Source organism: uncultured Salinisphaera sp. (assembly GCF_964012375.1).
Lineage (GTDB): Bacteria > Pseudomonadota > Gammaproteobacteria > Nevskiales > Salinisphaeraceae > Salinisphaera.
Genome location: NZ_CAXGSH010000016.1, coordinates 1 through 45,860, shown reverse-complemented (window position 1 = coordinate 45,860; position 45,860 = coordinate 1). Strand labels below are relative to the sequence as shown.

Genomic DNA, 45,860 nt, shown 5'->3' with positions numbered 1-45,860 from the left:
AGCGATACGGTGAGTGCTGCGCTCAAGGCGATTATTGCCGCGCTCAATCTCTCGCGCGAGGAAGACGAGACGGGCCAGCGCGGCGGGCTGACCGCACTGGCCAGCTAGGGCAGCGTATTACGCCCTCGCGCTAAAAAGCCGCCACGGGCCGATTGCCCGCGGCGGCTTTTTAGCGTCTACAGATAACGCATCCACGGCTGCGGCGAGCGCCGTTTGAGCCGCCCGAACCAGGCACAGGCCAAGCCCAGCGGCGGCGTGAGCAGGATCGCGATCAGCCATACATAGCCCATGGTCGGCACGCTGAACAGGCTGCCCTCATTCGCGCCTGCGTAGTACAGCGCACCGAGGTTGAGCAGGTGCAGTACGTACAGATGCAGCAGATAGAAGAACAGCGGCGCGCCGCCGAATACCGCCAGCATGCGCGCTGCGCCGGCCGGCACGCGTTCGAGCGCGGCCAGTAGCAGCGTACCGATACCCAGCGTGAACAGGACGAAATCGGCCGACGGCGGATACTTGGTCAGATTGAAAAACGACATCGCCGTGCGCAGCCCGCTGTCGCCGGCCTGCCAGGGCACGGGTTCGCCGTAGCCGTTGATCACGCGTAGCACGACGAACGCCGCCAGCAGCGCGAGGCCCGTGCCCCACAGCAGGCCCGCCCGCACGTTCGGGTCGCGATCCTTGGCAAACCATGGCCCCACGCTATAACCGAGCGCGATGACGCCAATCCAGGGCAGCAGCGGATAGGAGGTTTGGGCGGCGATGCCCAGGGGCAGATCGATTACGCCGCGATCGTGCAGGATGGTCCAGAACACATAGCCGAAGTCGCCGGGTGCGAACGCGATCGGGTCGAGCAGGTTATGGCCCAGCACGATGATCGCACCCAGGGCAGCGAGCGCGAGCCGGGGCAGATGCACGAGCGCGGCCAGCGCGATCATGCTCAGGCCGATCACCCAGATCACCTGCAAGTAGAGTTTTTCCGGGGGCAGGGCGAAGGTCCAGGCGAAGCTCACCAGCGTGAGTTCCAGCACCACGAGGAACAGCCCGCGCTTGAACAAGAACGCGCTCACATCGGCGCGGCTGCGCTGGGCGCCATAGAGCCAGGCCGACAGCCCGGTCAGCGCCACGAACACCGGCGCACACAGATGCGCGGCCAGGCGCGAGAAATACAGCGCCGGCGTGACCTCGTTCACGTCCATGGGATCGGACACCTGCGCATGCAGGAAGAAGAACTCGCGGGCGTGGTCGACCAGCATGAGCAGCATCACCAGCCCCCGCAATGCGTCGATGGACTGGATACGCGCCCGGCTGGCGACCCGGGCCGGGGTGTCGAACCCTGTGGCGTCTGCGGCGCCAACCGTCTGATTCATGAGTGCTTCTCGTCGAAAATGCGCGATGTTATATCATCGCGATCCGACATGCCCGGATTGACGCAAGCGACGACGCCTGCTGCGCTCAGCGTTCGAGATTGGTTGCCGTCACCGGGGCGGCATCGTTGCCCCAGCTGCCGCGAATATAGGTCATGACTGCGGCCAGATCCCGGCCGTCCAGATCGTAGAACGGCGGCATGCCGTGCGGGCGCGGATTGCCTTCGGTCGCGGCGGCGAAACCGCCTTGACGGATCATGTTGGCTGCGTTGATCGGGTTGTCCATCGTGACCACACGGTTGCCGGCCAGTGCCGGCGCGCCCTCACGACCCTTGCCGTTGTCGCCGTGACATTCCGCGCAGTTGTCGGCGTAAATCTGTCGGCCTTCGGCCATGGCTTCGCGCCGTCCGTTGTCGCTCATGCGGATCAAGCGCAGCGGCGAATCCACCGACACCGCCGGTATCGATCGCAGATAGGTCGCCATGGCGCGGGCGTCGTCGTCGTGCATGTATTGCAGGCTTTCGAAAACGACGTCGGCCATCGGCCCCATCATCGCGGCATGTTCGCGCTTGCCGCTTTGCAGGAAGGCCGCGGCTTCCGCGAGTTCCATATGCTGGAGCCCGGCCTGCTCCGGATCGGCCAGCGGCGGCGCATACCAGCCGTGAATCATCGCACCCGGCGCGTCGTCGGCATCGTTGGTCGCGCCCAGGCGCGCCCGGGCGCGATGGCAGGCATCGCAATGGCCCAGGCCGGCCACGAGTTCGCGACCCCGGTTCCAGTCATCGCTTTGCTTCGTGTCGGTTTCGATTTCGCCGGCATCGAAATAGAGCATCTGCCAGACATTGAGCAGGCTGCGATAGCGATAGGGAAAGCCCAGCTCGTGGTCGCCATGACGTTGTTCAACCGCGGGCACGCTTTGCAGATAGGCATAGATCGCGTCGATATCATCGCGCGGCACGTGGGTATAGTTCGGGTACGGGCAGGCCGGATACATTGGCGAGCCGTCGGCGCGTTCGCCGTTATGCAGCGCGTTGTAGAAATCGTCTGCGCTCCAGTCGCCGATGCCCGTGCTCGTATCGGGCGTGATATTGGGGGTGACGAACGTGCCGTAGTCGCTGGCCAGTGCCAGCCCGCCGGCATAGTCCGCGCCGCCCGGTGCGGTATGACAGCCCGCACAGTTGCCCAGCCGGGCCAGATATTCGCCGCGTTCGAGCCTCGCCTGATCGGCCGCGCTGGCCGTGCAGGTCAGGAATGCCAGGGCCAGGCTGGCCAGCACGAGAATACGATTGCGAAACACGGTCTAAGACTCCGGCACGGGCACACTGCCGCATTCCAGCGGCGGATCGACCACGGCATTCGCCACCGGGCGCGTATCCTCGGGAATCGGCTGGGACGCCAGCCAGGCCGCCACCGCCTCGACATCGCGCCCGCTCAGGCGCTGGGTGATATCGGCCATGCAATCGGGCGCCGCGGCGTGGCGGGTACCCACCTGCCAGGCACCGAGCTGGGCCATGATGTACTGGCGCGGCAGCCCGATCAGCCCCGGGGTGTTGGGTTCTACGCCGGTCAGACGATCGCCGTGGCAGGCCGCACAGGCCGGTATGCCGGCCTGTTCGTCGCCGCGGTGTACCAGCTGTTCGCCGCGCTCGGCGAGGGCCGCCGTCGGCGCGGCGGCCGGTGGCGGGTAGGGCGCATGCTGGTCCGCGAAGTAATCCGCGATCTCATAGAGATAGTCGTGAGACAGATGCGCCACCATATGATTCATGCTGCGGTTGCGCCGGCGGTAGTCCTGATAATTCACCAGCTGGTTATAGAGATAGCCGGCGGGCTTGCCGTGGATCCGTGGCACGTAGCCGTCTTCGAGTTCGACGCCCTGGGGGCGGTGGCAGGCGGTACAGGCTTCCAGCCGCTCGGCCATGGGGTCGTTGTTCGCTGTGTCGTGAGCCGCGGCGCTCGTGGCCAGGCACGCCAGCCCGCCGAGCAGCGCGCCGATTAGAAGAACTCTTATAGCGGGCACGGTCGCGGCATCCTTGAATCGAGAGGGCGGCATGGCATTGCTCGACTATTATCGGCCGATACGCCGCCGCGACCAAATCGGAGGCCGGTAACGGTCGACGTTCCGGTGGGCCGACGCGTACGTACGCAGCGATACGGATAGCGCGTAATCGGGGTGCCCCTTACGGTTCATCGCCGAGCGTGCTTCAACAACCACGCCGCGTGCCGATAGGAGTATGTATGGCCGATACCCGTGACGATGAACAGCAGCCGCCCCAGCGCGAGGTGATGCGCCTGTTCGAGCGACCGATTCAGATTCGTTCGTTCATCATGACCGCGATTCTCGTCATCCTGACGCTCTACACGCTCTACTTCGCGCGCTTCATCTTCATACCGGTCGCGCTCGCACTGATCTTCAACCTGCTGCTGGGCCCGCTGGTCACGCGTATGCAGCGGCTCTATATCCCGCGTTGGATCAGTGCGCTGTTGCTGATCGGCAGCTTTGCCGCCGTCGTGGTCTACGGCTGCTACATGCTCATGGGGCCCGCGCAGTACTGGATCAAGCACGCGCCGGAAGCGTTTACCTCGTTCGAGGAGAAAACGTCTCAGCTGCAGCAGCAGATCCAGGACATGAACGAAAGCACCGAGGAGATCAAGAAGGCCGCCACCAAGATGATCGGCAAGGCGGCCAACCAGGGCCAGACCATCAGCATCAACGACGAAAGCCTGCGCGATCAGATCGTGACCAATCTGCAATGGTCGGCCGGCATTCTGTTCATGACCCTGATCATGCTCTACTTCATGCTGTGCGGACGCGGTTTCGTGTTTCGAAAGTTGCTCATCATGACGCGAACGGGGCGAAGTCGGCGCAATGCGGTTCGTATCGTGCGCCATCTGCAGAGCGATATCAGCCGCTACCTGCTCACCGTGACCGCGATCAATATCCTGCTCGGTACCAGCGTCGCGCTGGTGTTGTGGCTGATCGGCCTGTCCGACCCGATGCTCTGGGGCGTGCTCGTGGGCGTGCTCAACTTCGCCCCCTATGCCGGTGCGGCGATCTCGCTGGCCGCGATCACGCTGGCGTCGTTTGCCACCTTCGACACCCTCGGGCATGTGCTGGCCGCGCCTGCGGCCGTGTTCGCGCTCAACGTGCTCGAAGGCAATTTCGTTACGCCGGCCATCCACGGCCAGCGTTTCGAGATGAGCCCCTTGATGGTGTTCTTCGCGCTGTTCTTCTGGGGCTGGCTGTGGGGTGTGGCCGGCATGCTCATGGCCGTGCCGCTGCTGGTGGTGTGCAAGGTCACCTGCGATCACATCGAAGAGCTGCGCCCGCTGGGACGCCTGCTGGGGCGTTAGACCGCGTTTTCGACCTGGTCGACCAGCCGCGCGAGGCGGGTACGGCTTTGTTGTAGCGCGTCGAGCTTCTGGTCGAGCGCGTTCAACTCGTGCGCCAGCGTGGCGCGCACGCGATCACAGGGGTCGAAATGCGGCGCGTCGTCCACCAGGCACGGCAACAGTAGCGCCACGCTGTCGAGTTTGAGGCCGGCCTCGTTGAGCTGCCGTACGAGCGTTGCCTGGCGCAGATCGGCCTCGCTGTATTGGCGGTAGCCGGCGGCACTGCGACGGGGCGTAAGCACGCCACGGTTTTCGTAATAACGCAGCATCCGCTCGCTGATACCGCTGTGCTTGGCGAACTCGCCGATATGCATGGCACTCAATAGGTATTGACCTTGACAGTACTGTCAAGGCGCAGGATCGGTTCGTCAATCACACGATGGATCGTCGTCATGTCTTGTTCGTTCAAATGCCTGTGCATGCTGTTATTGGGCGTCTGTGCGCCCGGCTTGCTAGCGGCGCCAGCCGCTAGCGACCGACCGGCACGGCCGCTGGTTATCATCATCCACGGCTATGCGGCCACACCGTCTGATCACTGGTTTGGCTGGCTCGAAAACGCGCTGGCCGATCGCGGGATCGAAGCCCGTCGTATTGCCCTGCCCGACCCCACGGCCCCCGAGCCCGGTGCCTGGGCCGAACGGCTCGATCGGCTGACCTGCAATACGCAACGGCCGGTTTATTTCGTGGCCCATAGCCTGGGTGGTATCGCCCTGCTGGCGTCGTTACAGCGGCGTATCGATGCCGACCCGGCAGGCGCGCACTGGGCCGGTCTGGTGCTGGTATCGGCGTTCGCCGACCCGTTGCCTGCCCTGCCGCAACTCGACGCCTTCGTCGCGGCGCAACTCGATTTCGACGCGATCCACGCGCATGTCGATCGCCAGCTTGTGATAACCGCGCGCGATGACCCGATCGTGCCATTCAATTTGAGTATGGCATTGGCCGAGCGGTTGCACTCGCCGTTGCTGCTCGCGCCCGACGGTGGCCATTTTCTCGGCCGCGACGGCTATACGCGGTTGCCCGCGGTGCTGAGCGCTCTGCGCGATATGATCGGTGCGGGCAACGATCGGTTCTGGTGTAACGCCAGCCTTTAGCCAGGCCCACATCGGCCGGCGGATTGCGTTGCGGCGCAGCGCGGTTTTAGAGAACTTTGCCGGGGTTGAGCAGCCCGGCCGGATCGAGCGCCTGTTTCATCCGTTGCATGAGCGCGATCTCGCCGGGGCTGCGGGAATAATCCAGAAACGGTTTCTTGAGCAGGCCGATGCCGTGCTCGGCAGAAATGGAGCCGCCGTATTCGCGCACCAGCGCATAAATGGTGCGCTCGACGGCTTCCAGTGGTTGTGGCTGCTGGTCGATACTGACCGACAGATGCACGTTGCTGTCGGCGATATGGCCCCAGCCAAGCACGCGCGCGCTGGGCCATTGCGCCATCAGTCCTGCATATGCGCGCTCGATGAACACACCGATATCGCCGATCGGCACGCTGATATCGAAATCGATACGCGGCGAGAACACGCGGCTGAACTCGCCGGCCAGGCCGCGCAGTGTCCACAGCCGCTCGCTGTCTGCCAGCGAGTGGGCCAGCACCGCGTCCACGACCAGACCCTCGGAGAGGGCGCTGGCGATGGTGTCTTCAAAGCGGGCCTGATCGGCCTCGGGATCCGTGCCGAGCGTATCGAGCAGAATATAGGCCGTATGGTGCTCGTCCAGCGGCGGGCGCATATCGTTCGCCTCAAGCGCGAGACGATAGAAGTCCGGCCACATCACTTCAAACGCCGATAGCATGGGCCCGAGGCGCGCTTTCGCAAGGGCCAGAAAAGCGAGTACCGAATCGTAGTCCGAGACTGCACACAACGCGGTGCATTCACTCGTTGTGGCCGGGAACAGGCGGAGTACCACGCGCGTTATGATGCCGAGGGTGCCCTCGCTGCCGATGAACAGATGCTTGATGTCGTAGCCGGCGTTGTTCTTCTGCATCTTGTTGAGCGACGTCACCACGCTGCCGTCGGCCAGCACCACTTCCAGACCCAGCACCAGATCGCGTGCCATGCCGTAGCGCAATACCCGGTTGCCGCCCGCGTTGGTGGCGATATTGCCGCCGATCTGACAGGAGCCGCGTGCGCCCAGATCCAGGGGAAAGAAAAAGCCGGCCTCGGCGGCGGCCTGTTGCACCCGTTCCAGTGGCACGCCGGCCTCGACCGTCATGGTGGCGGCGGCGGAATCGATTTCCTCGATCGCACGCATGCGTTCGAGGCTGACGATCACACAGCCGTCGACCGGTGTCGCCGCACCGGTCAGGCCCGTAAGCCCGCCCTGGGCGACGACCGCGCAGTCGTAGCCAGCGCAGATCTCGAGCGCGCGCGAGACGTCGGCGGCGTCATAGGCATAGACGAGCGCGGCGGGCTGTTCATGGTCTGCGAGGGCCACGCCCCAATCGCTGCGGTGGCGGCTGGGGATGTGCTCGGGCGCAACCACGCGGCCCGGTTCGAAGGCGGCTTGCAGATCGGCGAGTAGGGCCATGGGGCGTTTCCTCTGCTGGCGCTTGTAAGCGGTCGAGCGCCGGGGCTGTGGTCAGCCCGGCGGTGAACAGGTTCTCGTGTGCCGTGTGCCTAGCTCAAAAAGCGCACGTACAGGTAACACAGCGACAACACCGCGAGCGTGATGATCGCAAGCGCACTCCAGGCGTTGAGCCATGCCGAGGGCCGATCCTCCGGCGCGACCGAAGCGCCGTTGATCGTGAAATGATTCAGCGCCGCCAGCAGCGGGCTGATCACCGCCGACGTAATCATGGCGAAGTTGATGAACAGCCAGAAGTTGCTCATCAGAAAATACAGAATGAGTACCGCCAGTAACGAGAGCGCCGCCATGGCCATATAGAGCTCGCCCTGGCGCTGCCCGACCCGAGCCTGCTCGGACTGCTGCTCGGATCGGTCGCGGGCCAGGCTTTCGAACACGGCGACCACCACGCGCGGAAAGCCGTCGAGCACGGTCAGCAGCGTGGTCAGTAGCACCGTGAAGATGGAAATGCCGACCACGAAACCGCTCCACGGCCCCAGCGTGGCGACATAAAGATCCACCACTTGGTTGGCAAACCCGACCGAGCCGGTGGCCAGATTGATGTTCTGGCTGTGCAGTACCCCGGCGCCCATGATCACGAAGCAGGCGGCAATGAGGGCAGAACCGATATAGCCGATATCGAAATCGGTTTTTTCCTGCCGGCTGTCGGCGCGGGCGCCGTTGGTGTCGTTACGCGCAAGCGACCACAGCGAGTTGACGATGGACAGCGACAGACCGGACGGCATGAAACCGAGTACCGCCACGAGCGTTACGAACGTGGTGTGGCTCAACAGCGGCGAAACGGCCGTGCTGGGGTAGAAGCTCCAGTCCACGTTCGGCAGTGCCAGCGCGGTGGCAATGATCGTGGTCACGCTGAGAATGGCGATGAAGAGCTTGTTGACGGCATCGACAATCGCATAGCCGCCGACATAGATGATCACGCAGCAGGCCGCAATGAGCACCGTGGCAAACGTCGGCGCGCTGAGCGGAATACCGAGCAGATTGCCGCCCACGCCGGCCGTGGTGATCGCAATCGCGGCCACGATGATCGCGAACACCGGGATCTGGACGAGGCCGAACAGGGCCACCACGGCTTTGCCGAACGTCTGTCGGTAGCCTTCGACAAGCGAATTGCCGGTCTTGCTCGCATAGAGCGGGCCGAAATAGAAGCAGGGATACTTGATCAGGATGGCGAGCAGGATGAAGGCCAGCAGGCCGGTGCCGTAATCAGCGCCCGCCCGTGTGGCCTGGACGACATGGGAGGTGCCAATCGCCGCGCCTGCGAACAGAAAACCCGGGCCGATGGCGGCCAGATACCGGGATCGCCGGGCAGCCGGCGGCGCCGCGTCCGATGACGTATACGGCTTACTGTGATGGTCACTCACTTCATATCTCCTCGAACGCACCGCTTCGCACCGGCCTCGGCTGGCTTGAGCAGCTGATATTTTATTGTATTTTCGCGATTTTTCGCGATTTTTGGTTATAGCGTGCCCGCTTCAGAACATGGGCGATCCCGGTATGTCAGCGATGCGGCGCCTCCGATACGAGTCGCGCGTGCTTGTACGGTCAGCTAGAAAAGCGAGGGCCGCGCGCACGTACTGCTGTGGCCGCCAGCGCGGCCGCGCACAACCGGCGCCGAGCGGCTTTGGGGCCGGGTTGGCTCATGGATGACATCTCCTGGGCACGCTGAAACGAAAACGAATCCGCCCATCACGCGGTCACGTGTTCTGGCGGGATGTTGTCGAATCGGGCTGTTTTTGTTTTGTCGCCTGCTTCAATACTATGCGTCGATGCGTGCGGGAATGGCGCATAACCAGGGCAAATTCGCGCAATAGCGCGTCGTCAGTGCATAAAAAATAGAATAGGCGCGTCGCTCATGCAGTTGGATAAATTCGACCGAAAGATCCTCGCTCATCTCCAGCGCGACGGCCGCCTGACGAGCAACGAACTGGCCGCGCTCGTCTCGCTGTCGCCGTCGCAGTGTTCGCGGCGCCGGGCACGGCTTGAAAAAGAGAGATTCATCCAGGGTTATCGCGCCGAACTGAGCTTCGACAAGCTCGGCTACGACATGCTGGCGATGATCTGGGTAACGCTGGCGACCCATAACCGCGACAACGCCACGCATTTTGCCGAGTTCCTGGCCGGCCTGCCGGAAGTGCTGGAGGCCCATGCCCTGACGGGCGATATGGACTATTTGCTGAAAGTGGCGACCACCGACCTGCAAGCGCTCTCGCGGCTGGTCAACGACCAGCTACTCGCGCACGAAACGGTAAACCACGTGAAAACGGCGATCGTGCTGCAGACGCTAAAAGACTATCAGGGCCTGCCGCTTACCTAAGGTCGCAGGAATACGAAATAGCCCAGAAAGATTACCGCCAGTGCGAGCATTAGCGGATGAATCTCGCGGTGGCGGCGCGCGGCGGCCATGGTGATCGGGTAGACGATAAAGCCGAGTGCGATGCCGGTGGCGATCGAATAGGTCAACGGCATCAACAGCACGGTGAGAAAGGCCGGCACGGCGGTTTCGAAGCGATCCCAGGCGATATGGCGCAGCGAGGCGGCCATGAGCACGCCCACCACGATCAGCGCCGGCGCGGTCACCGCTTGTGTAACCACCGCCAGCAGGGGCGAGAAGAACAGCGCCAGCAAAAACAGCAGGCCCACCACCACGGCCGTAAAGCCGCTGCGCCCGCCGGCCGCCACGCCCGAGGCGGATTCGATATAGGCGGTGGTCGAGGAGGTACCGATCAGGCCGCTCGCCGTGGTGGCCAGGGCATCGGCAAACAGGGCACGGTCGGCCCGTGGCAGCTTGTTGTCGCGAATCAGCCCGGCCTGGCGGGCCACGCCCATGAGCGTGCCGGCCGAGTCGAAGAAGTCCACGAACAGCATGGTGCCGATGACCACCGCCATCTGCGGGGTGAACAGATCCGGCAGGCGCGCAATGGCCGCCCCGGCGACCGGGCTGATATCCGGCACCGGGCTGACGATATGGGCGGGCAGGTCGATCAGCCCGGTGAGCATGCCCACGACAGCGGTGAGCGCCATGCCCAGAAAAATCGCGCTGGTCAGGCGCAGCGTCATCAACACGACGGTGGCCAGCAGGCCGAAGATCGCCAGCAGCGTCTGTGGGTCGGTCAGCGGGGCCAGGCCCACGAGCAGGGCATCGTCGTTGACGATGATGCCGGCATTGGTCAGGCCGATGAAGGCGATGAACAGGCCGATGCCGGCGGCCACGGCATGCTTGAGCTCGTCGGGAATGGCGTTGATCACCCGTTCGCGCAGGCGCGAGACGGTCAGGGCCATGAAGATCAGGCCGGAGACGAACGTACCGGCGAGGGCGGTCTGCCATTCGATGCCCATGCCGAGCACCACCGAGAAGGCAAAGAAGGCGTTCAGGCCCATGCCCGGCGCCTGGGCGATCGGATAGCGCGCCAGCAAACCCATCACCAGCGAGCCGAACGCCGCCGCCACGGCGGTGGCGGTGAACACCGCATCGCGAGGCATGCCCAGCCCGGCCGCGTCGGGCACCGAGGCCAGCGACAGCACCGCCGGGTTCACGAACAGGATATAGGCCATCGACAGGAACGTCGTCAGCCCGGCGATGCTCTCGGTACGCCAATTCGTGCCGAGGTTATCGAAATCGAAATAGCGGGCAATCGCGTTCACGGCGGATCCTGCGCTGGGGCCTGGGGGCGGTAGACGTTTTGATAGGGCGCGCATGATACAAAAAACATGCCGGCCAGGCCCCGGCTCTATCACCGGGTGGCGCGCAGGATGCGCTTCGCCCGCGATCCCGGTCAGGGCGACCCGGCTTCGGCACGTGGTCGACGGCGCTCCATCTGGCGGGCCAGACGGCTGCTGCGTGCCACGTCCGAGAGTGTGAGCACGCCCTCGACTTCGCGCGGGTGGCTCATCTTTCCGTCCGGCGTGACCAGCGCCACTTCGCACTTCGCCGCGCGCAGCCGGCCGACGATATCGAAGACCATGTCGTCGGCGGCGACGACGATATAGTCGGTTTCCATATGCTCGTCGGCCCAGCTGCGGATCTTCGCGCGTCGGGTGAGCCGATAATGGCGGCGGGTAGAAAAGATCGCCTGAATTTTCTGCTCGGCGTCGAGCACGAGCACGTTCGGGGCCTGGCGCCCGAAGCGCTTGAAGCGACGGCGGATTTCCGCCAGCCCGCGGTTGTTGCCCACCCGGATCACGCGCGGGTCGGCAAACTCCGAGGCCTTCTGCAGCATGAACAGATTGGTTTCCAGCGAGGCCGGCACCGGGTGGTTGCGCCGCGAGAGCTTGAAGGTATAGATCGTGTCCGCCATGAGGAACTGGCGAACGTAGTAGGCAATCGACACCACGATGATCATGGGAATGATCACGTGATAGTCGCGCGTCATTTCGAAGATGATCACGATCGCGGTCAGCGCTGCCCCGGTAGAGCTGGCTACTACCGCGGCCATGCCCAGGACCGCCATGGTGGCCACGTCGAGTTCGAACCAGGGCGCGAAATGCTGCATGGCCACGGCAAACGCGCCGCCGAGCGTCGCGCCCAGATACAGCGCCGGCGAAAACACGCCGCCGGAGGCGCCCGAGCCCAGGGTCAGCGAGGTGGCCAGCAGCTTGCCGACGAACAGCAGCAGCAACAGCCAGGGCGAGGTGAGCGCATTTTCCAGAATATCCTGGATCGTGGCATAGCCCACGCCCTCGACGTAGTACTCGCCGGTGAGCGTCATGAAGGCATACATCATCACGCCCACCAGCCCCATGCCGATCAGGTGGCGCGAATAGTCGTTGCCGGGCATGCGCTCGAACAGCCCCTCGAATACATAGATGCTGCGCGTGAACACCAGCGCCGCCAGGCCCATGAGGATGCCGAAAACCACATACACGCCGAACAGTTCCGGCGAGTTCAGGTCGAGTGCCTGATTGGCCAGCGCCGGAATATCGAAGGACGGGGTATTGCCGAACAGCGCCCGCCCGACGAAGGAGGCCGCGCCCGTGGCCAGGGCCACCGGAATGAGCGTACGCCCCGAGGTTTCCGGCAGGATGATTTCGATCGCGAACAGCAGCCCGCCGAGCGGGGCGTTGAAGGTAGCGGCAATGCCGGCCGCGGCACCGGCGGCGATCAGGGTATTGCGTTGCCATTCGCGTAGCAGCGTGACCTGGCCGATACTCGACCCCAGCGCCGAGCCGATCTGGATGATCGGGCCTTCCCGCCCCACCGCGCCGCCGGTGGCAATGGAAATCGAGGAGGCCAGCGCCTTCACCCCGGCCACGTTCGGGCGAATCACCCCGCCCTTGTAGTAGATGGCGTCGATGACTTCCGGCACGCCGTGGCCCTTGGCCTCCGGGGCGAAGTTCTGCACCAGAAAGGTCACCGCCACCGAGCCGAGCATGGGCACGATGATGATCCAGGCGCCGAACGGGCTCGCCGCGGTATGTTCGTTGGCGTCGTAGATGCGCGACAGCTCGCCGAAGAAGGCAAGGTTGTGGAATACGGCGATCAGGTCGCGGAATATCGATGCGCCGTAGCCGGCCGCCACGCCCACGCACACGGCCAGCAGGCTGAGTACGAGGCTGGAACGTTCGATAGTGCGCGACCGGGCCAATGCAATCCCTGCTTTGCTGGGTGTCGAGTCGGCCGCCGCGGCGACGGGTGTCGCGCGTGAAGCAGGTCTGGGTGGCCCGCTTCGCTGGGCATGCCGTTTGGCGGCCGTCCTGAGGTGTGTGGAGTATACAGCAACCCTGCCTCCAGACGAAGCCTCACGGGGCTGGTGTCGGGCTTGTGCAGGGGCTCGGCGGCGTCCCTGTTGGGCGCCGCCGAGCCTGTTCGAGGCGCGTCTCTACTTGTCGAACATATGCGTGGCATGGGTGATCGCGCCGCCGGCGCGGATGGCCGCTGCCACCACCGCCGTTTCGCTGAGTTCGGCGTCACTGGCGCCGGCGTCGCGTGCTGCCTGGGTATGCAATTCCAGGCAATAAGGGCACTGGGTGGTCATGGCCACGGCAAGCGCAATGAGTTGCTTGGTCTTGGCGTCGATCGCGCCTTCGGCGAACGCGGCCTTGTCGAATGCCCAGAATGCGTCCATGCCCTGGGGCGCGCCGCGGTCGAGCTGGCCGAGGCGTTCCAGATTCTTGCGGTCGTACATCTGCTCCTCCGATAGTGATTATGGGCGGTGCCGATGTTCTGGTTTGGTTCTGGCACCGCTGCAATCGACCCTGCGCGCACCGCGACGAAGCTGTCAACGCAACCAAGGTCGCGTTCGCGGGGAAACCTTGGCGCCGCCGGGGTGTCGGTGATAAAGCATTATTTCGAATGGAAAACGTCGCCATGCGATACCACGGCAAGATCAATCGCCCTGCCATCCGGATCGCCGTGCTCGTGCTGCTGATGCTGGCGTGCACGGCCGGTGTGGTGCTGGCCGCGGCCCAGGGCCAGTCCGGCCCGGCGGCCGGGCGGGCCGCCACACCCGACAACTTTGCCCACTATCGCGATACCGGCGCGGGCTATGCGTTTGATTATCCGCGGGCTCTGCTGCCCGCCGAAGCACAGGGCAACAGCGACACCCGGGTGTTGCAGGGGCAAGGGCTAAGCCTGCGTGTCTCCACCACGGCGCTGGGCGGGCGTTCGCTACGGGCGCTGGCCATGAATGCGCTGGACGATCCAAGCGCGGCCAGCGAAACCCGCAACACCGACGGCAGCGTGGTGCTGGTGCAGGACGAGCCGGGGGCCGAGCGCGCGGTCAAGGCGATCGCTCTGGCTGATGAGCGCGTGGCCGTGATGGTGGTTGACGGCGCCTCCGAGGCGGTCAGCGATACCATTCTGACGAGCTTCGTGCCCGTATCGGCCGCAGCGGCCGACCCCGAAGAAACCGATGCCGAGGCCCGCTATCGCAATCCCGAGCTGGGTTTTTCCATCGAACGGCCCAAGGGGGCGCAGGTATCGCGCGACGGCGACGACAGCGTGTCGTTCAAGGTGCTGGGCCCGGGCAATGCGGCCGCCAGTGAGATCAGTGACGGGTTCGTGCTCACCGTCATGCGCGACCACCGGCCCGGTATCGCGACCCTGGCCGAATACGCCGAAGCGGTGCGTGCCGACGGCGCCCCCAGCGCCGATACGCGCCGGGTGGGTGATTACGAGTCGCTGCACTACAGCACACAGAGCGAAATGGGCGATACGGTTTCGCATTGGCTGTATCGCATCGGCGAACAGCGCCAGTACCAGGTCACCGCAACGGTCAGCGGCGATCCGGACCGTTATCGCCGCCAGATCCAGACGATGCTCGAGAGTCTGCGCTTCGACTAGCCGGCGGGCGGCGCTGCGGCGTGGGGCGCGTGGCCAGGAAGGTGGCCACGCAGGCCAGGCCCAGGGTCACGCCGATCGCAAGCGGCCGATAGTCGATATGCCACCAGACGATAGCCGCGCTGGCGGCGATCATCGCCAGCGCGGTGATCTTGGCACGTAGCGTAAGCGCGCCTTCGCGTTCCCAGTTGACGATGGCCGGGCCGGCATAGCGGTTGGCGCGTATCCAGGCCGCGAAGCGCGGCGAGCCGCGCGAGGCCAGCGCCACGGCCGCGAGCATGAACGGCGTGGTGGGCAGCAGCGGTAGAAACACCCCGAGCACGCCGAGCGCGAACAGCAGCGCGGCCGCGGCGACCAGCAGATACTGCTTGAGCGTCATGCGCTCACGCATCGTGACCACGTCAGCGTTGGGTTAGAGTAGCGGCTGGGGCGAGGCATGGCGCGATGCTACGCCGCGTGTATCGGCGCTGTCATGCCGACGCAGGGCCGGTCCGGGTCGCGTCGTTCGTGTTTGGCAGGTATCGAGGTCAGGGAGAACATGGTGCACCGTCATAATGCCGAGCAGCTTTCGTCGAACGAGCAGCCGCCCGCCGACGGCCGTGGCCGGCGCGCGTCCACGCCCGTGGCTATTCCCTTCAAGGGCTGGCGCGATGTCGCGATGCGCGTCTATCACGCCTTCAACGACAACAACCTGTCGATCATCGCCGCCGGGGTATCGTTTTACGGACTGCTGGCCATCTTTCCGGGCATTGCCGCGTTCGTGGCCATTTACGGGCTGTTTCTGGATCCGGCCGGCGTGGTCGATCAGCTCAACCAGCTCGACGACGTGGTGCCGCCGGACGTGATTTCCACCGTCACCGGCCAGATGACCCAGATCGCCGCCAAGCCGCAGGCCTCGCTCGGGCTGGCGGCGTTCTTCACCCTGGGCCTGGCGCTGTGGAGCGCGCGCAAGGGCACCACCGCGCTGATGATCGCGCTGAACGTGGTCTATGCCGAGCGCGAAACCCGCAATTTCTTCGTCAAGATCGCGGTATCGCTGGCCCTGACCTTTGCCATCGTGCTCGGCCTGAGCGTGGTGGCGGTCATGGCGGCCGGCGTACCGCTGCTGTTCGCGGCCCTGGGCTTTGGCGACTGGATGGTGGCTGTCGGCCGGGGGCTGGGCCTGGGCGGTGCCGCGCTGGTGCTCATGACCGGCATCGCCGGGCTGTATCGCTATGCGCCCAGTCGTCGCCCGCCCAAATGGCGCTGGGTGTTCGTGGGCGCGGCCATCGTGACCGTGTTCTGGATACTCGGTTCGCTCGCGTTTTCGGTGTACGTGGCGTTTTCCAACACCTATTCGGCCACCTATGGCTCGCTCGGGGCCGTGGTGGTGGTGCTCACCTGGATGTATATCACCGTGCTGATCATGCTCATGGGCGGCGAGCTCAACGCCCAGCTGGAGTTCCAGACCGCGCACGACACCACCACCTCCGGCGGCAAACCGATGGGCGAACGCGGCGCCTTCGTGGCCGACAACATCGCCAAGCGCGCCGACGATATCGACTTTGAAGACAAAAAACCGGGGCCGGGCTGATGGCACACTGCGAAGATCTGTTCATTGCCAGTTCCGAAGCGCGGGACGAGCGTATCCACCTGCGCGAAAAGCGTTCGGACGCGCCCGCCGCCGATGCCCCGACCAAGGCCGTGCTGTTCGTACACGGCGCGACCTATCCCGGCGTGATGTTCGACGTGCCCACCAGCAGCTGGCTCGACCATGCGGTGGCCGACGGCTATAGCGCCTATGCGCTGGACGTGCGCGGCTACGGCGCCTCCACGCGCAGCCCGGTGCTCGACCAGCCCGCAAAAGACAACCCGCCCTTTGCCCGTGCGGAAAGCGCGGTGGCCGATATCGCCGACGCCATCGCCACCATTCGCGAACGGACCGGCGTGGACACCGTGGACCTGGTGGGCTGGTCCTGGGGCACGATGACCACCGGCATGTATGCCGCCAGCCGCCCGGGTACGATCAACCGGCTGGTGTTGTTCGCCCCGGTCTACAGCTGTGAGCGGCTCGACCGTATCAACGCCCTGGAAGATCGCGACAACCCCCACCGCCTGCGCCCGCTGGGTGCCTACCGCACGGAAAACGCCGAGCAGGCCCGCGAACGCTGGGATGCAGAAATCATCGCCGACGATCCGGACAGCTGGCGCGACCCGGCGGTCCTCGATCGCTGGTACGAGCAGATGCTGCGCGACGAACCGGCCGATTATGTGCGTGCCCCCAACGGCGTGCTCGTGGACCTATGGGAAGCCTTCAACGGCCGCGCCCGCTACGAAGCCGGCGATATCGACGTGCCGACGCTCGTGATTCGGGCCACTCAGGACGCGACCGCGATCCGCGACGACGCGCTGGGGCTCTTCGATCGGCTGGGCAGCGCCTATAAGCAGTACGACGAAATCGGTCGCGGCACGCACTTTTTGCTGCTCGAACGCCGTGCGCCGCAGCTGTTCGATCGTGTGAGCGCATTTCTGGCCAGTCCGCTGTCCACGGACTGACCCGGGCCGACCGCTAGTGCCCGTTTAGTGCCCGAAGCCGGGTCGGCGTTTTAGCCGAACACGGCACGCAGGATGAAGTAGAACACCGCGGTGAACAGCGCCGCGCCGGGCAGGGTGAGCAGCCAGCCGAGGAAGACGCGGCCGAGCACGCTCAAATCCAGCGCGCGAATGCCGCGGGCCAGGCCCACGCCGAGCACGCCGCCCACCAGCGTCTGGGTGGTGGATACCGGAATACCGAACCAGGTCGCCAGCACCACGGTGGTGGCCGCGGCCAGCTCCGCCGAAAAGCCGCGGGTGGGGGTGAGCGAGGTGATCTTGGCGCCGATGGTGCGAATCACCCGATGGCCGTAGGTGGCCAGCCCGAACACGATACCCACGCCGCCGAGCACCAGAACCCAGGCTGCCAGCTCCGATTCGCCGCCGATCTGGCCCGGGTTGTTCAGCACGTTGATGATGGCCGCGACCGGGCCGACGGCGTTGGCCACGTCGTTGGAGCCGTGCGCGAACGCCATGGTGGCCGCGGTGAATACCTGGGCGAAGCCGAACACGCGCTCCACGTTGCGATAACGATCGGAGCGCTGGTGGGTATCGAGCAGTTGTACCCGGTTGAGCAACAGTCGGCTGATCACCGCCGCGACAATGCCCAGTATGACCGCGCCGAGAATGCTCATCGGCGTCGACAGTTCCAGGCCGACATGGCTCAAGCCCTTCACCAGCGTGACCAGACAGATCACGAACCCGGCCAGAAACACGTACAACGGAATATAGCGGCGGGCGCCCTCGGCCGGATTGTCGTGGTTGAGCACCAGCCGGCGTATCGACTCGAACAGCAGAAAGGCGAGCGTGCCGGCAATGATCGGCGAGGCGATCCAGCTGGCCACGATCTTGCCGATCTCGGCCCAGTTGACCGGCTCCGTGCCCACCGAGACCAGGGCGAAGCCGAGAATACCGCCCACGATCGACTGGCCGGTGGATACCGGCATGCCCAGGGTCGAGGTCAGCAACAGAAAACAGCCGGCGCCGAGCAGCGCTGCGAGCATGCCGTAAACCAGTAGCTGCGGCGTATCGGCAAATACTTCCGGCCGGATCAGCCCGCCGCTGATGGTCTGGGTGACTTCGCCGCCCGCCAGCCAGGCGCCGAGAAACTCGAAAATGCCGGCGATGATCACCGCCTGGGTGATGGTGATCGCCCCCGATCCGACCGATGTGCCCATGGCATTGGCCACATCGTTCGCACCGATGCCCCACGCCATGAAGAAACCGAAAACGCACGCCAGAATGAGGAACAACTCGGCGTGCTGGGCGATGATCGACATCGGGCGATCCTTGTAACGAGGGCGCGGGCCCGAAAGTGTTTAGCGGGTGGCGAGAATCTGCAGGCGCGAGCCGGCGCGCTCGGCGCGATCCGCCACCGAGCCGATCGCATCGATCACACGGTAGATGAACATCATCTCCAGCGGTGGCAGTTCGCTTTCCAGCGGCAGCAGCTGGCGACGTATGGCCACCTGCTGCTGGTCCGAGGTGTTTTCCAGCCGCCCGAGCTCGGCGACCATGTCGGCGATGAGTTCGCCCACGCTGCGCCCGAAGCCGGAGTCCAGCAGCTCGCCGAGCTCCTCGAGCACCTTGCGTGCCTGCGCCACGCTGGCATGCGTGGTTTCCAGATAGGCACGAATCGGCGCCTGCAGAGCGTCCGGGAACTGCATACGCCGGCCCGTCATCAGCCCGGATATGTCTTTGATCTTGTTAACGATCTTGTCTTGAGCCTCGACCAGGACCAGCAGGTCGGCACGCGAGATCGGCAAGAACAGCGTGCTGGGCAGGTTGAGCCGGATACGATCCTTGAGATCGTCGGCCGCATGCTCGCAATCGTTGATCTGCTGATGCAGCGCCTCGGCTGCGTCCCAGTCACCGGCCTGGCTGTGCGCGATGAATTCCAGCAGCAGCGACGCGCCTTGTTCCACCTGGCGCATATGGTCGGTCAGGGCGCCGAAGGGCGACTTGCCGAACAGGCTTGGAAAAGGGCTGTTCTTGGTAGGATCCATGAAGGCTCCGGGTGAGTCGGCGGTTCATGCTCGGCGCACAGTATGTCAGTCGTATGACCGGCGCTGGTGACCTGCCGCATCATAGCGGTGGGTGTCCAGCCCGCGACGAACGGGCCTGGGCACGCGCTTTCGGCCTATGTCGCTGGTTTATAACGTCGTGGCAGGGAACGTTTGCGCTGAAATGTGTCCGATATGCTTCAGCGTACCTATCAGACGAATTTCTAACCCAATGCTCAACCCCGTACCGTCCGGCGTCGGTCGCAGCGCGCTATTGCGCTGGCTCGGCTGGCTTGTGATTGCCTACACCCTCGTGCTGTCGCTGGTGGCCCTGCGCTACCTCGACGTCGGGGATCTGGCCACCGGCGGCGCGGCCCGCAGCTTTGGCGTGGCGATGTTCTTTGCCCATTTTCTGTCGGTGGCACTCATCGGCCTGTTGCCGGTCATGCTGCTCGCCCTGCTGGTGCCGTACCGGCACGTGATCGTGCCGCTGGCCTGGGCAATCGGCGTGGTGCTGACCGGCCTGCTGCTGGTGGATACGCAGGTCTTTCAGCAATACCGGTTTCATCTGAACGGCGCCCTAGTGTCCTTATTCTTCTCGGGCGCCTCGGAAGAGACTTTCGAGTTTTCGCTGGCGATGAAGATTCAGGTGGCCCTCATTTGCCTGGGCGTGGCCGTCGCGCTCTGGGGCGTGGGCTGGGCCGTTTGGCGGCTGGTGGCTGCCACACGCCAGCGCCGCTTCGGCTACGGCATGGCGGCTGCCTGCGTGGCGCTGCTGCTGGGCACCAACCTGTTTCATGCCTATGCCGATGCCATGGGCGACGGCAACGTCACCCGCCAGACCCGTCTGCTGCCCGGCTACGAGCCGCTCACCGCGAAGGATTTCCTCGAAGAGCGCGGCTTCGACGTGGCCGAGGCCAGCTGGGGCGGCGATACCGCTCTGGACGGCTCCATCGACTATCCACGGGTGCCGCTGCAAACCGACGCCCCGGCCGAGCCGAAGAATATCGTGTTCATCGTCATCGACTCCTGGCGGTTCGATGCCATGAATGAACAGGTGTCGCCGCATATGGCGCGTTTCGCGGCCAATAACCAGCGCTTCATGAACCACTACAGCGGCGGCAACGCCACGCGTATCGGCATGTTCACGCTGTTCTACGGCATTCCCGGCACCTACTGGCACAGCATGTTGCAAACCAATACCCGGCCTGTGCTGGTCAGTCGTATGCTGGACCTGGGCTACGACTTCGGCATCTTTCGCAGCGCGCCGCTGTCTTCGCCCGAATTCCATCGCACCATCTTCTCCGGCATGAAAGAGCTGCGCATGGAATCCGAAGGCAACGATTCGCCCACGCGGGATATCGACGCCAACCGCGATTTCATCGACTATCTCGAACAACGCGATCCCGACGCCGAAAAACCCTTCTTCGGCATGGTCTTCTACGACTCGCCGCACGCCTACGACCTGCCGGACGATGCCCCGTGTCCGTTCCAGCCCAGCTGGGACAGCGTCAACTACCTAGCCCTGGACGAAGACACCGACCCCACCGGCCTGCACAACCTCTATCGCAACTCGGTGCATTTCGTGGACGGCCTCGTCGGCAAAACGCTGGACACGCTTGAAGCCAAGGGCCTGATGGACGACACCATCGTCGTCGTCACCGGCGACCACGGCCAGGAGTTCAACGATCTGGGCCTGAACTACTGGGGCCACAACGGCGACTACAGCCGCTACCAGACCCAGGTGCCCATGATCGTGCACTGGCCCGGCCGTACCGAGGCCGGCACCCAGACCGACTACATGACCAGCAGCCTCGACGTCGCGCCCACGCTGCTCGAGCACGCGCTCGGCGTGAACAATGCGTTTGACGCCACCAGCGTCGGCCACAACCTGTTCCAGCCGGCCGACCGTCTGCCGATGATCATGGCCCAGTACCGCGGCCATGCCGCGATGACCGAAAACGGCTTTATCGACTTCCCCGCTATCGGCCGCCCCGAAGCGCTGGACCGCGACTATCGGCCGCGTAAAGACAGTCCTTCACCGGCCGCTATTCAGGCCACGCTGGAACAGATGACGCGCTTTCGGGATACGGACTAGCCGTCGTGCAGGTCGCCGCGCCGTTTCAAACGAACGGCGACCAAACGTGCGGCAGAAAGCGATAGCCCGCGCCATCGGCCACCACATGGCCGATGCCGGGGAAGTCGATATGGTGGCCGGCGATCAGCTCGCCGCTCGCCGCCACCTCGGCGAACAGCGCCTGGCGCGAACGCACCGCCTGTTCGGGGTCGATATCGAACATCACCTGCGCATCCGGGCGCGGAAACTGAATCTGCGGCAGGTGCACGATATCCGCCGCGATCAACAGACTCTCGCCGTTGGATTCGATGCGATAACCGCTGTGGTCCGGCGTATGGCCGGGCAGCGGATAGCGCGTGATGCCGGGCCGGATGGCGTCGCTTTCGATGGCGCGCAGGTTCGCCGCGCAGGCATCAAACACCCGCTGTGCATTGGCGAAATGGCTACGCAGCATCTCGCCGGCATCCTCCGGCACCGCGCCGCGCCAGAAATCCAGCTCGCCGGCCGGCACGAGCACCTCGGCCTGGCCAAAGGCCAGGTTGTCGTCGCTATCGATCAGCCCGCCCAAATGATCGGGATGCGCGTGGGTCAGAATCACGCGGTCGATATCCGCAGACGTCAGCCCCATTTCGCCGAGCCCCGCGCCCAGCCGCGCACCTTCATCGCCCACCAGACCGCCCAGCCCGGTATCGATCAGAATCCGCTCGTCGCCCGTATTCACCAGATAACAGTTCAACGTGATCCTCGGCGGCGTCTGCCGCCGGCTCGCCGTGTGCAAGTCCTGCACCGTCGCCTCGTCCAGATTCGAGATCAGCCCGAACCCGCCCTGCAGATAGGCATCCTGAATCGTGGTGACGACGAAATCGCCCACGCGCAGATGGTGGATATTGGTGGATTGGGTCTGGGGTTGTTCGTGCGGCATGTCGTGTCGCTATGGGCGGGTCAATACGAACAGACTTGGTGATAATAGCGACGCTTTAAATACTGCTCAGGTAAGGAGCCTCGACTCGCGAGAAAACGCGTTTGGTAACGATCATCAATCAAAATCGATGATGCGAGGTCGCTCGAAGCGGTTAGGAAGTTGGAGGTCGGAAGTTTCAGCGCTGTCGAATCGCCCGGTGATTTGCGTGCCCAAGTGATTGGGCGCGATGGCCGACCAGTCCATTTGGTCGCGAAAATCGTGTCGATTGGGCGCTATTAACTCCTTACGGCGAAGACGTCCGGTAACGACGCCCGGCGCTATCTCGACCCGTGCCGCGAACTCAGCGATGGCGCTTGCCGAGAAATCTCTATCGGCGATGAACTCGTCCCAATCGACTGATGGGATCAGCGTTTCTTGAGCGTAAGAGTCAGCCTCGTCTTCCTGTTTGGCAACGTTTGGGTCAGCGATTCCTTCGAAATCCACGAATGTTTGTCGCTTCTGATGCTTGAGGATATGGCAAAGCTCGTGAAAGAGCGTGAACCAAAATATATCTGCCCATTTCCCTCGTAAGCTCATCATGAGCACGGCTTTGTTCTGCGATCGCATCCAGAAGGTTGCGCCCGTTAAATACGTCTTTTTCAAATGCGGCCGCAGTACGAGGGCAACGCCGCACTCCGCGAGGATTGCGCATAGCTCGGCAATTGCTTCTGCCGTATTACGATGGCTTACGAGTGCGCGAATGGCATTGACCCGAGCCTCGAGCTTTTGCCGGTCGAACGACGCTGTGAGGATTCTTTTTGCGTCGTGCTCGCCGCCTTTGATCCAGGCCGCGACGGCCAATTGCGAAGGTGCGCGGTGCTGCGCGTGTCGGAAAGCCGGCGCATAAGTACCCACGTTTTCAACATTAGCCAGGGAGGCAACGCCGAAGAAACGCCGTAGCTCTCTAATGCGTTCGTCTTGTTTGCGCGAGTAACTTACCCAGCCGAGGTCAGCCATTTCCTTGAATGGAAACTCGCGCATTAGCGGGCGCTCTTTTGTAAGCGCACACGCTTCTTCTTGGCGTGCGAGTGCGAGCCGGTACTCGCTCTCGAGTCCGGTCCAGATATGCGCCGGCACGCCTAGCACTGTTTCCAGCTGGATCGCAGTATCCGGCGTGATGGATTTAATTCCCTTGATGATTTCGTTGATTGCCTGCGCGGGGCGTCCGGTGCGTTGCGCAAGATCCTTCTGCGTCAGGCCGGCGTCCTCCAGCACTTCCTGCAGATATTCGCCGGGCGCGATCGCAAGATCGGAGTGAAGAGTCGTTTCAGTCGCCATAGTGCTTACTCACCTCCTCAATGCGAACAATCGTTAGCGAGTCGCCTTCGAGCGTGAAAATCAGTCGATAGAAGCCATTTAGTTTGACCGCATATTGGCCGTCGCGATCACCTTTCAATGGGTGACACCGCAAGACAGGCAGCGCGATCAGCTCGTCAATGTCGCGAGCGCTCTTGATGATATTGATACGAAGGACATAACGGCGGGCCACCTCGTCGCCGAATTTACGAACCGCTGTCTTCTGCCGCTCGTAGCATCTTTGGAGTTGGTTCGTTCTGAACCGTATCTCCATGACTTTCCCTGGTGCGGATGGGAGGGCACCCGTCCGTCACAGGCGCCAAGCGATTATTCACCCCTAGGGTGAAAATATCAACCAGGAGGCGGTAGCGAACTCTGAGAAGCCGGCGCGAACCGTGGTGAAGACAGGCTCGGCCACGGCCGCGCGGGTTACCAAAAAACCATCACGCGGCGGGGCTCTAGCTTATAGAGTGCGATGGGTCGCCTACGAAATGGCCCACACCTGTTTAAGGCGTTTCACGGTGTGATCCCATTTGGGCGTCTTTGGCTTGCAGACCGTGTTCTGGTTGCCGAACAGCCCGACCTCGTTAACCGCATTACGCCGGTCGACTGTGTACTCCCATTCCAAGGGCACAAGATATTCCGCGTTGTCATCCGAGCGCATTGCGTCGGCCTGTGGATAAGGCTCGGGTAGTTCGTCGGATGCGTACGTGCCGGAGCCATCCGGTGCCTTGAAGACGTAACGATCGGCGCGGACCTTGTCCCCCGCCACGCGGCCGACGCCCACGAAGCCGACGCCCGGCATGTTCACCCAGACACGGTCGCCCTCGGAGAGCATGTCCAGCGTACGTGAATACCAGAGCGCGCCGCCGCCGCCGATGAAGCCGAACTGCCGCGCGGCCTCCCACGGCCGATCCTCGCTAAACGAGACATAGTATTCGCCGTTCCATGTCTGTTTCGCGCCCGCTCGGCTGACCGCTCGATCCTGATTCTCCTCCGGGTCGATCATCCATGCCCGGCTCAGGTAATGATTGCCAGCGTCTTCAAAGGCGGAAAAGAACAGCGCATTGATCGCGATGTTGGCGTGGTCGTTCAGGTAGTTGATGATTCGCTCGGTGCTGGCGTCCAGCTTGGTGGCGACCACGACCAGCTGATGGGCGCTGTTGAGCTGAATATCGGTGCTATCGAGTGGCACGCCGAAGCGGTGTTCGAAGGCGGCCTCCAAAGAATCGTGAGTCCGCCCGTAGCGCTCGGCGAACTCGCGATAGATCTCGCCGATCTGAGAGGCGTCCAGATCGACGACCCACGAGGCGTAATCGATCGCCTGGGCCACCACCTCGCGCGGTGTCTTGTTGCGTTTGAGCTCGATGATGATGACGTTGCCATCGCCGTCCAGCGCCAGCAGGTCGATGAACTTGTCGAAGTCGGTCCGTACCTGCCGGCCGATCAGCAGCCAGTCCGCGTCGAGGATGGCAATGTCGTGCATCACTTGCTCTTCGAGCAGCGACTCGTCGGACAGCCCACTCGGCTGGAGCTTCTCCGGCTTGTCGCCGATCTTCCAGATGCCTTGTTCGATGGCCATAGGTAGCGCTAGCGATTCGTGGTTAGTGAATGGCTTGTTCGACGACGGCGTCTGCCGTTCTCCAGCGGGTTTTGCTGACTTGGAGTAGGCGAGCTTTGAGTTGATCGCAAAATGAAAAAAGCTCGTCAATTCTCTTAACGATACGTTTCTGCTCTCGTAACGGCGGTAAGGGGAATGCGTATAACGCTACACTGTTCGCAGAAAGGTTGGGTTGCGCTGAACCGTTGTTAAAGCGAGCGATTTGATCGCGTCCAAAGGGGCTAATTAAATAATAAAAAATGTAGCGTTGCATCGCCGGGATATGGGGGCGCACGATCATCAGCGATGACGCGATTGCTCCAGTAGAGTAAGGGGACACGCTAGCCGTCTTGCCTAGGGTCGCGCCGCGTAAGCAATAAACTAAGTCATTCGTCCGAATTTTACCGCTTTTTAGGTGGTTGAATTTCTCTTCAGTTATGAAATTCATATTCGATTTAGAAAGCGTTCCATCCTTCTGGATGTGCCCGGTATTGATCCAAGGTAAGCCTTCGCGAACATATTCATCGCGGTTTGGATAATTTTTGCTCCTGTCGCCATTTATTAGTGTATTAATGTGACCAAATTTTACCCATAGCCAATTATTAGGGATTTTGAATTGTTTTTCATTTGACGTAATATCTGGCAGGGATTTGTTTTTAATGTTATTAGTATTGATGTTTTTGAACAGTACCGACGCGGGCTCGTCATTTGCTGATTGCTTCGCGATACGACCCATAATGCCAAGTTGAAGAATGGTCTGCTTTAGCCGCTCAATGCTCTGTTCGGTCGTAAACAACATGTCGAAGTGGGCGGCGAGGCGGGCCCAGTTTTCGGACAGTTCGTCGGCGTCGTTGGATTGCGTGAGCGTTTCGAGCAGGGAGTCGACGAGCGTTTCGTGGGCGGCGTGCTGATCGCGGGTCTGCTGCTCCAGCCGGTCGCAGAGCGCCATAAGTTCGTCGACTTTCTGGACGATGCGGTGTTGTTCGTTCTCCGGAGGTAGTGGCAATAGGGCCAATCTAGCTTTGTCAGTGCCAAGCCGCGGAAGGTTCATCCCGTGAGTTGAGCTATTGGCGTAGTTTTTAAAGGCGGGAGATTTAAGAGCGAGCTGTAAGTAGTCCGGCGCCAAGCCGTAAAATCCTCTTAAGGGCACGATTTCAGTTGTGCAAACACCACATTCATCCGCGACGACTACTTTATCTAGATAAGGCCTGAGCTTGCCGTAAAGCACGTCGTTTTTTTGGAAGCGATTCTTCGAGCTCTTGAAAGGGCGCTGATCTTGGCGAATTTTTTTTACAAGTCGAGAACTCTCTTTTTCGATGTCCTCAAGCTCAAGAACCCAGGTCTCACCGCTGACGTCGTTTGGCTCTGCTTTCTCGGTTATGCCGTAGTTCGTGGCCTCGCCTAATCTTATCCACGCCCAATTCGGTGGTAAGCAGTATGGTTGATCCGCTACGTCTATTTGCGGTAGCCGTTTCAGCCGCTTGATCGCGCCCGTCTTTACTAGTTGCTCTCGTTCTGCGGCTATTTTTATAGCGAGGTTTGACGCGGACTCATCTGTTGGTTCCTGCTGTAATAATTTGCCGCGCACTGCTAGATCAGCAATCAGTTCGCGTAGTTTTTTAATTCCTGTTAATTCAATTCCGTTCTGGCTACCGCGCCCGCCGGTCGACTTGGTGGTAACCGCCCCAGTCCACAGATCAAGGTGCTCGGTAATGAACTGCTCTGCACTCATGCCGAACGCCGCTCCTGTTCGGGGTCTTCCTTCCGCGCCAGCGCGTCGCCCAAGATGGTCTTTAGCTCGTCGCGCAGCGCTTGAATTTCGGCCTGCTGCTGTTCGTATCGCGCCAGTAGCTCGTCCGGATCGTGGATTTCTTCCTTGGCCTGGAACGGGTTCTTGATGTCCAGGTTGTAGTTCCGCTCGCGGATGTCGTCGATCGAGACGTTCCAGGCGTGTTCGGTTTCTATGCGGGCGGCGAAGCCATCGGCCTCGGTGCCCCACCAGTCGATCTCGGCCTGGAATTCCTCGAACCGCATGGGCTTGGTCTTGCTGTAGTTCTTGTAGCCCTCGGGATAGGGGTGTTCGTAGTACCAGACGGTTTCGGTCGGCTGGCCCTTGGTGAAGAACAGCAGGTTGGTCTTGATGCCGGTGTAGGGGTTGAACACGCCGTTGGGCAGGCGAACGATGGTGTGCAGGTTGCACTCCTCGAGCAGCTTTTCCTTGAGGCGGGTCTTCATGCCTTCGCCGAACAGAAAGCCGTCCGGCAGCACGATAGCGGCACGGCCGCCTTTCTTGAGTAGTTGCAGGAACAGCGTGAGGAACAGGTCGGCCGTTTCGCGGGTGCGGAACGCCTGCGGAAAGTTGTCCTCGATGCCGTCTTCTTCCATGCCGCCGAAGGGCGGATTGGCGATGATCGTATCCACCCGGTGTTTCGGCCCCCAGCCGATCAGCGGGTAGGACAGGGCGTTGTCATGCTGGATCTGGCTCGGTGTATCGATGCCGTGCAGGATGAGATTCGTGGTCGCGAGCAGATGGGGCAGCGGTTTCTTTTCGATGCCGCGGATGGTGCTTGCGATCGTCTCTTCGTCCTGCGGGGTTTGTACGTAGTGACGGCGTTTATGCTCGATGGCGCCGGTTAAGAAGCCACCGGTGCCGCAGGCCGGGTCCATCACGGTTTCGTCCAGCTTGGGGTCCACTCGGCTGACCATGAATTCGGTCACGGCACGTGGGGTATAGAACTCGCCCGCGTTGCCGGCGCTTTGCAGATCCTTGAGGATCTGTTCGTAGAGGTCGCCCAGATCGTGGCGCTCGCTGGATTTGTTGAAGTCGACGCCTTCCTGGATCTTGTTCACGACCTGCCGCAGAAGCTGGCCGGACTTCATGTAGTTGTAGGCATCTTCGAAGACGTTGCGGATGACCACGCCCCGGTAATCGTCGCCTTGCGCCTGCAGGTTCTGCAGGCCGGGGAAGAGCGTGTTGTCCACAAAGGCCTTGAGCTTGTCGCCGGTATCACCTTCCGGATCGGCCGCCCAGTTGCGCCAGCGCAGGTGCTCGGGCAGCGGCGAGCGGTAGTCGTCGTCGAAGGTTTCCCATTCGGTCTCGCGATCGTCGTAGATCTTGAGAAAGAGCATCCACACGAGCTGACCAATGCGCTGTGCGTCGCCGTCGACGCCGACATCCTTGCGCATGATGTCCTGGATGGATTTTACGGTCGTGCTTATGGACATGTCTTTGATTCGAAAACTCGTTCGCGATGATGTTCTAGGTACCGAGCGTGCGCCGGCTCAAGGCGGCGCAGGCGCATATCGGAGCGGATGCCGAAGGCTGCCGCGTCGGCGAACTGACGGCTGATGCGGATTGCGCCGCTCTCTTCGAAAGTGATCAGTCCGGCATCGAAAGCTGCGTCTAGGTTCGCGGTCAACAGCAGGCCATTGTAAACGTCGAGTCGCTCTTCATTGGTCGAAACCTTCCACGGTTTGGCGTGAGAGGCGCGGAGCATGGCGAGGTTATTGGCACCGGTGACAGCGCAGCTGCTCCAGTAGTCGATAAGCGATTTCCGGAATTTGCCTTGGTCGAGTCGGGCGTCGATGAGTGCTTTGCGGGTGGTGCTGTCTGAGGGTAAATCTTTCAGCTGCTCATCGATTTCGTCGTAGGCGGTTAGACCGCTTTGATAGGCCGCGGGATCAATGACCGCGAGTAGCGCGTGTAATGCTGCTTCCGAGGCGATACTTGTCTCGAAGCCATAGGTGATTTCCTCTTTGCCGGTATGAAGGCGCTTGGCATAACCTGCCATATTCGAGTTGTGGTATGGCTTCAGCCAGTCGACCGAGATGCCCTCAATCTCGTTGATTTGAGTGCTTTTGGCCTTCAGCGCCGGGTTCAGAACAAGCGGTGCGTCACTCATGGCGACGGAACCGTCCTTCCCGGCCGTCTTGAGATAGACGCGTACGCCGTCCGCAGTTTCCAGCCCTTTTATACGAGGCCGATCGCGTTCAACCTGTAGTCCTACGCGCTCTAGCGCGCGCCGGATCTGATGTGAGTCGAGCATTTAGGCATATAACTCCTGTTCGAGATCGCGCACGGCGGCGAAGTATTCGTCTTTGCCGCCGAATGCGTTGATCAATTCGATGGGCGAACCCATCCGGTTGAATGGATCGAGCTTGAGGACCTTCACGTCCTCGATGTGCTCGATTCCGGTATCGGTGTACTTGGTGAGCAGCGCATCGAGCACCGCGCGGCTGGCGCCTTCATAGCGGTTGAAATAGTCGTTCTTGCGAACCTGCGCGGCGCGCTCGCGGCGACTCAAGGGTGGCTGGTCGTAGACGATATGGCAGATCACGTCGAAGGGATCGGGTTCGGCCCCCAGTTTCTTTTGCACGTCCTCGATGAGGTCGTGCCAGAACACGCCGTTCTCGGCCAGTTCGTCGATGATGGCCTGCTTGCGTTCCGCTGCATTCCACTGGCGCAGGAAGTCTTCCAGCGAGGTGAATTGCTCGCGAACCTTCTTGCGGGTGTAGTCCTTGAGGCTTTCTGTTATCAGCTTGCCGTCCGGGCCCAGATACTGAACGCGCTCGGCGACGACATTCACCTCCACGTTATCGACCACGTAACGGGTGCGGCCGGTCTTTTTCTGGTCGTCTGGATGCCAGTCGGTATCGTCGGACGCCCATTGTTCGCCGGGCTCGGCGCCATAGACTGCCGCATCTTCAGCGATGGCAGGCATATCGGGGCTGTCGGTTTCTTCGTCATCCGGAACGACGGATTCGCCACTGGTGGGTTCGTAGACTTTGACCGGGTCGCCGTCGAAGTCCGGGTCCGCGAACAGCTCGGTCGCTTTCTTGAAGTCCAGAATCGTGAACCAGTGCTTGTTGAACTCGTCGTTGATGCGCGTGCCGCGTCCGATGATCTGCTTGAATTCGGTCATGGACTGAATGCGCTGGTCGAGCACGATGAGCTTGCAGGTCTGGGCGTCGACGCCGGTCGTCATCAGCTTGCTGGTGGTTGCGATGACGGGGTATGGCTCTTCAGGATTGATGAAGTTGTCTAGCTCGGCCTTGCCTTCGGCTTCGTCGCCGGTAATGCGCATCACGTATTTGCGATTCTCGCGGACGCGTTCCGGGTTGAGGTTGATCAGAGCCTGTCGCATGCGTTCGGCGTGGTCGATGTCCTCACAGAAGACGATGGTCTTTTGGTACGGGTCTGTCCGGGTGAGGAACTCCGTCACCTTGGATGCGACCGCCAGCGTCCTTTTTTCCAACACCAGGCTGCGGTCGAAGTCTTTCTGGTTGTAGATTCGGTCTTCGATCAGGTGGCCATGCTTGTCGGTCTGACCTTCGCTTGGGCGCCAGCCTTGCAGGTCTTTGTCGAGGTCGATACGGACCACCTTGTATGGTGCGAGAAAGCCGTCTTCGATGCCTTGCCTGAGCGAATAGGTGTAGACCGGCTCGCCGAAATAATCGATGTTGGATACGGCTTTGGTTTCTTTCGGCGTCGCGGTGAGGCCGATATGCGTGGCGTTGGAGAAGTGGTCGAGAATGCGGCGCCACGCGGAGTCCGCGTCCGCGCTGCCTCGATGGCATTCGTCGATCACGATGAGATCGAAGAAATCCTCCGAGAATTGCTTGTAGATGTTCTTGTCTTCTTCGCTGCCCGATACGGCCTGATAGAGGGCGAGATATATCTCGTAGGATTTGTCGACCGTACGGTTCGTGACCTTGGTCATGGCCTGCCCGAACGGCTTGAAATCGTTGTTCTTTGCCTGGTTGACGAGCACGTTGCGATCGGCGAGAAACAGAATGCGTTTCTTTTCGCCCGCTTTCCAAAGACGCCAGATGATCTGGAAGGCCGTGAAGGTCTTGCCGGTACCCGTGGCCATTACCAGCAGGATGCGATCCTGGCCTCTGGCAATGGCTTCGACAGTGCGGTTGATAGCGATCGTCTGGTAGTAGCGCGGCGTTCGGCCGCTTCCGTCGTCGTAGTACGGTTCTTCAATGATCGGCTGCTCGGCTTGCCCGATGCCCTTGTATTGGCAATAGCGTTGCCAGAGCTCGCCAGGCGTTGGGAATTCATCGAGCGAAAGCGACGTTTCGGTCTGGTCGGATAACCCTGTGCGGTCGTGGAAAACAAAGCCGTCGCCGTTGCTTGTGAACACGAACGGTACGTCGAGTGCGTCGCTGTAGGACAGCGCCTGTTGCATGCCGTCGCCTGGCGCGTGCGTGTTGTCCTTGGCTTCGATGACCGCGATGGGCTGATTCTTCTGATAACTCAGCACATAATCGGCGCGGCGGCGTTGCCCTCGTGCATGCAGTCGCCCACGGACGATAATACGGCCCGCTGTGAAGGACTTCTCCTCTCGAATCTGGGTCTGCAGATCCCAGCCAGCGCGTGTGAGCGCTGGCGTGATGAACTTGCTACAGATATCGCGTTCGGTTAAACCGCGCTTGTCCACTTCTCCCCCAAACCAACATGCTTTGCCCGCCCGACTGGCCATTGAATGGCCCTGGGCATATATATATTTTGCTCAAATCTATACAGGTTTAAAGCGTCATGTATAGATTTGTGGCTAATTCTATACACGATGGTTCGGGCAAGCGGCGGAGCTACCGAGGTTTAGTTGGCGGTACCGGCATCAATATACCCAGCGGCGCTACTGGGCAACGTCATCGGTTCAGATTCTCAGTTGCTTGCCGGAATCACCGTCAACGACCGCACCCCCTGCGCGCCACGAACAAGCACGCCTTCGATATCCGCGGTGGCCGAGGGGCCGGTGTGGAAGACGGTGTAGTTCGCGCTCACGAAATCGTCACGCTGGTAGGCGCGGTGCAGGTTGGTGACGATCTCGGCCGGGTCGATCAGTACGACGAGGTGCTGGGCGAGATAGGCGATGGCGTTGACCGTGAGTTCGGCTTCGGTGAAGGCCACGCTGCCGGTTTCGGCTACGCCGAAGCGGGCGCGCAGCACGGCGATATCCACGTCGTGGACGGTAGCCGGGTCGTCGCTGTTGGTGAGCGTCCGGTTGCCGGCGACTTCCGGCACGTTGGAGGCAATCACGGCGTCGGCGAACGGTTTGCCCAGCTTTTCGGCCAGCGCCTGCTCTACGGCATCGACGATGCTCTGGCCGTCGCCCAGCGCATGCCAGCTGCCGCCCATCATGGTCAGGCGTTCGGCGAACAGGTCGACGAGGCCAGCGCGTTCCTGCGGGTAGTTGTCGTCGTAGTTCGGCACCGTGGGTGCGGGCGCGTCGAGGCCGGGTTTGGCGCTGCGAACGGCGCCGAGGATGTCGTCGCGGCTGCTCATGGATTAAAGCTCCGGGTCGTCGTCGGTCGGCTGGCGGATGGCGATGAGTATCAGCGAGGCCGGCAGATAGTGGTTGTCGTCGAGCGGTTCCTCAACCGCGGCCAGACGCCAGTCGCCGCTGTTGACGAGTTCCAGCCAGCGCCCGAGGGTGCGGAAATACCAGGGGGCGTCGTCCTGGAAGCCGCTGCCCAGGCAGGCACCGCTGGCACTGCGCCAGCCGTCTATATAGGGCCGGTCGCCGCAGGCGGTGAGCGGGTGCAGGGTCTGGATGACCAGCAGCCCGCCGGGGACCACCGCGCGGGCCGCGCCGGCCAGGGCATCGTCCACGCTGTCTTCGCCGAGCAGGGAGAAGTTGCACACGGCCATATCGAAGGGTTCGGCGAACTGGGCGTCGGCCAGGTCTTCGTAGGCACAGACCTTGAGGTCGACGTTCGGGTTGACGCACTTCTCGCGCGCGGCGTCGATGAGCTCGGGCACGGCATCGATGCCGGTACAGGCGATGTCTTCGGCGGCCAGTGCGCGCAGCAGCCAGCCTTCGCCGCAGCCGATGTCGAGCACGCGCTCGGGCCCGCAGTCGAGCACGGTATCCACGATGGCGCGGTCGGTGGTGCGGCGGCTGGCGATGCCGTGCTGATGAATGGCGTGCACCCAGGCCGCCGCGTTGTCGTGCCACGCTTCGAGAATGGCGTTCTCAGCAGGCAATCTCTGGGTGTCGTGGGCCATGGCGTTAGTTCTCCGGGGTGTTGCGGCTTGCGCCATCCCGGTTGAGACGATGGCGCTTGTACCAGTCGTGGAAGGTGCCGTTGTCGGGCGGGCTGGGCATTTCGCGCCCTTCGCCCCAGGCGTTCATGCGGTTGTAGATCGCCCAGCGCGGCAAATGCTTTAGGGCAGAGTTGGTGGCCTTGATCGCGGCGCGATAGCCCTTGGGGCTGGCGAGTACCTTGCCGGCCGCGGCGAGTCCGGTTTTCTTGGTCCACGGCAGGTGGCCGTTCTCGGCCAACACCTGACGCCAGCCGAAGATCTGTTCGTGGATATTGATCTTCACTGGGCACACGTTGGTGCAGCTGCCGTTGAGCGTGGAGGCAAACGGCAGATTGGAATAGCGGTGGGCGTCGAAGGTGGGGTTGAGGATCAGCCCCAGCGGGCCGGCATAGGTCGCGCCATAGCTCAGCCCGCCGGAGCGCCGGTACACCGGGCAGGTGTTCATGCAGGCGCCGCAGCGAATGCACTTGAGCGACGACCAGAACTTCTCCATGCCCAGGCGCTTGGAGCGGCCGTTGTCGACCAGCACGACATGCATCTCGCCGCCTTGCTTGGGGCCGCGGAAATGCGATGTGTACTGGGTGATGGGCGAGCCGAGCGCCGAGCGCGACAGCAGGCGGATGAATACGCCCATGTCTTCCACGCGGGGCACGAGTTTTTCGATGCCGATGGAGGCCACGTGCAGGTTGGGCACGTTGGCCGACAGATCGGCGTTGCCTTCGTTGGTACAGACCACGAAGCCGCCGGTTTCGGCCACGGCGAAGTTCGCGCCGGTCATGCCGGCATCGGCGTCCAGAATCAGCGGGCGGGTGGCATCGCGCTGGGCGCCGGCCAGATAGTGGGCATCGTCGTTCTCGGGATCGGAGCCGAGCTTGTCGGCGAACAGGCGCGCCACGTCCGAACGCATCTTGTGAACGGGCGGCACCACGATATGGCTCGGGTCTTCGCCGTCGAGCTGCTGGATACGCTCGCCCAGATCGGTCTCCACGATCTCGATGCCCACGCCGTCCATGTAATGTCGAAAGCCGCACTCTTCCATGAGCATGGACTTCGCCTTGATCACGCTCTTCACGCCGTGATCGTTGAAGATCTCGTGGATGATGCGGTTGTGCTCGGCGCCGTCCTTGGCCCAATGCACGTGGATGCCGTTGGCCTTGGCGTTGGCCTCGAACTGCTCGAGATAGGTGTCGAGGTTGGTGAGCGTGTGCGTCTTGATGTCGCTGGCCAGCTGGCGCAGCTCTTCCCATTCCTCAATAGTATGGGCCTGTTTGTCGCGCTTGCTGCGCATGGCCCAGACGCGGGTGTCGTGCGATTTGGCGTGTTCCGGTGCGTTCAGAAACTGCTTGGCCGAACGCGCATGGTCCACGCGCTTGCCGTCGGCGGCCTTCGCCGGGCGCGGCTGGGGCTCCGGCGTGGCGCGTTTCATGGTGGCCGCGGGATTGGGTTCGTTGCCGTTCATTGGCTTGCCCCGTTGAGGATTTCAGCGATGTGCTTGAAGCGGATCGGCGCGCCGATGCGGGCAGCACAGCCGGACTGGTGCATCAGGCACGACGAATCGGCGGAGACGATATATTCCGCGCCGTTGCGGCCGTGGTCGGCGATCTTGTCTTGGCCCATCTGGGTAGAGACTTCCGGCTCGGTCACCGAGAAGGTGCCGCCAAAGCCGCAGCATTCGTCCGGCCGGTCGATGGAAACCAGCTCGATGCCGGCGACCTTTTCCAGCAGCGCCCGCGGCTTGGAGAAATATTCGCCGTGCAGTTCGCTGGGCTTGCCGTGGCCGAGATTGCGCAGGGTGTTGCAGGAGTCGTGATAGCCCACGCGGTGCTCGAAACGCGCCCAGGGGAATGCATCGACCTTGAGTACGTCGTGCAGGAACTCGACCAGTTCGAGCGTGTTCTCGCGTACGTGTTTGACCTCCGGCGTCTGCTCGACGGCGGTGAGGTTGTCGCGTATCTGGTGCACGCAGGAGCCGGACGGCGCCACGATCAGGTCGTATTTCGCGAAGTTCTTCACGAACAGCGCTTCGGTGGCCCGTGCTTCGTCGTGGCAGCCGGAGTTGACCATGGGCTGGCCACAGCAGGTCTGGTCGAAGGGGTAGTCGACGTTGCAGTCGAAGCGTTCCAGCAACTCGAGCGTGGCGATACCCACGCCGGGGTAGAAAGCATCGATGAAGCAGGGCACGAACAGGCCGATTTGCATGGGCTCTCCGAAAAGTCGCGAGCGGAACGAGGCCGGACGGGCGGCCGCAGACTCAGTCTAACGCGCGTGTTGCCGGATTGTCCGGCCGGGTCGTTGCCTTATACAAAAGTCGAAAGGGCCGATGCCGATGGCCTTTCGAGCTACGGCATGCCGCCGGCCCGTCCGGCGACGCCCGCCCGACTATGGCAACTACGCGACCGACGCCGCGCCGGTTTCTGCGACGGGATAAGGTTGGCTAGGACGCCGGCGCCGGCCCCTGGATGACGTGCACCAGGGCATCGGGGCGTATCCAGCGCTTGAAGGCCGCCTGGATCGCCTCGGCATCCAGCGCCTGGTACGCCCGTGCGGCACGATAGGGCGCGTCCAGCGGCAGGCCGTTCTCCACGCGCGAGAGCAGCCCAATGCCGATGGCGTCAGCACTGGCTTCGCCCAGCGGTACCTGGCGTACGAGCCCGGCCTGGGCACGATGCAGTTCGGCAGCGGATACCGGTGCCTTGGCCATATCGGCGAGCGCGTCGGCAATCAGGCGGTTGGCTTCGGCCACCTTGTCCGGCTGGCTGCCGTATTCGAACGCCAGGCGGGCGCGGGTACGGTCGGCCTGCAGGCCGGAATGAATGTAGTACACCAGCCCGCGCTCGGCGCGCAGCTCGCGATACAGCCGGCTGGCGTAGAAGCCGCCGGTGAGCACCTGGTTGCCGAGTTCGAGGGCGCGGTAATCGTCGTCCGTTGGCTGCAGGCCCAGGGTTTCGGCGACCTGAACCGTGTCCTGTACGCGGGCGCTGTCGGGCACGTGCACGGTGGCGGCTTTATTGGCGGGCACTGCAGGCAGGTCCACGTCGGGCGTGGGCCCTTTGGCTTTCCAGGCGCCAAAGTTCTTTTCTACCGCCTTGCGTACCTGGGCGGTATCAACGTCGCCGACCACCACCAGCGTGGCCAGATCGGGGCGGAACGTCTTGTCGTAGTAGTCGGTGACGTCGGCCAGAGACAGGCCGTTCACCGTCTCCGGCGTGGCATGACGCAGGCTCGGATCGTCGTTCGGCAAGAGCGCGCGCTTGAGCGCCTGGCCGGCATGAAAATCCGGGCTGGTCAGCTGGCCGGCCACCGCGCCGGCCGTCTGGGCCTGCACGATCTTGAAGGCATCTTTGGGCAGCGCAGGCGCCAGCTCGTTTTCGGCGAGTAGCGCCAGGCCGCGGTCGAAGTGTTCGGGCAGCACGGTCAACGAGAAATCGCTGCCGGCGCTGGCCCGGGCACCGATCGCATCGAGTTCGGCCTGATAAGCCACCCGGTCGTGCTTTCGGGTGCCGTAATCGAGCAGGCTCGACAGTACCCCGTCGATGCCTTCCTTGCCCTTGGGCGCCTGCAGATAGGGTTCGTTACGGATATGGCCGTAGACGTGCACGGCATGGGTGGCATCAGTGGGCACCACGATTAGACGCAGGCCGTTGTCCAGCGTGCTTTGTTGCGGAGCAACGCGCGGCGTGGGCGTGTCGATGCTGGCCAGCGGTTTGGCGGCCCAGTCCGGCAGGTCGACATCGGCCGCATGGCTTGGCGCGAAGGATTCGCCGCCGCCGAAGCCGTCGCCGGCGGCGGGCGCGCCCGAGCCTTCGGGCGTGAGCACCGTCAGCACGCTCTGGTCTGGATCGAGCATACGTTGTGCCAAGCGATTGACCGCCTTGGCGTCGACGCGGCGAATGGCGGCCAGTTGGGCATCCGGCGAGGCCAGGCCGTCGATCGCAACCGCCTGCGACCACTGCTCGGCGAGCCCTTCGATGGAATCGCGGGCAGCGGCGTTGCCCGTCGTGAGCTGGCGCTTTGCGGCTTCGACCTGTGCTGCGCTTACGCCCTTGTCCGCGATATCGCCCAGCACGTCGCGCATTTGCGCCACCAGGGCATCGCTGTCGGCGCCCTTGGGAAAGGCCGCGGCTGCATAGGCAATGCCGGCCTCGCGCAGGCCGTCGAGGGCGAACTGGGTGCCCAGGCTCTTGCCGGTGGCCACCAGCCGGCTATAGAGCGCGCTGCGCGGGTTGTTGAGGATGGTGGCGAGTACATTGGCGGCGGCGTACTCGTCGGCGCTGTGCGTGCCGGGGGCACGAAAGGCGAGGTAGGCCAGGCCATAGCCGGCATCGGTGGCCATGCGGATAGGCTCGGCATCCACCGGCGAGAGCGCAACCGGCGCGGTCTTGGGCAGTTCGTGCGGCTCGATATCGCCGAACAGGCGGCCCACGGTGGCCAGGGTCTGCTTGGCGTCGACGTCGCCGCTCACGATCAGGGTAGCGTTATTGGGCGTATACCAGCGCTCGTGAAAGGCCTTGAGCATCTTGCCCGTGGTCTTGTCGAAGGAGGCTTTCGTGCCGAGCGCGTCGTGGGCATAGGGCGTGCCCGCGAACAGCTGCTCGCGCAGGCGGGTATAGGCGACATAGTCCGGGCTGGACAGGTCACGGGCGACTTCCTGCTCGATGGCGCCGCGTTCCTTCTCCCAGGCGCTCTGATCGTTGGCGACCGAGCGCATGCGCTCGGCGTGCAGCCGTAGTGCCACCTCGAGATACTGGGCCGGCACGGTGAAGTAGTAGCGGGTGACTTCGTCCTGGGTATCGGCATTGAAGCGGCCGCCCATGGCCGCGGCAATGGCCGAGATCTGGGCTGCGGACAGGTCGTCGGTGCCGCGAAACATCATGTGTTCCTGCGCATGCGCCATGCCGGGAAAGCCGTCCGGGGCATCGCGCGAACCCACGTCGTAATTCATCATCGTGGTCACCGTGGGCGCAAGCCGGTTCGGCACCACGATGACCTGCAGACCGCTGTCCAGCGTCGTACGGCGTACGGCGTCGTCTTGAGCGGGGGCTGCCAGCACGGGTAGGGCGGCAGCCCATAGGCACAGCAGCAGCAAGGGGCGTAGACGGGTCATGGGGCCTCGCTCATCGTTCGACGCAATATGGTTGCAGGCTACAGACAACCATTTGCCCCTGCGAGTGCCCGGGCGGCTACTTTTTGCCGAAAATTTCCTCGCGCAGCGCGCCCTGGGGCATGCCCTGATGGATATCGATCTTGCCTTCGGCGTTGCGATACACCAGCCCCGGCGTGCCCTGGATGCCCAGCGACGACATCAGCATGTTGTTGGCGGCGACCTTTTCGCGCAGTTCGGCCGGCATGTCCTCGAGCGGCTCGATCCCGCCACGGCTGTAGTTTTCCTCGTGCCGGGCCAGTGCTGCGCTCGGGTCGTCGGCGCCGAGAATGGCGGCCGCCTTGCCGGGGCTGGAGGGCTTGATGATGCCCACCGGAATATGGCGCAGCTGTACCTTGCCGGATTCGACCCAGGGCCGGGCGACCTCGTAGAACTTGTGGCAGTACGGGCAGTTGGGGTCGGTGAACACGTAGATCACGCGTTTGGCGTCGTCGTCGCCGTCGGCCACCCAGTTGGATTTGTCCAGCTTCGGCCAGGCGCTCTGGATATCGGGCTGGGTGATGGTGGCGTCCAGCACCTCCTGGCTCAGGTTCTTGCCGTCGGCGTCGAGCATCGGGCCGATGATCACGTGCTCGCGATCCGGGGTGAGGTAGAGCGTGAGCGGGCGGTTGCCGGCACGCGCGGCATAGCCGGTCATGCCGCCGGGGGCATCGAAGGCCTCGACGATGGTCAGGCCCTTGCCCTCGAGATTGCGAATCGGCGCCGGCCATTGCGGCGCGGCGACAGCCACCGCGAGCGGCAGCGTGGCAAGCAATAGACCGGCAGCGATTAAGGGCCGAGCAAGGCGTGACATGAAGACTCCTGAACAAACGGGTGCGCCTGTGGCGATCGCGCCAGTCTATCTGAATCGACGATCGCGACGGGGCCAACGGCGGCCGATGTTTGCTGCAATGCAACAAAACAGCATAGGATCGGTCTTAGCGCGCACGACGTGCGATACGCGCGTTCAGCGCGAGGGTTTGTAGGTAAATGCGATGAAACGACTTCACGAAATGCGCAACGATGGCGGCAGCCTGCTTTCCGGGCTGTTCGACCGTCGTTTCACCACGGTCATTACCACCCAGATGGTGCCCACCATCTATACGTTGGGCCAGCTGCTGTCGGGCATGGCGACCGTCTACGTCATCTTCTGGGCGTTTCAGCAATGCTGGATGAGCGGCCTGGCCTGGCTGTGTCTGCTCGGGCCGGCCATGTTTCTGGCCCTGGTGGTCACGATTCGAGTTATGCTCGAATTCGTGCTGACCGTGTTCCGGATCGCCTTTTTTCTGGAAGCCCTGGGCGGGCAGATCGAGAGCATCGCCGGCCAGACCGAAGATATCCATCAGGACCTGCCGCGTATCCGCTTCTGGCGCAAATCAGCACGCGGCAAGTAGGCCGACTGTCACCGGCGCCGCGGACAAACTTCTGCCCTCGGCGCCGGTGGCAGGCTTCATGACTGCAGGCGTCGGCTCAGACGCCGCCGTCCACGTCCAGAAACGCGCCGGTGGTGAACTTCGCCTCGGTGAGATACAGAATCGCCTCGGCAATATCCTCCGGCTGACCGATCCGGCCCAGCGGAATGGCCGATTTCGCCTGCTCGGGTTTGTCCGGCAGGCCGCCGCTGGCATGGATTTCGGTATCCACCACGCCCGGCCGTACCGCGTTCACGCGAATCTGGTCGCCCGCGACTTCCTTGGCCAGCCCTTCGGTGAGCGTGTCGATCGCGCCCTTGGAGGCACCGTAGTCGATATACGTACCGGCACCGCCGCCGCCGGCCGCATGGCTGGCCGCCGAGGAGACGTTGACGATCGCCCCGCCCGGGCCGCCGTAGGACGTGCCCATGCGCCGGATCGCCTCGCGCGCGCACAGGAACGGGCCGACCACGTTCACCGACATCATCCGCGCCACGCGTTCGGCGGACATATCCGCCACCTTGGACGGTTGATCGACGATGCCGGCGTTGTTCACCAGCGCGCTGATACGACCCAGTTCGTCGTCCACGGTCGCGAACAGGCGTACCACGTCCTGTTCGTTAGCCACGTCGGCCTGGATGGCCATCGCCTTGCCGCCGTCCTTTTCGATTGCCTTGACGACCGCGTCGGCGGCCTCTTTATTGCTGTGGTAGTTCACCGCCACCGCATAGCCGTATTTCGCGGCCATCAGGCAGGTGGCCGCACCGATGCCCCGGCTGCCGCCGGTGACCAGCATCACTTTATCCATGACTCAACTCTGCAGAGAATGATGGCTACAGGGTAACGCCTGCCCTTTACACACGCATAAACATGAGCACGGTCATGATCGAGCCAATGGCCACGATGCCGATTCGGTGCCAGCGCGGCGCGATGTGATAGCCGAACGCCGCGCCGATCCAGCCGCCGAGCATGGCGCCGCCGGCCATGAGTGCGGCCAGCGGCCAGTCGATGAGCCCGAACGCCGCATACACCGATACCGAGATGGTGGTGAGGGTGGCCGACATCACCGCCTTCATCGCCACCGAGGTCAGCAGCCGGGTCTGGCCGAGCAGCCCGAGCAGGGCGATTACGATGATGCCCACGCCGCCGTTGAAATAACCGCCGTAGGTACAGGCGAGATAGAGCGCGATGGTCGCCACCGGCGTGCTGGCCTCGCGTTCGGCCATGCGCTGCTTGAGCCAGGGGGCGGCCGCGAAGATCAGCGTGGCCACGCCCATCAGCCAGGGTACGATCGCTGCGAAGGCGCGGTCGCCGGTGAGCAGCAGCAGCGAAGCGCCGCTGATACCGCCGGCCGCGGCGATCGCCACCATCGCCGGCAGCGACAGCGCGGCCGGCGGGGCCACATCGCGACGGAACCGGAACAACGTTGTCGCATAGCCGGGCAGCACGGCCGTTGCGCTGGTGGCATTGGCCACGGTCGGCGGCAGGCCGTGAAACAGCAGGGCCGGCAGAGTGATGAAGCTGCCGCCGCCGGCCAGCGCGTTGATCGCGCCGGCCGCCAGGGCCGCGACGAAGAGCAAAGCGATATCCAAGAGCCAGCTCGCGCGATGGAAAGAGCGTGCTCAGTCTAAGCCGTCGGCGGCTGCGGTGCGCGCCGCAGCCGACATGTTGTGCCGCTCAGGTGTAATCAACACCTGTGGCGCGAATGTTCGGCTTACAGGCGTTCGTCGCCTTTGGTCATACGGGCGATCAACGGTTGCTTGAGGCCATGGGTGTGTACGAACGCCATCGCGATATGACCGGCAATCAGGGCGAACAGAATCCAGCCGAGAAAGCCGTGCCATTGGTTACCGAGATTGCTCATCCACTCGATCTTGGTTTCCATGCCGTCGAAGATCTGCACGCCGAGCGCCGAAAAGGGGCGCGTGCCGCCATAGGCGCGGATGACCGCGACCACGGGGACCGCGATGAGCAGCACATACATGGCGACATGGCCAAGTGCGGCTGCGCGCTGCAGGCCGCCCGCATGCGACGGCCGGCGCGAGAGGTTGAGCAGCCCCCAGATACCGCGCAGCACTGCCAGGATGAGAATCAGCACGCCGTTGGAGAAGTGGTAGCCGAAGAAGAAGTCGGTGACCGGCGTATCGTCGAAAAAGTAGTGCAACGCTGCAGATGTCGCCTGCCATACGAGTAGCAGTGCCATCGCCCAGTGAAAAAATCGACTGACCAGACCGTAACCGTATGCGTGGTCCATGACTCGAGTATCCATGCGAACCCCTTTGCGTGCGTGCCGATGGTGTCGGTGAAGCGAGGTGACGGGGCGTTGCGCCTGGCAAACCGTACAAGGCACGACGGCGCCGCCGAGCGCTTCGATCAATTCCCCGTGGAAATCCTAGCGTAATCGGCTTGCCAACGCGTGGGCAGAACGTTGCCGCAACGTTTGCACGAACGCGGCCGGGCCGGATGACGGTGCTCGGCGCCGACGGGGTCTGTCCGGCTTGTTCGGTTTGCTTCGCGGCGGTCAGGCGCGCCGGCGGCGTTCGCTCGGCGCGATGCCGTAGACGCGCCGATAGGCGGTCGCGAAGTTGGCGGCGCTGGTATAGCCGGCAAGTTCGGCGGCGGTCACGACGTTGACGCCGTCTTCGCGCAGGGCACGATCGGCAGCCTGGAGACGGCGTTCGCGCAGAAACTTTTGCACGCTCATGCCATAGCAGACGTTGAAGTGGCGCTGCAGGCTGCTACGGCTCATGCCCGCCTCGCGCGCGAGTGCATCGACGGTCAGTGGCGCCGCCGATGGTTTGTCGACGAGATCGCGCATGCGCCGTAGCCGGCGTGCATCGATCGGCCGCGGCGGCTCGTCGGTGGCGGGCATAGCCAGTAGCGCGGGCAGGGCTTCGGCGACCATCGCCAGGGCCAGGCTTTCGCAGCGCAGCCGTCGCGCCGGGCCGGCGCTGTCGCCGCTGCTGTCTGCGGCGATGAGCAACTGGGCGCTCGCGCACAGCGCGCTGCTGGGCTGCCAGGGTTGCATGCAAAGGTGCGGCGTATCCAGTAGATGCATGCTGCCGCGGCCGTCGCCGAGCGTGACCAGGCGTTGGCGCAGCCAGTCGTGCGGTACGGTCAGGGTGAGGCTTTGTTCCCGGCTGTTGCGTCGCGCACGGCGCTCGAAGATTGTCGGTTCGTGCAGATGCACGGCACAGGCATAGCGCGTGCCGGCCCCGGCCGGTAATGGGCGATCGCCGAATCGCACATCGACTTCCCCGGCGAGCACCAGAATCAGCTTGAGGCCCGGGCACAGCTGCAGTCGGGAGCGCATGTCCTGGCGGTTGCGCACGCTGGCATGTCGCAGTACCAGCCCGCCCGGCAGGGCATCGACACCGAACTGGCCTTCCAGGGGCGGCGAGTCGTCGGCGACGCGCGTCTGGTAGTCGCGGCCCAGATGCGCCGCATGCCGGTTGAGTTCGGCAGCGCCGATGAAGCGTTCGAGACGGGCAGGGTCGGTCGCGGTGTTCGAATGCAAAGACATTTGAGCGTTTCGCAAAGGTTTGGGCGGCAAGCCTCTGAAATAATGCGCGGCACAAAGTGTAAATGCAAAAGATTCGCATTCGCACACGGTTGAACTTGCAAGCGCCCGGCGTTGCCGCGCGTGGTTTCACATTGGGGGGAATATGAACGGCTGCATCAAAACCCGGCAATCGCTTGGTACACCGCTGTTGCTTGGCGTGGTCATACTCGCTTCGGCCATGCCGGCCGCGGCACAGAAAGACGGCGCTGCCGGTGACGAGCCGCTTCAGCTCGAAATGGTCACCGTCGAAGGCAATCAGCTCTACGACATGCTGCCGTCCGAGCAGACCGGCGGCTATGCGGTGGATGCGGCTACGGTGGGCACCAAGACGCCGGCCGCGCTCAAGGATATCCCCCAGTCGATCAGCGTAATCACCCGTGAGTCGATCGAGGATCGCAACGTGGATACGCTCGACGAACTGGCGCGGCGCACGCCGGGCCTGCGCGTGCTCACCAACGATGCCGGGCGTTCGTCGATCTATTCGCGCGGCTACGAATACGACGAGTTCAATATCGACGGCCTGCCGGCGCCCATGGCCAGCATCAACGGCACGCTGCCCAATCTGGCCGCCTTCGATCGCGTCGAGGTAATGCGCGGCCCGTCCGGGTTGTTCAACAGCAGCAGCGAGCTGGGCGGCATCGTCAACCTCGTGCGCAAGCGCCCGACCGAGGACGCCCAGGGCCACGTGATCGGCCGTTACGGCAGCTTCAACCAGTACTATCTTGAAGGCGACGCCTCCGGCCCGCTGACCGAGGACGGCCGCCTGCGCGGGCGCGCGGTGGTCGCACAGAGCGATACCGACGGCTTTGTCGACCACAACGACAACAACTCACAAACCTTCTACGGCACCCTCGAATACGATATCGATCCGGATACGATGGTGTCGGTGGCCTATCTGCGTCAGCAGCGCGATATCACCGTCAACAACGGCCTGGCCACCGATGCCGACGGCAGCCTGCTGGACGTGGACCGCTCGACGTTCTTGGGCGCCGACTGGAACGATTTCACCGCCACCACCGACGACTTCATCTTCGAGCTGACCCATCGCTTCGAGTCGGGCGGCTTCGGCCGGGTGGGCGCGCGTTATTCGAACCGCAACGCCGACTACAACTATGCCTTCGGCGGTGGCCCGGTGGCCGCGGACGGCACCGTGCCGGTATCTGCCACGGCCGGTGATATCGACCAGAACACGCTCGCCGTGGATGCCAGCTACAGCCAGCCGTTCGAAACCTTCGGCAACGTCAGCGAATTCGTGGCCGGCGCCGATTACAAGCATTACGACACCGACTCCATTCGTGGACGGGCACGCCTGGGCCGTACCGACGCCGATGATTTCGAAGACCTGGCCTATGTCGACGTGCTCGCCAGCGGCTCGCTCACCGACAACACGACCAAGCTCGAAGAAATCGGCCTCTACACCAAGCTGACCTTCCGTCCGGTCGAGCCGCTGGCCCTGATCGGCGGCGTACGGGTGAGCGACTACAAGGTCGAGCTCACCGACAACACGGCAGGCACCACCGGCTCGCGCGACGACAATGGCAAGCTCACTCCCTATGCCGGGCTGGTGCTGGACGTGGATCGCCACCACGCGCTGTATGCCAGCTACTCCAAGGTGTTCAATCCGCAGACCGCCTACGACATTAACGGCGATCTCATCGAGCCGCGTGAAGGCACCCAGTACGAAACCGGCGTGAAGGGCAGCTATTTCAACGGCGACCTCAATGCCCGTGCCAGCCTGTTCCGGATGTACGACCGCAACTATGCAGCGGGCGTGCCCGGCGAGAACTACAACGAAGCCATGGGCCAGCGCCGTATTCAGGGCGTGGAGTTCGAGCTTGACGGCTCGCCGATCGAACAGCTGGATATCATCGCCGGCTATACCTATCTGGATACGGAAGTCGAACGCGGCGCCGACGAGGCCACCTTCGTGCTCATGCCCGATCACATGTTCAACCTGTGGACCAAGTACGCTTTCGATTCCGGCCTGCTCGATCGGGTTAGCATCGGCGCCGGCGTGACCGCCTTCAGCGACTTCAGCTCCCTGCAGGGCGTGGAAGCGCCGGGCTATGCGGTGGTCGATGCCATGGTGGGCTACCAGTTCACCGACAAGCTTTCGGGGGCAGTCAACGTGAATAACCTGCTCGACAAGAAGTACTACAACCGCGTCGGCAGCACCGGCACGTTCAACTTCTATGGCGAACCCACGAGCGTGGTCGGCTCCCTGCGCTACGACTTCTAGTGCGCCGGGGCCAGATCGCGAAATCCGGGGCGGGGCGCGTTGCGCGCCTCGCTCTGTGTTGTGTGCTGGTGATGGGCGGGTTTGCGCCGGCCCTGGCCCAGCCCGATCTGGAGACCGTGGCCCACCCCGAGGCCGCGGCCGCGCTGCGCCACGAGTCGATCGTCGATCCGGCGACCGGGCAGGTCTATGAACTGTTGATTTCGCAGCCGCAAGCGCCGGCGCCGGATGCCGGTTATCCGGTTGTGTTCCTGTTCGACGGCAACCGCACCGCGCCGGCCGCGCTGGCATGGCTGCAGTCACATGAGCTGGCCGATCGCGTGCTCGTGGTCGGCCTGG

39 protein-coding genes and 1 pseudogene are annotated in these 45,860 nt (G+C 63.1%); 10 read left to right on the top strand and 30 right to left on the bottom strand.

Going from position 1 to position 45,860, the window contains the following annotated elements:
• Nucleotides 1-176: 176 nt before the first annotated feature.
• The 3 genes from ABNU97_RS04750 to ABNU97_RS04740 form a co-directional block, all read right to left on the bottom strand.
• Nucleotides 177-1,367 carry a heparan-alpha-glucosaminide N-acetyltransferase domain-containing protein gene (locus tag ABNU97_RS04750; protein ID WP_348765603.1) on the bottom strand — a complete coding sequence of 397 codons (1,191 nt, stop codon included), beginning with the start codon at nucleotides 1,365-1,367 and terminating at the stop codon, nucleotides 177-179.
• 85 nt (nucleotides 1,368-1,452) lie between these two features.
• Nucleotides 1,453-2,661: a cytochrome c gene (locus tag ABNU97_RS04745; protein WP_348765602.1), complete on the bottom strand. Its 1,209-nt coding sequence runs from the start codon at nucleotides 2,659-2,661 to the stop codon at nucleotides 1,453-1,455.
• A gap of 3 nt (nucleotides 2,662-2,664) precedes the next feature.
• On the bottom strand, nucleotides 2,665-3,414 hold the full coding sequence (locus tag ABNU97_RS04740; protein ID WP_348765601.1) for a cytochrome C: 750 nt from the start codon (nucleotides 3,412-3,414) through the stop codon (nucleotides 2,665-2,667).
• Nucleotides 3,415-3,599: 185 nt separating this feature from the next.
• Here ABNU97_RS04740 and ABNU97_RS04735 point away from each other — a divergent pair, with 185 nt between their 5' ends.
• Nucleotides 3,600-4,715, top strand: a complete 1,116-nt coding sequence (locus ABNU97_RS04735; RefSeq protein ID WP_348765600.1) for an AI-2E family transporter — start codon at nucleotides 3,600-3,602, stop codon at nucleotides 4,713-4,715.
• Here ABNU97_RS04735 and ABNU97_RS04730 read toward each other — a convergent pair.
• Nucleotides 4,712-5,068 (bottom strand): MerR family transcriptional regulator, encoded by a 357-nt coding sequence (locus ABNU97_RS04730; protein ID WP_348765599.1) that lies wholly within the window; start codon nucleotides 5,066-5,068, stop codon nucleotides 4,712-4,714. The two genes, ABNU97_RS04735 and ABNU97_RS04730, sit on opposite strands and share 4 nt — an antisense overlap.
• Nucleotides 5,069-5,146: 78 nt before the next feature.
• On the opposite strand from ABNU97_RS04730, the gene ABNU97_RS04725 reads away from it, so the two are divergent.
• Nucleotides 5,147-5,845: an alpha/beta hydrolase gene (locus ABNU97_RS04725; RefSeq protein WP_348765598.1), complete on the top strand. Its 699-nt coding sequence runs from the start codon at nucleotides 5,147-5,149 to the stop codon at nucleotides 5,843-5,845.
• A 46-nt stretch (nucleotides 5,846-5,891) separates the two neighbouring features.
• Here the strand turns inward: ABNU97_RS04725 and ABNU97_RS04720 are convergent, their stop codons facing one another.
• Nucleotides 5,892-7,271, bottom strand: a complete 1,380-nt coding sequence (locus ABNU97_RS04720; RefSeq protein WP_348765597.1) for an FAD-binding oxidoreductase — start codon at nucleotides 7,269-7,271, stop codon at nucleotides 5,892-5,894.
• Nucleotides 7,272-7,360: 89 nt separating this feature from the next.
• The gene (locus ABNU97_RS04715; protein WP_348765596.1) at nucleotides 7,361-8,692 is read right to left on the bottom strand and encodes a divalent metal cation transporter; all 1,332 of its coding nucleotides are present in this window, start codon (nucleotides 8,690-8,692) and stop codon (nucleotides 7,361-7,363) included.
• Nucleotides 8,693-9,183: 491 nt separating this feature from the next.
• Between ABNU97_RS04715 and ABNU97_RS04710 the strand changes: the two genes are divergently transcribed.
• The gene (locus ABNU97_RS04710; protein WP_348765595.1) at nucleotides 9,184-9,645 is read left to right on the top strand and encodes an Lrp/AsnC family transcriptional regulator; all 462 of its coding nucleotides are present in this window, start codon (nucleotides 9,184-9,186) and stop codon (nucleotides 9,643-9,645) included.
• On the opposite strand, the gene ABNU97_RS04705 is transcribed toward ABNU97_RS04710, so the two are convergent.
• From ABNU97_RS04705 to ABNU97_RS04695, 3 genes are all read right to left on the bottom strand, one after another.
• Entirely contained in the window at nucleotides 9,642-10,964 is a 1,323-nt protein-coding gene (locus ABNU97_RS04705; protein ID WP_348765605.1) for an NCS2 family permease, read from the bottom strand. The two genes, ABNU97_RS04710 and ABNU97_RS04705, sit on opposite strands and share 4 nt — an antisense overlap.
• 140 nt (nucleotides 10,965-11,104) lie before the next feature.
• Entirely contained in the window at nucleotides 11,105-12,913 is a 1,809-nt protein-coding gene (locus ABNU97_RS04700) for a chloride channel protein (protein ID WP_348765594.1), read from the bottom strand.
• Between the two features lie 234 nt (nucleotides 12,914-13,147).
• Nucleotides 13,148-13,453, bottom strand: coding sequence for a carboxymuconolactone decarboxylase family protein (locus ABNU97_RS04695; protein WP_348765593.1), 306 nt, complete (start codon nucleotides 13,451-13,453; stop codon nucleotides 13,148-13,150).
• Nucleotides 13,454-13,620: 167 nt separating this feature from the next.
• Between ABNU97_RS04695 and ABNU97_RS04690 the strand changes: the two genes are divergently transcribed.
• The gene (locus ABNU97_RS04690; protein ID WP_348765592.1) at nucleotides 13,621-14,610 is read left to right on the top strand and encodes a hypothetical protein; all 990 of its coding nucleotides are present in this window, start codon (nucleotides 13,621-13,623) and stop codon (nucleotides 14,608-14,610) included.
• Here the strand turns inward: ABNU97_RS04690 and ABNU97_RS04685 are convergent.
• Complete coding sequence (locus tag ABNU97_RS04685; protein WP_348765604.1) at nucleotides 14,543-14,998, bottom strand: YbaN family protein; 456 nt, start codon at nucleotides 14,996-14,998, stop codon at nucleotides 14,543-14,545. The two genes, ABNU97_RS04690 and ABNU97_RS04685, sit on opposite strands and share 68 nt — an antisense overlap.
• A 147-nt stretch (nucleotides 14,999-15,145) precedes the next feature.
• On the opposite strand from ABNU97_RS04685, the gene ABNU97_RS04680 reads away from it, so the two are divergent.
• A complete protein-coding gene (locus ABNU97_RS04680) occupies nucleotides 15,146-16,180 on the top strand; it encodes a YihY/virulence factor BrkB family protein (RefSeq protein ID WP_348765591.1) in 1,035 nt (344 codons plus the stop codon).
• Nucleotides 16,180-17,142 (top strand): alpha/beta fold hydrolase, encoded by a 963-nt coding sequence (locus tag ABNU97_RS04675; protein WP_348765590.1) that lies wholly within the window; start codon nucleotides 16,180-16,182, stop codon nucleotides 17,140-17,142. The genes ABNU97_RS04680 and ABNU97_RS04675 overlap by 1 nt, the downstream gene beginning before the upstream one ends.
• A 50-nt stretch (nucleotides 17,143-17,192) precedes the next feature.
• On the opposite strand, the gene ABNU97_RS04670 is transcribed toward ABNU97_RS04675, so the two are convergent.
• A complete protein-coding gene (locus tag ABNU97_RS04670; protein WP_348765589.1) occupies nucleotides 17,193-18,458 on the bottom strand; it encodes an inorganic phosphate transporter in 1,266 nt (421 codons plus the stop codon).
• 39 nt (nucleotides 18,459-18,497) lie between these two features.
• Entirely contained in the window at nucleotides 18,498-19,184 is a 687-nt protein-coding gene (locus ABNU97_RS04665) for a TIGR00153 family protein (RefSeq protein ID WP_348765588.1), read from the bottom strand.
• 229 nt (nucleotides 19,185-19,413) lie between these two features.
• Here ABNU97_RS04665 and ABNU97_RS04660 point away from each other — a divergent pair, with 229 nt between their 5' ends.
• Nucleotides 19,414-21,279 carry a DUF3413 domain-containing protein gene (locus ABNU97_RS04660; RefSeq protein WP_348765587.1) on the top strand — a complete coding sequence of 622 codons (1,866 nt, stop codon included), beginning with the start codon at nucleotides 19,414-19,416 and terminating at the stop codon, nucleotides 21,277-21,279.
• A 25-nt stretch (nucleotides 21,280-21,304) separates the two neighbouring features.
• Here ABNU97_RS04660 and ABNU97_RS04655 read toward each other — a convergent pair whose 3' ends face one another.
• The 14 genes from ABNU97_RS04655 to dsbG all read right to left on the bottom strand — a co-directional run bounded on the left by ABNU97_RS04655 (nucleotide 21,305) and on the right by dsbG (nucleotide 39,125).
• Nucleotides 21,305-22,180: an MBL fold metallo-hydrolase gene (locus ABNU97_RS04655; protein WP_348765586.1), complete on the bottom strand. Its 876-nt coding sequence runs from the start codon at nucleotides 22,178-22,180 to the stop codon at nucleotides 21,305-21,307.
• A 114-nt stretch (nucleotides 22,181-22,294) separates the two neighbouring features.
• Nucleotides 22,295-23,497, bottom strand: coding sequence for a HigA family addiction module antitoxin (locus ABNU97_RS04650; protein ID WP_348765585.1), 1,203 nt, complete (start codon nucleotides 23,495-23,497; stop codon nucleotides 22,295-22,297).
• Nucleotides 23,487-23,789, bottom strand: a complete 303-nt coding sequence (locus ABNU97_RS04645; RefSeq protein WP_348765584.1) for a type II toxin-antitoxin system RelE/ParE family toxin — start codon at nucleotides 23,787-23,789, stop codon at nucleotides 23,487-23,489. Before ABNU97_RS04645 ends, ABNU97_RS04650 begins: the two co-directional genes overlap by 11 nt.
• 210 nt (nucleotides 23,790-23,999) lie before the next feature.
• Nucleotides 24,000-25,226 carry a hypothetical protein gene (locus tag ABNU97_RS04640; RefSeq protein WP_348765583.1) on the bottom strand — a complete coding sequence of 409 codons (1,227 nt, stop codon included), beginning with the start codon at nucleotides 25,224-25,226 and terminating at the stop codon, nucleotides 24,000-24,002.
• Nucleotides 25,120-26,847, bottom strand: a complete 1,728-nt coding sequence (locus tag ABNU97_RS04635; RefSeq protein WP_348765582.1) for a restriction endonuclease subunit S — start codon at nucleotides 26,845-26,847, stop codon at nucleotides 25,120-25,122. The genes ABNU97_RS04640 and ABNU97_RS04635 overlap by 107 nt, the downstream gene beginning before the upstream one ends.
• Entirely contained in the window at nucleotides 26,844-28,340 is a 1,497-nt protein-coding gene (locus ABNU97_RS04630) for a class I SAM-dependent DNA methyltransferase (RefSeq protein WP_348765581.1), read from the bottom strand. Before ABNU97_RS04630 ends, ABNU97_RS04635 begins: the two co-directional genes overlap by 4 nt.
• A complete protein-coding gene (locus tag ABNU97_RS04625; protein WP_348765580.1) occupies nucleotides 28,331-29,161 on the bottom strand; it encodes an HNH endonuclease signature motif containing protein in 831 nt (276 codons plus the stop codon). The genes ABNU97_RS04630 and ABNU97_RS04625 overlap by 10 nt, the downstream gene beginning before the upstream one ends.
• Nucleotides 29,162-31,561 (bottom strand): DEAD/DEAH box helicase family protein, encoded by a 2,400-nt coding sequence (locus ABNU97_RS04620; protein ID WP_348765579.1) that lies wholly within the window; start codon nucleotides 31,559-31,561, stop codon nucleotides 29,162-29,164.
• 227 nt (nucleotides 31,562-31,788) lie between these two features.
• The gene (locus ABNU97_RS04615) at nucleotides 31,789-32,409 is read right to left on the bottom strand and encodes an LUD domain-containing protein (protein ID WP_348765578.1); all 621 of its coding nucleotides are present in this window, start codon (nucleotides 32,407-32,409) and stop codon (nucleotides 31,789-31,791) included.
• 3 nt (nucleotides 32,410-32,412) lie between these two features.
• Nucleotides 32,413-33,132 (bottom strand): class I SAM-dependent methyltransferase, encoded by a 720-nt coding sequence (locus ABNU97_RS04610; RefSeq protein WP_348765577.1) that lies wholly within the window; start codon nucleotides 33,130-33,132, stop codon nucleotides 32,413-32,415.
• Between the two features lie 4 nt (nucleotides 33,133-33,136).
• The gene (locus tag ABNU97_RS04605; protein WP_348765576.1) at nucleotides 33,137-34,630 is read right to left on the bottom strand and encodes a lactate utilization protein B; all 1,494 of its coding nucleotides are present in this window, start codon (nucleotides 34,628-34,630) and stop codon (nucleotides 33,137-33,139) included.
• Nucleotides 34,627-35,370, bottom strand: coding sequence for a (Fe-S)-binding protein (locus ABNU97_RS04600; protein ID WP_348765575.1), 744 nt, complete (start codon nucleotides 35,368-35,370; stop codon nucleotides 34,627-34,629). Before ABNU97_RS04600 ends, ABNU97_RS04605 begins: the two co-directional genes overlap by 4 nt.
• A gap of 235 nt (nucleotides 35,371-35,605) precedes the next feature.
• Nucleotides 35,606-38,275, bottom strand: a complete 2,670-nt coding sequence (locus tag ABNU97_RS04595; protein ID WP_348765574.1) for a pitrilysin family protein — start codon at nucleotides 38,273-38,275, stop codon at nucleotides 35,606-35,608.
• 76 nt (nucleotides 38,276-38,351) lie between these two features.
• Nucleotides 38,352-39,125, bottom strand: a complete 774-nt coding sequence (dsbG, locus tag ABNU97_RS04590; RefSeq protein ID WP_348765573.1) for a thiol:disulfide interchange protein DsbG — start codon at nucleotides 39,123-39,125, stop codon at nucleotides 38,352-38,354.
• Between the two features lie 181 nt (nucleotides 39,126-39,306).
• Between dsbG and ABNU97_RS04585 the strand changes: the two genes are divergently transcribed.
• Nucleotides 39,307-39,705 (top strand): DUF4282 domain-containing protein, encoded by a 399-nt coding sequence (locus ABNU97_RS04585; RefSeq protein ID WP_348765572.1) that lies wholly within the window; start codon nucleotides 39,307-39,309, stop codon nucleotides 39,703-39,705.
• Nucleotides 39,706-39,781: 76 nt separating this feature from the next.
• On the opposite strand, the gene ABNU97_RS04580 is transcribed toward ABNU97_RS04585, so the two are convergent.
• The 4 genes from ABNU97_RS04580 to ABNU97_RS04565 all read right to left on the bottom strand — a co-directional run bounded on the left by ABNU97_RS04580 (nucleotide 39,782) and on the right by ABNU97_RS04565 (nucleotide 43,246).
• A complete protein-coding gene (locus ABNU97_RS04580) occupies nucleotides 39,782-40,531 on the bottom strand; it encodes an SDR family oxidoreductase (protein WP_348765571.1) in 750 nt (249 codons plus the stop codon).
• 46 nt (nucleotides 40,532-40,577) lie between these two features.
• Nucleotides 40,578-41,315, bottom strand: coding sequence for a sulfite exporter TauE/SafE family protein (locus tag ABNU97_RS04575; protein WP_348765570.1), 738 nt, complete (start codon nucleotides 41,313-41,315; stop codon nucleotides 40,578-40,580).
• 122 nt (nucleotides 41,316-41,437) lie between these two features.
• Nucleotides 41,438-41,977: a cytochrome b gene (locus ABNU97_RS04570; RefSeq protein WP_348765569.1), complete on the bottom strand. Its 540-nt coding sequence runs from the start codon at nucleotides 41,975-41,977 to the stop codon at nucleotides 41,438-41,440.
• A 267-nt stretch (nucleotides 41,978-42,244) separates the two neighbouring features.
• Nucleotides 42,245-43,246, bottom strand: a complete 1,002-nt coding sequence (locus ABNU97_RS04565) for an AraC family transcriptional regulator (protein ID WP_348765568.1) — start codon at nucleotides 43,244-43,246, stop codon at nucleotides 42,245-42,247.
• A gap of 142 nt (nucleotides 43,247-43,388) precedes the next feature.
• Here ABNU97_RS04565 and ABNU97_RS04560 point away from each other — a divergent pair, with 142 nt between their 5' ends.
• Together ABNU97_RS04560 and ABNU97_RS04555 are read left to right on the top strand one after the other, a co-directional pair.
• Entirely contained in the window at nucleotides 43,389-45,524 is a 2,136-nt protein-coding gene (locus tag ABNU97_RS04560; protein ID WP_348765567.1) for a TonB-dependent siderophore receptor, read from the top strand.
• A 68-nt stretch (nucleotides 45,525-45,592) separates the two neighbouring features.
• Nucleotides 45,593-45,860: pseudogene (locus ABNU97_RS04555) on the top strand (hypothetical protein); the annotation flags it as partial.

Bases quoted from the DNA above. Each gene is read 5' to 3' on its own strand.
- ABNU97_RS04720 (WP_348765597.1), bottom strand. From the start codon at position 7,271: ATGGCCCTACTCGCCGATCTGCAAGCCGCCTTCGAACCGGGCCGCGTG.
- ABNU97_RS04675 (WP_348765590.1), top strand. From the start codon at position 16,180: ATGGCACACTGCGAAGATCTGTTCATTGCCAGTTCCGAAGCGCGGGAC.
- ABNU97_RS04750 (WP_348765603.1), bottom strand. From the start codon at position 1,367: ATGAATCAGACGGTTGGCGCCGCAGACGCCACAGGGTTCGACACCCCG.
- ABNU97_RS04725 (WP_348765598.1), top strand. From the start codon at position 5,147: ATGTCTTGTTCGTTCAAATGCCTGTGCATGCTGTTATTGGGCGTCTGT.
- ABNU97_RS04730 (WP_348765599.1), bottom strand. From the start codon at position 5,068: ATGCATATCGGCGAGTTCGCCAAGCACAGCGGTATCAGCGAGCGGATG.
- ABNU97_RS04585 (WP_348765572.1), top strand. From the start codon at position 39,307: ATGAAACGACTTCACGAAATGCGCAACGATGGCGGCAGCCTGCTTTCC.
- ABNU97_RS04630 (WP_348765581.1), bottom strand. From the start codon at position 28,340: ATGTCCATAAGCACGACCGTAAAATCCATCCAGGACATCATGCGCAAG.
- ABNU97_RS04570 (WP_348765569.1), bottom strand. From the start codon at position 41,977: ATGGACCACGCATACGGTTACGGTCTGGTCAGTCGATTTTTTCACTGG.
- dsbG (WP_348765573.1), bottom strand. From the start codon at position 39,125: ATGTCACGCCTTGCTCGGCCCTTAATCGCTGCCGGTCTATTGCTTGCC.
- ABNU97_RS04650 (WP_348765585.1), bottom strand. From the start codon at position 23,497: ATGGCGACTGAAACGACTCTTCACTCCGATCTTGCGATCGCGCCCGGC.
- ABNU97_RS04665 (WP_348765588.1), bottom strand. From the start codon at position 19,184: ATGGATCCTACCAAGAACAGCCCTTTTCCAAGCCTGTTCGGCAAGTCG.
- ABNU97_RS04625 (WP_348765580.1), bottom strand. From the start codon at position 29,161: ATGCTCGACTCACATCAGATCCGGCGCGCGCTAGAGCGCGTAGGACTA.
- ABNU97_RS04560 (WP_348765567.1), top strand. From the start codon at position 43,389: ATGAACGGCTGCATCAAAACCCGGCAATCGCTTGGTACACCGCTGTTG.
- ABNU97_RS04565 (WP_348765568.1), bottom strand. From the start codon at position 43,246: ATGTCTTTGCATTCGAACACCGCGACCGACCCTGCCCGTCTCGAACGC.
- ABNU97_RS04740 (WP_348765601.1), bottom strand. From the start codon at position 3,414: ATGCCGCCCTCTCGATTCAAGGATGCCGCGACCGTGCCCGCTATAAGA.
- ABNU97_RS04605 (WP_348765576.1), bottom strand. From the start codon at position 34,630: ATGAACGGCAACGAACCCAATCCCGCGGCCACCATGAAACGCGCCACG.
- ABNU97_RS04690 (WP_348765592.1), top strand. From the start codon at position 13,621: ATGGAAAACGTCGCCATGCGATACCACGGCAAGATCAATCGCCCTGCC.
- ABNU97_RS04685 (WP_348765604.1), bottom strand. From the start codon at position 14,998: ATGCGTGAGCGCATGACGCTCAAGCAGTATCTGCTGGTCGCCGCGGCC.
- ABNU97_RS04670 (WP_348765589.1), bottom strand. From the start codon at position 18,458: ATGTCGATCATCGCCCAGCACGCCGAGTTGTTCCTCATTCTGGCGTGC.
- ABNU97_RS04645 (WP_348765584.1), bottom strand. From the start codon at position 23,789: ATGGAGATACGGTTCAGAACGAACCAACTCCAAAGATGCTACGAGCGG.
- ABNU97_RS04710 (WP_348765595.1), top strand. From the start codon at position 9,184: ATGCAGTTGGATAAATTCGACCGAAAGATCCTCGCTCATCTCCAGCGC.
- ABNU97_RS04610 (WP_348765577.1), bottom strand. From the start codon at position 33,132: ATGGCCCACGACACCCAGAGATTGCCTGCTGAGAACGCCATTCTCGAA.
- ABNU97_RS04615 (WP_348765578.1), bottom strand. From the start codon at position 32,409: ATGAGCAGCCGCGACGACATCCTCGGCGCCGTTCGCAGCGCCAAACCC.
- ABNU97_RS04600 (WP_348765575.1), bottom strand. From the start codon at position 35,370: ATGCAAATCGGCCTGTTCGTGCCCTGCTTCATCGATGCTTTCTACCCC.
- ABNU97_RS04655 (WP_348765586.1), bottom strand. From the start codon at position 22,180: ATGCCGCACGAACAACCCCAGACCCAATCCACCAATATCCACCATCTG.
- ABNU97_RS04680 (WP_348765591.1), top strand. From the start codon at position 15,146: ATGGTGCACCGTCATAATGCCGAGCAGCTTTCGTCGAACGAGCAGCCG.
- ABNU97_RS04735 (WP_348765600.1), top strand. From the start codon at position 3,600: ATGGCCGATACCCGTGACGATGAACAGCAGCCGCCCCAGCGCGAGGTG.
- ABNU97_RS04595 (WP_348765574.1), bottom strand. From the start codon at position 38,275: ATGACCCGTCTACGCCCCTTGCTGCTGCTGTGCCTATGGGCTGCCGCC.
- ABNU97_RS04695 (WP_348765593.1), bottom strand. From the start codon at position 13,453: ATGTACGACCGCAAGAATCTGGAACGCCTCGGCCAGCTCGACCGCGGC.
- ABNU97_RS04580 (WP_348765571.1), bottom strand. From the start codon at position 40,531: ATGGATAAAGTGATGCTGGTCACCGGCGGCAGCCGGGGCATCGGTGCG.
- ABNU97_RS04635 (WP_348765582.1), bottom strand. From the start codon at position 26,847: ATGAGTGCAGAGCAGTTCATTACCGAGCACCTTGATCTGTGGACTGGG.
- ABNU97_RS04660 (WP_348765587.1), top strand. From the start codon at position 19,414: ATGCTCAACCCCGTACCGTCCGGCGTCGGTCGCAGCGCGCTATTGCGC.